The organism is Actinomyces gaoshouyii, assembly GCF_002072175.1.
Taxonomy (GTDB): Bacteria; Actinomycetota; Actinomycetes; order Actinomycetales; family Actinomycetaceae; genus Actinomyces; species Actinomyces gaoshouyii.
In genome coordinates this window covers 1-57671 of the sequence record NZ_MVIV01000011.1, presented here as the reverse complement: position 1 = coordinate 57671, position 57671 = coordinate 1, and the positions used below count along the sequence as shown (strand labels likewise).

General features: G+C 72.5%; 45 protein-coding genes (1 of these 45 running past the window's edge). 40 read left to right on the top strand and 5 right to left on the bottom strand.

Annotation, left to right across the window (positions count from 1 at the left end; translation table 11 throughout):
• Together B1H50_RS08780 and aspS are read left to right on the top strand one after the other, a co-directional pair.
• Window positions 1–193 carry the end of a DNA-directed RNA polymerase II gene (locus tag B1H50_RS08780; RefSeq protein WP_188640714.1) on the top strand. 623 nt of this gene lie to the left of the window's left edge, so the window shows 193 of its 816 coding nt (coding positions 624–816); its start codon lies off the left edge, out of view; the stop codon is at window positions 191–193.
• A 103-nt stretch (window positions 194–296) separates the two neighbouring features.
• Window positions 297–2072: an aspartate--tRNA ligase gene (aspS, locus tag B1H50_RS08775; RefSeq protein ID WP_080463402.1), complete on the top strand. Its 1776-nt coding sequence runs from the start codon at window positions 297–299 to the stop codon at window positions 2070–2072.
• A gap of 93 nt (window positions 2073–2165) precedes the next feature.
• Here aspS and B1H50_RS08770 read toward each other — a convergent pair whose 3' ends face one another.
• Window positions 2166–2489, bottom strand: a complete 324-nt coding sequence (locus tag B1H50_RS08770) for a hypothetical protein (protein ID WP_080463401.1) — start codon at window positions 2487–2489, stop codon at window positions 2166–2168.
• On the bottom strand, window positions 2473–2787 hold the full coding sequence (locus B1H50_RS08765) for an ArsR/SmtB family transcription factor (RefSeq protein ID WP_080463400.1): 315 nt from the start codon (window positions 2785–2787) through the stop codon (window positions 2473–2475). Before B1H50_RS08765 ends, B1H50_RS08770 begins: the two co-directional genes overlap by 17 nt.
• Before the next feature lie 116 nt (window positions 2788–2903).
• Here B1H50_RS08765 and B1H50_RS08760 point away from each other — a divergent pair, with 116 nt between their 5' ends.
• On the top strand, window positions 2904–3521 hold the full coding sequence (locus B1H50_RS08760) for an L-threonylcarbamoyladenylate synthase (RefSeq protein WP_080463407.1): 618 nt from the start codon (window positions 2904–2906) through the stop codon (window positions 3519–3521).
• On the opposite strand, the gene B1H50_RS08755 is transcribed toward B1H50_RS08760, so the two are convergent.
• Window positions 3498–6020, bottom strand: coding sequence for an MMPL family transporter (locus B1H50_RS08755; protein ID WP_080463399.1), 2523 nt, complete (start codon window positions 6018–6020; stop codon window positions 3498–3500). The genes B1H50_RS08760 and B1H50_RS08755 overlap by 24 nt on opposite strands.
• A gap of 73 nt (window positions 6021–6093) precedes the next feature.
• Here B1H50_RS08755 and B1H50_RS08750 point away from each other — a divergent pair, with 73 nt between their 5' ends.
• The 31 genes from B1H50_RS08750 to rpe all read left to right on the top strand — a co-directional run bounded on the left by B1H50_RS08750 (window position 6094) and on the right by rpe (window position 42228).
• Window positions 6094–7479, top strand: a complete 1386-nt coding sequence (locus B1H50_RS08750) for a replication-associated recombination protein A (RefSeq protein WP_080463398.1) — start codon at window positions 6094–6096, stop codon at window positions 7477–7479.
• Complete coding sequence (locus B1H50_RS08745) at window positions 7479–8318, top strand: sulfite exporter TauE/SafE family protein (protein ID WP_080463397.1); 840 nt, start codon at window positions 7479–7481, stop codon at window positions 8316–8318. The genes B1H50_RS08750 and B1H50_RS08745 overlap by 1 nt, the downstream gene beginning before the upstream one ends.
• A 214-nt stretch (window positions 8319–8532) precedes the next feature.
• Window positions 8533–9156 (top strand): 30S ribosomal protein S4, encoded by a 624-nt coding sequence (gene rpsD / locus B1H50_RS08740; protein WP_080463396.1) that lies wholly within the window; start codon window positions 8533–8535, stop codon window positions 9154–9156.
• Between the two features lie 219 nt (window positions 9157–9375).
• Window positions 9376–12090, top strand: a complete 2715-nt coding sequence (gene alaS / locus B1H50_RS08735) for an alanine--tRNA ligase (RefSeq protein WP_080463395.1) — start codon at window positions 9376–9378, stop codon at window positions 12088–12090.
• A 14-nt stretch (window positions 12091–12104) separates the two neighbouring features.
• Window positions 12105–12581, top strand: coding sequence for a Holliday junction resolvase RuvX (ruvX, locus tag B1H50_RS08730; protein WP_080463394.1), 477 nt, complete (start codon window positions 12105–12107; stop codon window positions 12579–12581).
• Window positions 12578–13798, top strand: coding sequence for an endolytic transglycosylase MltG (mltG, locus tag B1H50_RS08725; protein WP_080463393.1), 1221 nt, complete (start codon window positions 12578–12580; stop codon window positions 13796–13798). The genes ruvX and mltG overlap by 4 nt, the downstream gene beginning before the upstream one ends.
• A gap of 52 nt (window positions 13799–13850) precedes the next feature.
• Window positions 13851–14825, top strand: a complete 975-nt coding sequence (locus tag B1H50_RS08720; protein WP_080463392.1) for a shikimate dehydrogenase — start codon at window positions 13851–13853, stop codon at window positions 14823–14825.
• 39 nt (window positions 14826–14864) lie between these two features.
• Entirely contained in the window at window positions 14865–16091 is a 1227-nt protein-coding gene (gene aroC / locus B1H50_RS08715; RefSeq protein ID WP_080463391.1) for a chorismate synthase, read from the top strand.
• A 64-nt stretch (window positions 16092–16155) separates the two neighbouring features.
• Entirely contained in the window at window positions 16156–18030 is a 1875-nt protein-coding gene (gene aroB, locus B1H50_RS08710; protein ID WP_080463390.1) for a 3-dehydroquinate synthase, read from the top strand.
• On the top strand, window positions 18027–18575 hold the full coding sequence (locus tag B1H50_RS08705) for a shikimate kinase (RefSeq protein ID WP_080463389.1): 549 nt from the start codon (window positions 18027–18029) through the stop codon (window positions 18573–18575). The genes aroB and B1H50_RS08705 overlap by 4 nt, the downstream gene beginning before the upstream one ends.
• A gap of 10 nt (window positions 18576–18585) precedes the next feature.
• Window positions 18586–19266 (top strand): FMN-binding negative transcriptional regulator, encoded by a 681-nt coding sequence (locus tag B1H50_RS08700; RefSeq protein WP_080463388.1) that lies wholly within the window; start codon window positions 18586–18588, stop codon window positions 19264–19266.
• Window positions 19267–19347: 81 nt separating this feature from the next.
• Window positions 19348–19911, top strand: coding sequence for an elongation factor P (gene efp, locus B1H50_RS08695; RefSeq protein WP_080463387.1), 564 nt, complete (start codon window positions 19348–19350; stop codon window positions 19909–19911).
• A 62-nt stretch (window positions 19912–19973) separates the two neighbouring features.
• Entirely contained in the window at window positions 19974–20495 is a 522-nt protein-coding gene (nusB, locus tag B1H50_RS08690) for a transcription antitermination factor NusB (protein ID WP_229657936.1), read from the top strand.
• Window positions 20496–20555: 60 nt separating this feature from the next.
• Window positions 20556–21413: an SDR family oxidoreductase gene (locus B1H50_RS08685; protein ID WP_080463386.1), complete on the top strand. Its 858-nt coding sequence runs from the start codon at window positions 20556–20558 to the stop codon at window positions 21411–21413.
• A 175-nt stretch (window positions 21414–21588) separates the two neighbouring features.
• Window positions 21589–22224 (top strand): bifunctional pyr operon transcriptional regulator/uracil phosphoribosyltransferase PyrR, encoded by a 636-nt coding sequence (pyrR, locus tag B1H50_RS08680; protein WP_080463385.1) that lies wholly within the window; start codon window positions 21589–21591, stop codon window positions 22222–22224.
• On the top strand, window positions 22221–23225 hold the full coding sequence (locus B1H50_RS08675) for an aspartate carbamoyltransferase catalytic subunit (RefSeq protein WP_080463384.1): 1005 nt from the start codon (window positions 22221–22223) through the stop codon (window positions 23223–23225). Before pyrR ends, B1H50_RS08675 begins: the two co-directional genes overlap by 4 nt.
• Window positions 23222–24526: a dihydroorotase gene (locus B1H50_RS08670; RefSeq protein ID WP_080463383.1), complete on the top strand. Its 1305-nt coding sequence runs from the start codon at window positions 23222–23224 to the stop codon at window positions 24524–24526. The genes B1H50_RS08675 and B1H50_RS08670 overlap by 4 nt, the downstream gene beginning before the upstream one ends.
• A gap of 144 nt (window positions 24527–24670) precedes the next feature.
• Window positions 24671–25987 (top strand): glutamine-hydrolyzing carbamoyl-phosphate synthase small subunit, encoded by a 1317-nt coding sequence (gene carA, locus B1H50_RS08665; protein ID WP_080463382.1) that lies wholly within the window; start codon window positions 24671–24673, stop codon window positions 25985–25987.
• A 1-nt stretch (window position 25988) separates the two neighbouring features.
• A complete protein-coding gene (carB, locus tag B1H50_RS08660; RefSeq protein ID WP_080463381.1) occupies window positions 25989–29333 on the top strand; it encodes a carbamoyl-phosphate synthase large subunit in 3345 nt (1114 codons plus the stop codon).
• A 9-nt stretch (window positions 29334–29342) separates the two neighbouring features.
• Window positions 29343–30293 (top strand): orotidine-5'-phosphate decarboxylase, encoded by a 951-nt coding sequence (pyrF, locus tag B1H50_RS08655; RefSeq protein WP_268237215.1) that lies wholly within the window; start codon window positions 29343–29345, stop codon window positions 30291–30293.
• Window positions 30294–30501: 208 nt separating this feature from the next.
• Window positions 30502–30813 (top strand): integration host factor, actinobacterial type, encoded by a 312-nt coding sequence (gene mihF / locus B1H50_RS08650; RefSeq protein WP_080463380.1) that lies wholly within the window; start codon window positions 30502–30504, stop codon window positions 30811–30813.
• A 311-nt stretch (window positions 30814–31124) separates the two neighbouring features.
• Entirely contained in the window at window positions 31125–31727 is a 603-nt protein-coding gene (gene gmk / locus B1H50_RS08645) for a guanylate kinase (RefSeq protein WP_229657919.1), read from the top strand.
• A gap of 286 nt (window positions 31728–32013) precedes the next feature.
• On the top strand, window positions 32014–32415 hold the full coding sequence (rpoZ, locus tag B1H50_RS08640) for a DNA-directed RNA polymerase subunit omega (RefSeq protein WP_080463379.1): 402 nt from the start codon (window positions 32014–32016) through the stop codon (window positions 32413–32415).
• 12 nt (window positions 32416–32427) lie between these two features.
• The gene (gene coaBC / locus B1H50_RS08635; protein WP_080463378.1) at window positions 32428–33819 is read left to right on the top strand and encodes a bifunctional phosphopantothenoylcysteine decarboxylase/phosphopantothenate--cysteine ligase CoaBC; all 1392 of its coding nucleotides are present in this window, start codon (window positions 32428–32430) and stop codon (window positions 33817–33819) included.
• 93 nt (window positions 33820–33912) lie between these two features.
• On the top strand, window positions 33913–35115 hold the full coding sequence (metK, locus tag B1H50_RS08630; RefSeq protein ID WP_080463377.1) for a methionine adenosyltransferase: 1203 nt from the start codon (window positions 33913–33915) through the stop codon (window positions 35113–35115).
• A 39-nt stretch (window positions 35116–35154) separates the two neighbouring features.
• Window positions 35155–37212, top strand: a complete 2058-nt coding sequence (locus B1H50_RS08625) for a primosomal protein N' family DNA-binding protein (RefSeq protein ID WP_158082841.1) — start codon at window positions 35155–35157, stop codon at window positions 37210–37212.
• Between the two features lie 259 nt (window positions 37213–37471).
• The gene (locus B1H50_RS10020; RefSeq protein WP_158082840.1) at window positions 37472–37909 is read left to right on the top strand and encodes an excalibur calcium-binding domain-containing protein; all 438 of its coding nucleotides are present in this window, start codon (window positions 37472–37474) and stop codon (window positions 37907–37909) included.
• 185 nt (window positions 37910–38094) lie between these two features.
• Complete coding sequence (locus B1H50_RS08615) at window positions 38095–38880, top strand: HAD family hydrolase (protein ID WP_080463375.1); 786 nt, start codon at window positions 38095–38097, stop codon at window positions 38878–38880.
• Between the two features lie 10 nt (window positions 38881–38890).
• The gene (gene fmt / locus B1H50_RS08610) at window positions 38891–39886 is read left to right on the top strand and encodes a methionyl-tRNA formyltransferase (protein ID WP_080463374.1); all 996 of its coding nucleotides are present in this window, start codon (window positions 38891–38893) and stop codon (window positions 39884–39886) included.
• Window positions 39886–41496, top strand: coding sequence for an RsmB/NOP family class I SAM-dependent RNA methyltransferase (locus B1H50_RS08605; RefSeq protein ID WP_080463373.1), 1611 nt, complete (start codon window positions 39886–39888; stop codon window positions 41494–41496). Before fmt ends, B1H50_RS08605 begins: the two co-directional genes overlap by 1 nt.
• 54 nt (window positions 41497–41550) lie before the next feature.
• Window positions 41551–42228 (top strand): ribulose-phosphate 3-epimerase, encoded by a 678-nt coding sequence (gene rpe, locus B1H50_RS08600; RefSeq protein WP_080463372.1) that lies wholly within the window; start codon window positions 41551–41553, stop codon window positions 42226–42228.
• A gap of 139 nt (window positions 42229–42367) precedes the next feature.
• Here rpe and B1H50_RS08595 read toward each other — a convergent pair whose 3' ends face one another.
• On the bottom strand, window positions 42368–42580 hold the full coding sequence (locus B1H50_RS08595; protein ID WP_080463371.1) for a hypothetical protein: 213 nt from the start codon (window positions 42578–42580) through the stop codon (window positions 42368–42370).
• A 311-nt stretch (window positions 42581–42891) separates the two neighbouring features.
• On the opposite strand from B1H50_RS08595, the gene B1H50_RS09650 reads away from it, so the two are divergent.
• From B1H50_RS09650 to B1H50_RS09645, 3 genes are read left to right on the top strand one after another with little or no spacing between them, the layout of a single operon-like run.
• Window positions 42892–43320 carry a hypothetical protein gene (locus B1H50_RS09650; RefSeq protein ID WP_125898886.1) on the top strand — a complete coding sequence of 143 codons (429 nt, stop codon included), beginning with the start codon at window positions 42892–42894 and terminating at the stop codon, window positions 43318–43320.
• Window positions 43321–43329: 9 nt separating this feature from the next.
• The gene (locus B1H50_RS09755) at window positions 43330–43473 is read left to right on the top strand and encodes a flavoprotein (RefSeq protein ID WP_158082839.1); all 144 of its coding nucleotides are present in this window, start codon (window positions 43330–43332) and stop codon (window positions 43471–43473) included.
• The gene (locus B1H50_RS09645) at window positions 43454–43636 is read left to right on the top strand and encodes a hypothetical protein (protein ID WP_143231781.1); all 183 of its coding nucleotides are present in this window, start codon (window positions 43454–43456) and stop codon (window positions 43634–43636) included. The genes B1H50_RS09755 and B1H50_RS09645 overlap by 20 nt, the downstream gene beginning before the upstream one ends.
• 109 nt (window positions 43637–43745) lie before the next feature.
• Here the strand turns inward: B1H50_RS09645 and B1H50_RS08590 are convergent, their stop codons facing one another.
• Window positions 43746–44108 (bottom strand): hypothetical protein, encoded by a 363-nt coding sequence (locus tag B1H50_RS08590; RefSeq protein ID WP_198939985.1) that lies wholly within the window; start codon window positions 44106–44108, stop codon window positions 43746–43748.
• Window positions 44109–44521: 413 nt separating this feature from the next.
• Here B1H50_RS08590 and B1H50_RS08585 point away from each other — a divergent pair, with 413 nt between their 5' ends.
• From B1H50_RS08585 to B1H50_RS08575, 3 genes are all read left to right on the top strand, one after another.
• On the top strand, window positions 44522–46402 hold the full coding sequence (locus B1H50_RS08585; protein WP_080463369.1) for an ATP-binding protein: 1881 nt from the start codon (window positions 44522–44524) through the stop codon (window positions 46400–46402).
• A 69-nt stretch (window positions 46403–46471) separates the two neighbouring features.
• Complete coding sequence (locus tag B1H50_RS08580) at window positions 46472–48040, top strand: acyl-CoA carboxylase subunit beta (RefSeq protein WP_373284821.1); 1569 nt, start codon at window positions 46472–46474, stop codon at window positions 48038–48040.
• A 116-nt stretch (window positions 48041–48156) separates the two neighbouring features.
• Complete coding sequence (locus B1H50_RS08575) at window positions 48157–57621, top strand: type I polyketide synthase (protein ID WP_080463367.1); 9465 nt, start codon at window positions 48157–48159, stop codon at window positions 57619–57621.
• The last annotated feature ends 50 nt before the right edge of the window (window positions 57622–57671 follow it).

Here is a 57671-nt window from a genome sequence, read left to right as displayed (position 1 = left end):
GGCCAGTAGTGATCCTGGTGACTCCGGCGACACCTCGCCGGTCGAGGTCAAGGACGATTCGTTCCCGGTGGTGGGCGCCTGCGTCCTGGGCCTGTCCGTCCTCCTGGTCATCCTCGCCGCCACCGTGGGGACCAACCGCTGGATCCTGGCCAGGCAGCGCCGTCGCAACGAGTCCACCGCCCCTGAGTACTGACGCCCCACCGGCTGGGTAGGCTTGCCCCCGGCGCCCGCTCGTCTCGCGGTGCGCCCCGACGGGCACCGGTCTCAGTGCTCCGAATGGGAAGGAACCCAGTTCCATGCTGCGAACCCACACCGCGGGCTCATTGCGCGCCTCCGACATCGGCGCCACCGTCACCCTCGCCGGATGGGTGGACCGCCGCCGGGACCACGGGGGCGTTGCCTTCATCGACCTGCGCGATGCCTCGGGCATCGCCCAGATCGTCATCCGCGAGGAGATCGCCCACGACCTGCGCGCCGAGTACGTCCTGGCCGTCACTGGCGAGGTGAGCGCTCGCCCCGAGGGCAATGCCAATCCCAACCTCCCCACCGGTGAGATCGAAGTCGTCGTCACCGATGTCGAGGTCCTCAACGCCGCCGCCCCCCTGCCCTTCCAGGTCTCCGACCATGCCGAGGATGCCGGGCAGGTCGGTGAGGAGGCGCGCCTCAAGCACCGTTACCTCGACCTGCGTCGCACGCCCATGCAGCGCGCCATCCGCCTGCGCGCCAAGGTCTCCGCCGCCGCGCGCCGCGTGCTGGACGCCCACGGCTTCGTCGAGATCGAGACTCCCACCCTGACCCGCTCCACGCCCGAGGGCGCCCGCGACTTCCTCGTTCCGGCCCGCCTGGCCCCCGGCTCCTGGTACGCCCTGCCGCAGTCCCCCCAGCTGTTCAAGCAGCTGCTCATGGTGGCCGGCATGGAGCGCTATTACCAGATCGCCCGCTGCTACCGCGACGAGGACTTCCGGGCGGACCGCCAGCCCGAGTTCACCCAGCTCGACGTCGAGATGAGCTTCGTGACCCAGGAGGACGTCATCGCGGTCGCCGAGGACATCCTGCGCGAGGTCTGGGCCCTGATCGGCCACGACCTGGCCACTCCCATCCCGCACATGACCTACGCCGACGCCATGGAGCGCTACGGCACCGATAAGCCCGACCTCCGCTTCGGCTGCGAGCTCGTCGACCTCACCGAGTACTTCAAGGACACCACCTTCCGCGTGTTCCAGAACCCCTACGTGGGAGCCGTCGTCATGCCCGGGGGCGCCTCCCAGTCGCGCCGCACCTTCGACGCATGGCAGGACTGGGCCAAGCAGCGCGGCGCCAAGGGCCTGGCCTACGTCACCGTGGGCGATGACGGCGAGCTCGGCGGGCCCGTCGCCAAGAACATCACCGACGCCGAGCGCGCCGGCCTCGCCCTGGCCGCCGGTGCGACCCCCGGTGACTGCATTTTCTTCGCCGCCGGTCCCGTCGACTCCTCGCGCGCGCTCCTGGGTGCCGCCCGCCTCGAGATCGGTAAGCGCTGCGGGCTCATCGATTCCGACGCCTGGTCCTTCGTGTGGGTCGTCGACGCCCCGCTGTTCAAGCCGAGCGCCGAGGCCCGCGCCGAGGGTGATATCGCGCTGGGCGCCTCGGCCTGGACCGCCGTCCACCACGCCTTCACCTCGCCCAAGCCCGAGTGCCTCGACACCTTCGACGCCGACCCGGGCAACGCCCTGGCCTACGCCTATGACATCGTGTGCAACGGCAACGAGATCGGTGGCGGGTCCATCCGTATCCATCGCCCCGACGTCCAGGAGCGGGTCTTCAAGGTCATGGGCATCGGGGAGGCGGAGGCCCACGAGAAGTTCGGCTTCCTGCTCGACGCGTTCAAGTTCGGCGCCCCGCCGCACGGCGGCATCGCCTTCGGCTGGGACCGCATCGTCTCCCTGCTCACCAAGGCCGAGTCCATCCGCGACGTCATCGCCTTCCCCAAGTCCGGGGGCGGCTACGACCCCCTGACCGAGGCCCCCGCACCGATCACCGCCGAGCAGCGCAAGGAGGCCGGTGTCGACGCCGTCCCCGGCGACAAGGACTGACCTGATGCGGATCCCCATGCGGAGAACTGCGGCGGGCGGCGCGAATCCGCGCCGCCCGCCGCAGTTTCGTATGCGATGAGCGAGGAGCCGTCCTCAGGCCGCGTGGGCGCAGGTGGGGCAGGAGCAGTTCGCGCACTCGCACGAGGAGCAGGCATCCGAGCAGTGCTCGCACTGGCAGGTGTTGTGGTTGCAGGTGGGGCAGGAGCAGTCCGCGCACTCGCACGAGGAGCAGGCATCCGAGCAGTGCTCGCACTGGCACGTGGAGCACTCGTCGTAGTGGCCGCCGTCCTCGCGGTGGGCGTGGCCGTCGTGGATGTAGTCGACGTGGTCACCGTGGATGACGGCGAGGTGGCCGCAGTCGGGACCGTGGGTGTGGTTGTGGGCCTCAGCGGGGCGGTGCTCAATGGTGGCAGTCATGGTCATGCTCCTTGGTGTGCTTGATGGCGTCGAGAACGATGTGGGCGACGTGCTCATCGATGATCGAGTAACTCTGCCGCCTGCCGTCGCGCCGCGCCTCGACGAGATGCGCCTCGCGAAGGACTCGCAGGTGGTGGGAGACGAGGGGCTGGGAGACACCGGTGAGCTCGACGAGCTCGGTGACATCCGCGTTGCCCCGGGTCAGGCGGTGAATGATCGTGGCTCGAACGGGATTCGCCAGAGCCTTGAACAGACGGATGACCGCTGAGTCCTCGTCGAGCACCACAACCTGCAGCATGCGAGGAACTTTATATCAATGAGCGCGCATATGCAATTCGATTCATGTGATGCGCCGTCGACTCCTCCCTCTCGGATCCGTCCCGGATCGGGTGGGGGAGGGGCACAATGGTCACCATGTCGCGCTACATCGAGTTGCACCCGGTCAACCCCCAGGCCCGTCTCATCACGAAGGTCGTCGAGTGGCTCCGCTCCGGCGCCCTCGTCGCCTATCCGACCGACTCCGGCTATGCCCTGGCCTGCGCGCCCGGCAACAAGGAGGGCTTGGATCGGATCCGCGCCATCCGCCAGCTCGACGACAAGCACAACTTCACCTTCGTGTGCGCTGATTTCGCCCAGGTCGGTCCGCTGGCGATCGTCGGCAACAACGCGTTCCGCCTCATCAAGCGACTCACCCCCGGCCCCTGGACCTTCATCCTCAAGGGCACCAAGGAGGTGCCCCGGATGACCCTCAATGCCAAGAAGCACACTCTTGGCGTGCGCATCCCCGAGCACCCCATAGCCCAGGCACTCGTTGCCGAGTTCGGTGCGCCGATCCTCTCCTCCTCCCTCATCCGCCCGGGCAGGACCGTTCCCGAGTCGCATGGCTGGGAGATCGAGGAGGGCCTCGGGCACCTCGTCGACGTCGTCATCGAGGGCGAGGTCGCCTCGGTCGAGCCGACGACGGTCGTGGACCTCACATCGGATGTCCCCGAGGTCGTGCGCCAGGGCTCAGGAGCCCCCGACCTCATCTGACGCGGGCGCCGAATCGCCCTCGGGGCCCGTGCCGGCGGAGGCCTGCCGGGACGGAACTCTCCCGGCGCCGTTCCGCCCCGAGACTCCCGCGCCGTCGTCGTCCTCCTCCGCTGCCCCGGTCTTATCGCCGGCACCGGGCTCCCGGGCATCCTCGGTCGCCTCGGCGTCCTCGGGCTTGCGGGCGTCAGCGGTCTCCTCCGGTGCCCCTGAGTCCCCGTCCGGGCTGATGCCCGCCCAGCGCCGCAGGAACGATGGCGCCCACCAGCCACGCGAGCCCAGCAGGCTCATCGCCGCGGGGAACAGGAGCAGACGCACGATCACCGCGTCGATGACGACCATGAGCGCCAGGATGAGGCTCACCTCCTTGACTGCGATGAGCCTGCCAGTGGTGAAGCCCATGAGGACCACCAGGAGGACCGCTCCCGCTACCGAGAGGATCCTTCCAGTGCCCTGGAGGCCGGCCGCGACGACGGCGTCGCCCCGCTCACCGCGCGCCCTGCGGTCCCTCATGCGAGCCAGGACGATGACCTCCCGGCTCATGGCGAGCCCGACCCCCAGGGCGAGAGCCGTGGACACGGCGTAGCCCTCCACGCCGCCGATCGGCGTCACGCCCAGGGCGCCCGCCAGGTAGCCGTCCTGGAACAGGAGGGTCGCCGCGCCCAGGGAGGCTGCCAGGGACAGGGATGTGGTCAGGAGCGCCAGCAGTGGGATGATGAGCGATCCCGTCATCATGAGCATGAGGACCATGGTCGCGCCCATGCCGATGACGATCATGGGCGGCAGCGCGCCCACGAGAGCGGAGCGGAAGTCCACCTGCGTCGCCGCCTTGCCGGTCACCCATGTGTCCGCCGGCGGGTTGAGCGCGCGAACGGCCGAGACGGCCCTCTCGGCGGACAACGACGATGCCGAGCCCTCTAGACTGAGGTAGGCCACCGTGTACTGGCCCGCCTTCGTCTGCGTCACGCTGGACACTCCGGGCGCATGGGCCACCTGGTCGTCGATGAACGACGTCGCGGAATCCCCAGCGGCCTGCATGATGAGCACGGCATCGGTGGCGGCGAGGCTGGGGTACTGCTCCTCCAGGACGCGCTGGTACACCCGCTGCTCGGCGTCCGGGGGGAGGAGGTCGCGATCGGAGACCAGCAGGTGCAGGTGCCCCAGCGGCCACGCCAGCAGTGCCAGGAGAGCCGCGCAGGCCGCCAGGACCGGCCAGGGGCGCGCCTGCGCCCCGCGCGCGAGCGCCGCGAAGGCGCCTTCCTCCCGAGAAGAGCCGTCGACCGGGTGGACGAGGGCGCGCAGCACCGGCACCCGGCCGAGCAATGAGGGCCTGACCATGAATCCGTGGAGCAGGACGAGCGTGGCCGGGACGAGCGTGATCGCCGACAGCGCGGCGAGCACCACGACGATCACCCCCGCGATCGCCGTCACCCGCAGGGAGGACGCGCCCACTGCCACCAGTGCTGCCAGCGGAAGCGCCACCGCGACGGTGGTCATGAGCACCGTGCGCCCAGCCGTGAGCATCGTGCGCTCCATGGCCTCGGCGATAAGTGGGTCGCGGCGCCCGGTGCGGCGCCGTCGGCCACGGGCGGCGAGGGGCGCCGACGCCCGCGGATCGGTGCGCCCGAGTCCGAGCTCCTCGCGGAAGCGGACGGTCATGAGCAGGGCGTCGTTAATCGACAGGCCCAGGCCGATCATCGCGACGACGGTGACCTCCAGCCCTCCCGGATCCACCATGAGGCTCGTGAGCCAGAGCACGCCCAGGCTCGAGACGATCGATGTGATCCCGCCGAGCAACGGCATCCCCGCCACGAGGAAGCCCCCGAAGACCAGAACCATGATGATGAGCGCCGCGGGCAGGGCGAGGGCCTCCCCGCGCGCGAGATCGGCCCCGGCCTGGTCATTGACCGCCGCCGACACGAGGGCATCCGTCGTGACGATGCCGCTGACCCCCGGCGCGATCTGGCGCAGGTCGTCGGGGACGCGGCGCAGGCGGTCCGTGACGCGCTGGACGTCGCGCTGGAGCTTGCGGGCGTAGGCGGTGTCATCGGGGGAGGCGATGTCACGGCCGTTGGGGTTGACGGTCACGAACATGAGGAAGCCGCTGCGGTCCTGGGCGATGAAGGCCTGGACTCCCTTGTTCCCCAGGGGGTCCGGCACGACGAACGGGTCGGCCACGTTCACCTCGCCGACGAGGTCGTTGAGGTCGGCGTGGACCGGGGCCAGCGCGGCCGTGACCGCGTCGATCTGGGTGTCGAGGTCGAGGCCCGTCACCTGCAGGGTGACCGCCACCCCGTCCCCCTGGAGCGCGGAGTAGATGGCCTGGCCCTGAGCGCTCTGGGAATCGTCGATGGAGGTCTTGGCGGGGCCGAGACGGTTGAAGAGCCCGTCGATGCCGGCACCGCCGAGCGCTGGAGTGAGCAGCACGAAGGCGATGACGGCCCAGGTTGCGACGATGAACCAGGCGTCCTTGACGATGCGGTGGGCGAGCCAGGAGAGCATGGCGGCATTGTTCCACTGATAGAACCGCCCCGCGGGCCCGGTGGCGGGGCCCGGATGAGGATAGGGTCACCCTGTGGACCTGTTCGACGCCGCCGGCACCGACGAGGCGGGCTTGCCTGCCGACTCGCACGCGCCGCTCGCCGTGCGCATGAGGCCGCGCGATCTCAGTGAGGTCCTGGGCCAGGGGCACCTGCTCGGCCCCGGCTCCCCGCTGCGCCGGCTCGTCGAGCCGACGGGTGGCGCGGGCGGAGCGGGCGTGTCGAGCGTCATCCTCTGGGGACCCCCGGGAACGGGCAAGACCACGCTCGCCTACCTCGTGGCGCGCGGCTCGGGCCGGCGCTTCGTCGAGCTCTCCGCGCTCACCGCCGGGGTCAAGGACGTGCGCGCCGTCGTCGCCGATGCCAGGAGGCGCCTGGCGGCCTCGGGGGAGGAGACGGTGCTCTTCATCGACGAGGTCCACCGCTTCTCCAAGTCCCAGCAGGACGCCCTGCTGCCCAGTGTGGAGAACCGATGGGTGACCCTTGTGGCGGCCACGACCGAGAACCCCTCCTTCTCCGTGGTCTCACCGCTGCTGTCCCGGTCGCTGCTGCTGACCCTCCACCCGCTCGGTCCCGATGACATCCGCGCCCTGGTGTCCCGAGCGGTCACCGATGAGCGGGGGCTCGCGGGGGCGGTGGCGCTCGACGACGATGCGCAGGAGCAGATCGTGCGCATGGCCGGATCGGATGCGCGCAAGTCGCTCACCGTGCTCGAGGCGGCCGCCGGCGCCATCCTCGCGGCCCGCCCGCAGGATGCCGGCGCTCCCGAGGATGGCGGGCCGCCGGTGGTGGGGCTGGCCGATGTCGAGCGCGCCGCCGATATCGCCGCCGTTCGCTACGACCGCGCCGGCGACCAGCACTACGACGTCACCAGCGCCTTCATCAAGTCCATGCGCGGATCGGATCCTGACGCCGCCCTGCACTACCTGGCCCGCATGATCGCCGCGGGGGAGGACCCGCGCTTCATCGCCCGGCGCATTGTCATCCACGCGGCAGAGGATGTCGGGCTGGCCGATCCCGGGGTCCTGGCCACCGCGGTGGCGGCGCAGCAGGCGGTCGCCATGATCGGGATGCCCGAGGCCCGCATCATCCTCGCCGAGGCGGCGCTCGCCGTGGCCACCGCGCCGAAGTCCAACGCGGTCATCGCCGCCATCGAGTCCGCCATCGAGGACGTGCGCGCGGGCAAGGGCGGCGCCGTGCCCGCCCACTTGCGCGACGCGCACTACGCTGGCGCCTCCGGGCTCGGGCACGGCGAGGGCTACCGCTATCCCCATGACTACCCGCACGGCGTCGTCGCCCAGGACTACCTGCCCGAGGACCTGGCGGGCGCCTCCTACTACCGGCCCACGGGCCACGGCTTCGAGGCCGAGGTCGCCCGGCGCCTGGAGTCGATCCGATCCCTCATGCGCGGGGGTCGGTGATGGGCGATCGTCCGGCCGTCGCCCGGCTGGCACTCGCCGTCTGCGTCGGCCTGGGCGCGGGGGTGCTCTCGGGGATGTTCGGCGTCGGGGGAGGCATCGTCCTCGTGCCCGCCCTCGTGGCGATCCTGGGCATGGACCAGCGCCGCGCGGCGGCGACCTCCCTCGTGGCGATCATCCCGGCGTCCCTGGCCGGAACGACGACGTACGCGCTGCGCGGTGATGTCTCCCTCGCCGCGGCCCTCATCATCGTTCTCGGCTCCCTCGTGGGCGCGCGGATGGGCACGCGCCTGCTCGCGGTCCTCCCGGCACGGGCGCTGCCGTGGATCTTCATCGCCTTCGCCGCCTCCGTGCTCGTCATGGGGCGGGCGCACGAGCCCGTGCGCGAGGCGGCGCTGAGCCTCGATGCCGCCCGTGATCCCGGCGCGGTGGCGGCGCTGGTGTGCATCGGCCTCATCGCGGGGCTTTTGGCCGGGCTCGTCGGCGTGGGCGGGGGAGTGGTCATCGTCCCCGGTCTCGAGATCCTCGCCGGGGCGGGCGACCTCCTGGCCCGGGGGACCTCGCTGGCGGCCATGGCGCCCACCGCCATCGCGGGGACGGTCTCGAACCTGTGCCGGGGTCTGCCCGACGCCCGCATCGGGATGGTGGTCGGACTCGCCTCGGTGATCGGCTCGCCGCTGGGCGCCGTCATCGCCCGGGCGCTCAGCCCGAGGGCCGCCTCATGGCTGTTCTCCGCGTTCATCGTCGTCGCGATCGCCTCCGTGCTGCGACGGGCGCGGCGCCCCGGGGGCGCGGCCGTGTCGGGGCCCGCGGATCCTCCGCCGCGGGAGAGCGGGCGTTGAGGATCTGCTCACACGCCGGCCTCCGGGGCGGTGAGCGCGGGGCGGTCTGCGCTAGAGTACCGGCGCCGCCCAGGCGCGAGTCCGTGGACCGCCCGGTCCTCAGAGCCGTGCCGGGCGCCTGGGGTCCTGGCCCGATCGCCCCGATCAGAGGCTGACCCCGCGCCGCGAGCAACCGCCCGCGGCGTGCGATCACTCCGACAGGAAGAACACAGGTATGAGCTCTTCGCGCTCCCGCCGCCAGGTGCGCCTCTCGCGCGCCCTCGGCATCCCGCTGACCCCCAAGGCCGTTCGCTACTTCGAGAAGCGCCCCTACGGCCCCGGCGAGCACGGCCGCGCCCGTCGCCGCACTGAGTCCGACTACGCCGTCCGCCTCAAGGAGAAGCAGCGCCTGCGCGCCCAGTACGGCATCCGCGAGGCCCAGCTCCAGCGCGTCTTCGAGGAGGCCCGCCGTGAGAAGGGTCTGACCGGTGAGTCGCTCGTCGAGCTGCTCGAGATGCGCCTGGACGCTCTCGTCCTGCGCGCCGGCATCGCCCGTACGATCGCTCAGGCCCGTCAGGCCGTCGTGCACCGCCACATCGTCGTCGACGGCAAGGTCGTCGACCGGCCCTCCTACCGCGTGCGCCCCGGCCAGACCATCCAGGTCCGAAGCCGCTCCCAGGTCATGGTGCCCTTCCAGGCCGCCGCCGCCGGCGTTCACCGTGACGTCCTCCCGGCGGTCCCGGAGTACCTCAAGGTGGACCTCGAGAAGCTCTCCGCCACCCTGGTGCGCCGCCCCAAGCGCGACGAGGTCCCGGTGACCTGCGACGTGCAGATGGTCGTCGAGTACTACTCCCGCTGAGCCGATCGGGCCCGCTGGCCCGCCCAGTGCGGGATGCCCCGTGCCGGACTGCCGGTGTGGGGCATCCCGCGTTCCGGGGGTAGGCTCGCCCCTGGGTAGAACCCGCTCCTCCGACCGCCCTCGGCCGCAGAGTCCGGGGCCCGGTCAGGCCGGAACCAACCACGTCCCCGCTCCACCCGGCCGCGGGGGCACCGATCACCCCCGAGCACGAGGACCCCCATGCGCACCTCCGAGATCCGCTCCCGCTGGCTCGACTTCTTCGCCTCCAAGGACCACGAGATCCGGTCGTCGGTGCCCCTCATCTCGCCAGATCCGTCCATCCTGTTCACCGTGGCGGGCATGGTCCCCTTCATCCCCTACATCCTGGGTACCGAGCCGGCGCCCTGGCCCAGGGCCGCCAGCGTGCAGAAGTGCATCCGCACCAACGACATCGATAATGTCGGCCGCACCACTCGCCACGGCACGTTCTTCCAGATGAACGGCAATTTCTCGTTCGGCGACTACTTCAAGGAGGGGGCGATCCAGTACGCCTGGGAGCTGTTGACCACGCCCACGAGCGCCGGAGGGTACGGTCTGGACGGCGATCGCCTGTGGATGACCATCTGGGAGAAGGACGAGGTCTCCTGGGATTACCTCACCAAGACCATCGGCGTGGCCCCCCTCCATGTACAGAAGCTCCCCTTCGCCGAGATCTCCTGGTCCACCGGCCAGCCGGGCCCCGCCGGCGCCTGCTGCGAGATCCACTACGACCGCGGCCCGGCCTACGGCCCTGACGGCGGCCCGGAGGCGGACACCGCCGGCGACCGCTTCCTGGAGATCTGGAACCTCGTCTTCGACGAGTTCGTCCGCGGGGAGGGCGAGGGCCACGATTTCGAGCTCGTCGGCAAGCTCGACTCCACCGCCATCGACACCGGCGCCGGCCTGGAGCGCATCGCCTTCCTCCTCCAGGACAAGCCCAACATGTACGAGATCGACGAGGTCTACCCCGTCATCGCCGCTGCTGAGGCGATGAGCGGGCGCGCTTACGGCCTGGGAGCCGCTGGCCCGGAGGCCGGGGCGGCCTACATGGACGACGTGCGCATGCGCGTCGTGGCCGACCACGTCCGCAGCGCCCTCATGCTCATCGGCGATGGCGTGCGCCCCGGCAACGACGGCCGTGGCTATGTCCTGCGCCGGCTCATCCGCCGCGCCGTGCGCTCCATGCGCCTGCTCGGCGTCGACGAGGCCTCCCTGCCCACCCTCCTGACGGCCTCCAAGGACGTCATGAAGCTGTCCTACCCCGAGCTCGAGGAGCGCTGGGGGACCATCTCGGAGGTCGCCTACGGCGAGGAGGAGGCCTTCCGCCGCACTCTCAGCGCCGGAACCACCATCCTGGACACCGCCGTCGGGCGGGCCCGCGAGCGGGCGTCCGCGGCCGGCGCGCGCCCCCTGGTCAGCGGGCAGGACGCCTTCGAGCTGCACGACACCTACGGCTTCCCCATCGACCTCACCCTGGAAATGGCCTCCGAGCAGGGCGTCGATGTCGACGAGGCCGCCTTCCGCTCACTCATGGACGAGCAGAAGGAGCGCGCCCGCGCCGACGCCCGCGCCAAGAAGACCGGGCACATCGACGTCCGTCTCTTCCAGGACATCGAGCGCTCCATGGGAGGGGGGTCGGAGTTTCTCGGCTACACCGAGGCCTCCGCAGAGGCCACTGTCGCCGGTCTCCTGCTCGACGGTCGGCCCGAGCCGGTGGCCACCGCCCCCGCGCAGGTCGAGGTCGTCCTGGACCGCACCCCCTTCTACGCCGAGATGGGCGGCCAGCTCGCCGACCACGGCGTCATTCGCCTGGCCGGCGGCGGCATCGTCGAGGTCGGCGACGTCCAGGCCCCCATCCGCGGTCTGTCCGTCCACCGGGGCACCCTCACCGAGGGCGCCATCGCCGTGGGAGAGAGGGCCTACGCCGAGATCGACACCGAGCGCCGCCTGGCCATCGCCCGGGCCCACACCTCCACCCACATGGTCTACGCCGGGCTGCGCCGCACCGTCGCCCCGGACTCCGAGCAGGCCGGGTCGGAGAACTCCCCCTCCCGGCTGCGCTTCGACTTCTCCCACAACACGGCGCTGACCACCGGGCAGGTCAACGACATCGAGGCCCTCGTCAACGAGAAGCTCGCCGAGGACCTCCAGGTCCGCACCGAGACCATGAGCCTCGAGGACGCCAGGGCCTCTGGCGCCATCGCCCTGTTCGGTGAGAAGTACGGCACCGAGGTCCGCGTCGTCACCATCGGCGACGACTTCGACCGGGAGCTGTGCGGTGGCACCCATGTGCCCTCCACCGGGCACATCGGGCGCATCGCCATCCTGGGCGAGTCCTCCATCGGCTCGGGCGTGCGGCGCATCGACGCCCTCGTGGGGGATGCCGCATACGGATTCCAGGCCAAAGAGCACGCCCTCGTCTCCCAGCTGTCCACCATGATCGGTGGGCGCCCCGAGGAGCTGCCCGAGCGCATCGAATCCCTCATGGGCCGCCTCAAGGACGCCGAGAAGCGCCTGGCCGCCGCCGAGCAGGCCGCGATGGCGTCCCGGGTCGTCGAGGTGGTCAACGGCGCGCGGCGCGTGGGCGCCTACCGCCTGGCCGTCGCCGACCTCGGCGCCGTGTCCAACGCGGACCTCCTGCGATCCCTCGTCCTCGATGCCCGCGAGCGCCTCGGCGAGGCGGAGCCGACGGTGATCGTGGCCGCCGGGGTGTCGGGTGAGCGCCCCGTCATCGTCGTGGCCACCAACGCCGCTGCCCGTGACATCGGCGCCAAGGCGGGCGAGCTCGTCAAGGCGGCCGCCAAGGCCCTCGGCGGCGGTGGCGGCGGCAAGCCGGACCTCGCCCAGGGCGGCGGGCAGAACGCCGGCGCCCTCCCCGAGGCGATGGCCGCCATCACCCAGGCCCTGGGCGCCTGAGCCCGGGGGGAGCCATGCGCAGCGGACTCCGCCTGGCGTTCGACGTCGGCAAGGCCAGGATCGGCGTCGCCAGGTGCGACGCCGAGGCGATCCTGGCCATTCCGGTGGCCACGCTTGAGCGGGATCGTTACGGAGGCGACATCGATGAGGCGGCCGAACTGGTCGCCGAGCACGGGGCCATTGAGGCTATTGTGGGGTTGCCCGTCTCCCTGGGGGGCAAGCGGACCCCGTCCACGCGTGATGCGAGGGACTGGGCACGCGCTCTCGCGCAGGCCATCTCCCCTGTGGTGGTCAGGCTCGTCGACGAGCGGCTCTCCACAGTGTCGGCGCATCAGGCGCTCCACGCCAGTGGGCGCCATGAGAAGGACTTCCGGGGCGTCGTCGACCAGGCGGCCGCCGTGGTCATCCTCAACCAGGCCCTGGAGGCCGAGCGTTCCACGGGCTCGCCGATCGGTGAGCCCGTCACCCCGACCAGGAGAGACACGCGATGAGCCAGGACGATCTCTTCGAGCAGATCGGCATCATCTCCGATGACCCGCTGACGGCCGAGCCGCCGTCCAGGCGCGGCAAGGCCCGTCGCGAGAAGGCGCGCAAGAAGCGCCGCTTCCGCCGCCACGTGCTCACCGTGCTCATCCTCAGCGTTGCCGTGGCCGGCGCTGGTGCGGGTGCCTACTGGGGCTACGGGGTGCTGCACGGCGTCCGCGAGCAGCAGTCCACAGTCGCCGATTACTCGGGTGAGGGCGAGGGCTCGGTGATCGTGGAGATCCCCCAGAGCGCCACCGGAGCGATCATCGCCGATCTGCTGTACAAGAACGACGTCGTTGCGTCCCCGAAGGCCTTCATCGACGCGTTCAATGCCAACTCGGAGTCCGCCAACATCCAGCCAGGCACCTACACGCTCAAGCAGAGGATGTCCGGCGCCTCCGCCGTCGCCGCCCTGCTCGATCCGGCCTCCCGAGCCGACCACTCCCTGACCATCCCCGAGGGATTCACCAAGGATCAGGTCAAGGAGAAGATCATGAGCGTCATGCAGGTCAGCGCGGAGGACGTCGACGCCGCCTACAAGGATCTCAAGGGCATCGGCCTGCCCGAGGCCGCGAAGGGGGACGTCGAGGGCTGGCTCGCCCCGGGAACGTACGGCCTCAAGGAGGGCGAGACCGTCACGCAGGTCGTCGCCAGAATGGTCAGCGCCACGATGGCGCGCCTCCAAAAGCTGGGCTTCGATCCCGCGGGATACGAGGACGCCCTCATCAAGGCCTCCATCGTCGAGAGGGAGGCCGGCAGCCAGCAGAACTTCGGGAAGGTCGCCCGCGTCGTCGAGAACCGCCTGACGAAGCAGGAGTCGGGGACCGGCGGCCGCCTCGAGATGGACTCCACCATCCTCTACGGGCTCGGGCGCACCGGCGGAGTGCCCTCCAAGGAAGAGGTCGACGACGCCTCCAACCCGTACAACACCTACCGGAATGCGGGCCTGCCCCCAACACCCATTGGCAGCCCCGGCGAGGCGGCCCTCAAGGCCGTCGCCAGCCCGGAGCCCGGCGACTGGCTCTACTTCGTCACCGTCGACCTCAACACGGGGAAGACGCTCTTCGCGAAGACGAAGGAAGAGCAGGATGAGAACACGAAGAAACTCACCGCCTTCTGCCAGGCCCACCCGGATGTGTGCAACGGCAGCTCCGCCACCGCCACCCCGACGCCGGCCGGCTGAGCCGGGGCCTCGGGCTGGGCACTGGGACAGCATCAGGAGGACCGCTGACCCGATGACACGTATCGACTCCCCTGCCGGCGCGCCGCCCGCGTCCGCTCACCGGGCGGCAGTCATCGGCGATCCCATCGCCCACTCGCTGTCCCCCGTGCTCCACCGCGCGGCCTATGAGGGCCTGGGCCTGGCCGACTGGTCCTATGAGGCGCTCCGGGTCGCGCCCGGTGAACTGGTCGGCCTCGTCGATGCCCTGCGCGCCACCGTGGGCGAGGAGCCCGCCTGGGCGGGGCTGTCGGTGACCATGCCGCACAAGCAGGCCATCATGCCGATGCTCGACGTCATCGACCCACTCGCCCAGGCCGTCGGGGCGGTCAATACCGTCGTCGCCCAGCGCTCCGGCGCGGGCCCAGCACTCCTGGCGGGCTTCAACACCGATGTCGCCGGCATCTCCGGCGCGCTGAGGGAGGCGCGCGACTTGCCCGGCGCCGCCGCGGCCGAAGGCTTGAAGCTCCCGGCGCCCACCGCTCTCGTCCTCGGCTCCGGGGCCACGGCCTGCTCCGCCCTCGCCGCGCTCCCCGAGCTCGGCGCCCACAGCATCACGGTGGCCGCCCGCCGCCACGCCGGCCCGGGCCGCGCGCTCGTCGCGGCCCACCGCATGGGCCTGGAGATCCGGACCCTCACCTGGCGGCCCGGCGAGCCCGCCTCCGACGCCATCGTCGCGGAGGCCGTGGCCAGGGCCGATCTCGTGGTCTCCACCCTGCCCCGGGGCGCGGCCGACACCCTCGCGGCACCGCTCGCCCGGGCGCACCGCGTCCGCGGCGGCGCCCGGCGCGAGGCCGTTCTCCTTGACGTCGTCTACGCGCCCTGGCCCACTGCCCTGGCCCGCGCTTGGAGCGGAGCCGGAGGCGCGATCGCGCCCGGCTGGCTCATGCTCCTGCACCAGGCAGTGGCTCAGGTCCGTCTCATGACCGGCCGCTCACCGGATACCAGCGCCATGCGCGGGGCCCTGCTGAGCGCGCTCGACACTCGGTGACAGCGCGCCGGCGCGCCGGCCCTGTGCGATGATCCACCCATGCTGCGATGGATGACTGCCGGCGAGTCCCACGGCGAGGCGCTGACCGCGCTCATGGAGGGCGCGCCCGCGGGCGTGGCCATCACGAGCGCACGGATCGGCTCCGCCCTGGCCCGGCGTCGGCTCGGTCACGGCCGCGGCGCCCGCCAGCGCTTCGAGCGCGATGAGCTGAGCATCATCGGGGGCATCCGCCACGGTCTGACCATCGGCAGCCCCATCGCCCTGCGGATCGGCAACTCCGAATGGCCCAAGTGGCGCACTGTCATGAGCGCTGACCCCGTCCCCGCCGAGGACCTGCTCATCGACGCCGGTACCGGCGATGAGCGCGAGATCGCCCGCAACCGGCCTCTGACGCGCCCGCGCCCCGGGCACGCCGACCTCCCTGGCGCCCTCAAGTACGACCTCCCCGACGCCCGGCCCGTCCTAGAGCGAGCCTCAGCGCGGGAGACCGCCGCGCGGGTGGCGCTGGGCGCCGTCGCCGAGGCCATCCTCGAGCAGATCGCCGGCATCAGGCTCGTCAGCCACGTGGTGCGCATCGGGGAGGTCCGCCTGCCGGCCGGCGCGCCCACCCCCACGCCCGAGGACGTCGAGCGTCTCGATGCCGACCCTGTGCGCTGCGTCGACCCGGCCACGAGCGCGGCCATGGTCGAGTGCATCGACGCCGCGCGCAAGGACGGCGACACCCTCGGGGGAGTGGTCGAGGTCATCGCCACCGGCGTCCCCATCGGCCTGGGCACGCATACCGTCGCCGCCTCGCGCCTCGACGCCCGGCTCGCCGGTGAGCTCATGAGCATCCAGGCCGTCAAGGGCGTGGAGATCGGGGATGGTTTCGAGACCGCCGGACTGCCCGGCAGCCAGGCTCACGATGAGATCCTCGCCCTCGCCGACGGCGCCGTCACCCGCGCATCCAACCGGGCTGGCGGTATCGAGGGAGGCATGAGCAACGGCTCCCCGATCCGCGTGCGAGCCGCCTACAAGCCGATCTCCACCGTTCCCCGCGCCCTGCGCAGCGTGGACCTGGCCACTGGGGAGCCCGCCACTGGCCTCCACCAGCGATCAGACACCACGGCGGTGGTGCCCGGGGCCGTTATCGCCCAGGCGGCCACCGCCCTCGTCCTCGCCCAGGCCCTCCTGGACAAGACGGGCGGTGACTCGGTCACTGAGTGCGCCGGGAACCTGCGCGCCTACACCGAGCGCATCGCCGAGAGGACCCACTGGACCGCCTGAGCCCTGACCGATCCACTGCGGGCGCCGGGAGGCGCCACCGGATACCACCGACGAGGAGACGCCCATGAAGCACTACCGCACGGACCCCGCCACCACGGCAATCATCAGCCGGGAGCGCCTGCCGCTGGTGCTGGTCGGCCTGCCGGGCGCGGGTAAGACGACGGTCGCCCGCCTCCTCGCCGCCGCCCTGGGCATCCAGGTCACCGATACTGACGCCGAGATCCGGCGCCGGGCGCGCATGACGATCCCGGAGATTTTCTCCGCCGAGGGGGAGGAGGGCTTCCGCGACCGCGAGACCCGCGCGCTGCGGGACGTCCTGGAATCCCTCGGCGCGGCCCACGGGATCATCGCTCTGGGCGGCGGCGGCATCCTGCGCCCGGAGAACCGCGAGATGCTGCGGCATCACACCGTCGTCTACCTCTCCGCCCGCCCCGCCACCGCCGCCCAGCACGTCGGCAGCGGGGAGGGCCGCCCCCTCATCAGCCCTGGATCGGACTCCGACGCGGCCCTCACCGCGGTGCAGGCCTCCCAGGGAGCGCTGACTGGCGTGCTGGCGCGCATGGAGGCGCTCGACGCCGAACGCCGGCCCCTCTACGAGGAGATCGCCACCGCCACCGTGCCCACCGATGGGCTCACTCCGGCCCAGGTGGCCGCCCTCGTGCTCGTCTCCCTCGGGGCGACGCCGGCCGCCACCGCCCGGGGACTCGCCCATGCGGGCATCCGCTCGGACGCGCCCGCCTGCCGGCCGCCGTCGCCCGAGGCGCCCGCCGGCCCCGCGCCCCGGCGGACCGCCCGCCCCCGCGTGACCGAGGACCCTGAGGGCGCCACCACCGTTCACGTCCCCGGAGCACCGGGATACGACGTCGTCATCGGGCGCGGGCTCGCCCCTCAGGTGACGAGGGCGGTCCTCGCCTCGCCGGGCCAGGGCGCGGGCGGCGTCGGGATCATCCACTCCGGCGTCCTCGCCCAGGCCGCCGGGGGACTCGCCGGGGACCTCCATGCGGCCGGCCTGCGGACGGCCCTCATCGAGGTCCCCGATGGGGAGGCCTCCAAGCGCGCCGACGTGCTGTCCTCCATCTGGGAGCGCCTCGGGCGGGCGGGGGTTGGCCGCGACGGCTGCCTTATCGGCGTCGGCGGGGGAGCGACCACAGACCTCGCCGGCTTCGCCGCGGCCACCTGGCTGCGGGGCATCCCCGTCGTCCAGGTGCCCACCACCCTCCTGGCCATGGTCGATGCCGCGGTTGGCGGGAAGACGGGCATCGATACCGCCGCCGGCAAGAACCTCGTGGGGGCCTTCCACACGCCCAGCGCCGTCGTCGCCGACCTCGGCACCCTGGCCGGCCTTCCGCTCGACGAGCTGCGCGCCGGGCTCGGTGAGGTCATCAAGTGCGGGCTCATCCACGACGAGGAGATCCTGCGGCTCGTCGGGGCCGACCCGGCCGCCTGCTTGCGCTCGGACGCGCCCGTCCTGGCCGAGCTCGTGCGCCGGGCGGTCCTCGTCAAGGCCGCCGTCGTGGCCGAGGACCTCACCGAGTCCGGGCTGCGCGAGATCCTCAACTACGGGCACACCTACGGCCACGCCATCGAGCGGATCACCGACTACGCGTGGCGTCACGGCGAGGCCGTGGGAGTCGGATGCGTCTTCGCCGCCGAGATCGCCCACCGGAGGGGACTCCTGAGCGGCAAGGGCCTTGCTCGTCATCGCGAGGCCCTGGCGGCGGTCGGCCTGCCGGTGTCCTTCCCCGACGGCGCTGAGCGCTGGGACGACCTGCGCGCGGCGATGCGCTCGGACAAGAAGAACCGCGCCGGACGGCTGCGCATGGTGCTCATCGAGGACCGCTTCGGACGGGCCCGGCCCGTCCGGGGCGTCGAGCCTACCCCGGGCGAGCTCGAGGCGGCCCACCGCGCCGTCACCGCGAGCCCGGAGGGAGGCGCATGAGCACCGCTCCGGCGATCGTCCTCATCGGTCCGCCCGGCGCCGGCTGTACCACCGTCGCCCGCGCCCTGGCCGACTTGCGGGGCGCGCCCTGCCTGGACCTCGGCGCCCGGACTGCCGCCCGGCTCGGCACCGAGGAGGAGCTCGCGCTCGTGGCCATCCCGGAGGCCGAGTACCGGCGCGTTGAGGAGGCGGTTGCCCTCGGGCTCATCGAGGCCGCCCGCGTCTCCGGCGGCATCCTCGCCTTGGGATCGGGCTGCCTGGGATCGGAGCGCGTCAGGGCCGCCCTGGCCGCCCTGCCCGGGCAGGGCGGCGCCGTCGTCGGCCTGATCGCCTCCGTGCGGAGCCTGGCCACCCGCAACGGCCTCGACGCTCCGCGCTCGGTGGCCCTGGGCACCATCCACCACGAGTTCACCCGGATGCTGCGCGAGCGCGAGGCCCTGTGCCGGCGGGCCGCCGGCGTCGTCGTCGACACCTCGGATCGAGAACCGGCGGACTGCGCGGACCGGATCGTGACGCTCCTCGACACCCCTGCGCCCCGTCCCTAGCCTGAGCCGCATGTACGTCGCCCAGCACTTCGAGCTGCCCGAGGACTACACCCGTCGACTCCTCACCGAGCCGCGCCGGGGCAACCTCGTCACCGTCCACGACCACGGCCCTGAGGCCAGTCTCGTCCCCTTCTACTACGACGACGCCGCGGGCGCCCTCGTCACCCACCTGGTGAGGAACAACCCCCAGGCCGCCGAGCCGCTCGCGCATCCCACCGGGCTCGTCATCCTCGACGAGGCCGACGCCTACGTCTCCCCGGGCATGTACGTCACCAACGGCATCATGCCGAATGTCCCCACCTGGGACTACATCACGCTCCACGTCAGCGGGCGGGTCCGCATCGACCCCGGGTCGGACGCGGCCCTGGAGGCCGCCGTGCGGCTCACCGAGGCCATGGGCGATGGCGGTGCCCTGGACGCCGTCGGCCAGGACAAGCTCCAGCGGATGTCGCGGGCGATCGTCGCCGTGAGCGTCGAGGCGACGACGGTGCGTGGCAAGGCGAAGATGAGCCAGAACCGCCACCCCGATGATGTGCGCGGCCTCATCGCCGCCATGGAGGCCCAAGGGGAGGTGCGCCTGGCCCGGTACTTGCGAGAGGTCTCCCTTCCCTACGCCGAGGAGCGCTTCGCGACGATCACCCGCCTGCGCGGCGCGCGCCGGGCTGTCGCAGGCCCTGGCCCGGCACGGTAGACTCGCCGCGTCCTAGACGCGCCGGACCCCGCGGACAGCCCAGGGAGCCCGGTCCCCGACTTGAAGTAGAGGAAACCACTCGTGGCAACGACGAACGACCTGAAGAACGGCCTGGTGCTCAACCTGGAGGGCCAGCTGTGGCAGGTGGTGGAGTTCCAGCACGTCAAGCCCGGCAAGGGCCCGGCCTTCGTGCGCACCAAGCTCAAGAACGTCCTTTCCGGCAAGACCGTGGACAAGACCTTCAACGCCGGCCTCAAGATCGAGACCGCCACCGTCGACCGCCGTGACATGCAGTACCTGTACAAGGACGGTGACGACTACGTCTTCATGGACGTCAAGTCCTACGAGCAGACCAACGTGCCTTCCGACGTCGTCGGCGATGCCGCCACTTTCCTCCTGGAGAACCAGGAGGTCATCGTCGCCTTCCACGAGTCCTCCGTGCTCTTCGTCGAGATGCCCCCCTCCGTGGTGCTCACCATCGCCCACACCGAACCTGGTCTCCAGGGCGACCGCTCCAATGCCGGCACCAAGCCCGCGACCGTGGAGACCGGCGCCGAGATCCAGGTCCCGCTGTTCGTCAACACCGGTGACAGGGTGAAGGTGGACACGCGCTCGGGCTCCTACATCTCCCGCGTCAACGACTGAGGCCCGCCGTGCCAGCCGTGCCCGCTGACGACGCCGCTCGGGCGGCCGACCCGCGCGGGGGGATCCCCGCGCCCAGCGTCGAGTCCCCGTCGGCACCGCGCTCCTCGAGGGCCGCCTCGAAGCACGCCGTCACCGCCCGCACGAAGGCGCGGCGGCGGGCCATCGAGATCCTGTTCGAGGCGGACCAGAAGGGCCTCCTGCGCCCCTCGCGCGAGGGGGACCCCTCGGGGGCTCCCGAGCGTCTGCGCGACCTGGCCGTCGAGCGCGCCGTTCACTCCGCCAACCACACCGAGGCGCCCGCTTACACCCGCGAGATCCTCGCCGGCCTGGCCGATCACCTGGCCGAGGTGGATGACGCCATCGAGGCTTACGCCCAGGGGTGGACGCTCGCCCGCATGCCCGCCGTCGATCGCGCCATCGCCCGCGTGGCCGTGTGGGAGATCGTCCACAACGATGACGTCGACGCCCCGGTCGCCGTCGACGAGGCCATGACACTGGCCCGGATCCTGTCCACCGACGACTCACCGCGCTACCTCGGCGGCCTTCTCGGCCGTGTCGTCGACCTCGCCGACACGCTGCGCTGATCCCTCGGGCAGTAGTCACCGCCCGCGCCCGCGTCGACGCCGCTGGGCTATGCTGGCCGCATGAGCACCCGCATCGCCATCACCGGTGCGACCGGCCACATCGGCGGCATGGCAGCCGGTATCCTCCACTCCGAGGGCGTGGCCGCCCGCCTTCTCGTGAGAGATCCCTCCCGCGCCCCGTCGTGGGCCGACGACGTCGCGGTGGCGCCCTACGGCGACCAGGAGGCCTGTCGGACCGCCCTGGAGGGGGTCGATGCTCTCCTCATGGTCTCGGCGCACGAGGCAGAGGACCGGCTCGAACAGCACCTGTCCCTCATCGGGGCTGCGCGCGAGGCCGGCGTGGGGCACGTCGTCTACACCTCGTTCCTCTCGGCCGCGCCCGACGCCGTCTTCACCTACGCGCGCACCCACTGGGCCACTGAGCGGGCCCTGGCGGCCTCCGGCATGGGATGGACCTTCCTTCAAGACTCCTTCTACACCGACGATCTCCCCGAGTTCGCCGTGAACGGCGTCATCGCGGGACCGGCGGGGGACGGGCGCGTGGGCGCCGTCGCCAGGGCGGACGTCGGCCGCTGCGCCGCCGAGGTCCTCCTCGACCTCGCGGGCGCCGGGCGGCGCCCGGCATCGGCGCACGACGGCGCCGCCTACCGGCTCACCGGCCCGGCCTCCCTCAGCCTGGCCGAGATCGCCCAGGCCCTCACCGAGCACGGCAGCCCCACCATCTACCGCGCCGAGACGATCGAAGAGGCGTACGCCAGCCGTGAGGCTTACGGGGCGCCGGACTGGGAGCTGGATGGCTGGGTGAGCACCTACACCTCGATCGCCTCCGGGGCCCTCGATGTCGTCACCGATGATGTGCGTGCCCTCACCGGCCGGGAGCCGATATCCTTCGCCGACCTGCTCGCCACGCGGGGCTGAGCCGCCCCTCCGCCCCATCCCGGGAGAGGCGAGACCCGCCTGCCACCGCGCGTCACGTGGCTGGTCTCACATGCCCATGATGCGGTCGCGCCCGGCCGGGCGACCCGCCACGCGCTAGCCTCGGGGCGCCAGACATCCTTTAAGTCCGTCCGGAGAGGCGGGGAAGGGGGCCTTCATGGCCATGAATCTGTCAGGCGCCACTGCCGGCGCACCCACGAGCGGGAAGAAGATCCTCGGCGATGCCGAGATCGCGCGAGCCCTCCTGCGCATCGCGCATGAGGTGATCGAGCGCAACCGCGGACTGGAGGACGTGGTCCTCCTGGGCATCCCCAGCGGGGGAGCGCCCCTCGCGCACCGGCTGGCCGAGGCCCTCGCCGTCGCCGCGGCCACCAACACCGCGATCGATCCCGCCGCCAATGGGGACCCCATGATCGAGGTCGGCACCCTCGACATCACGATGTACCGCGACGACCTGGGCCGCCACCCCATCCGCGTACCGCGGCCCACAACCATCCCCGCCGGGGGCATCGACGGGCGCACCGTCATCCTCGTCGATGACGTCCTCTACTCGGGCCGCACCATCCGCGCCGCCCTGGACGCCGTCGGCGCCGTCGGCCGCCCGTCCTCCGTGCAGCTGGCCGTCCTCGTGGACCGGGGTCACCGCGAGCTGCCCATCCGCGCCGACTACGTCGGTAAGAACCTGCCCACATCCCGGTCCGAGAAGGTCGTCGTCGCCCTCACCGAGCTGGGCGCCACCGCGGACGCCGTTACGATCGAGACCATCCCGGCCGGCGAGGAGGCCACCCGATGAAGCACCTGCTGAGCGCCAAGGACCTGGACCACGACGCGATCGTCATGGTCCTCGACACCGCCGAGGCGATGGCCGCCACTCAGAAGCACTCCATCAAGAAGCTGCCCACTCTGCGCGGCAAGACCGTCGTCAACCTCTTCTTCGAGGACTCCACTCGCACGCGGCTCTCCTTCGAGGCGGCCGCCAAGCGGCTGAGCGCCGACGTCATCAACTTCTCCGCCAAGGGCTCCTCCCTGTCCAAGGGAGAGTCCCTCAAGGACACCGCCCAGACGATCATGGCCATGGGCGCCGACGCCGTCGTGGTGCGCCACAGCGCCTCGGGCGCCGCCCACCTCCTGGCCCATGCCGGCTGGATCAACGTCCCCGTGCTCAACGCGGGCGACGGCACCCACCAGCACCCCACCCAGGCACTCCTGGACGCCATGACCCTGCGCCGCTGGTACGCCCCAGGCGGGCCGGCCGGCGGGGCCGGGCGCGCCGCGGACGGATCGCCCGCCCCCCGGGGCCGCGACCTGGACGGGGCCCGGGTCATCATCGTCGGGGACGTCCTCCACTCGCGCGTGGCCCGCTCCAACGTGGACATGCTCACTCACCTGGGAGCCTCCGTCACCCTCGTCGCCCCGCCGACCCTCCTGCCCGTGGGCATGGAGGACTGGCCCTGCGAGGTCTCCTACGACTTCGACGGCGCCATCGCCTCCGTCGAGCCCGACGCCGTCATGATGCTGCGCGTTCAGCGCGAGCGCATGAGCGCCGCGGGCGGCGGCTTCTTCCCCAGCCCCGCCGAGTACTCGCGCGCCTACGGCCTGGATGCCCTGCGCCGGGCCGCCATGCCCGAGCACGCCATCGTCATGCACCCCGGGCCCATGAACCGCGGCCTGGAGATCACCGCCGAGGCCGCGGATGACCCGCGCTCGCGCATTATCGAGCAGGTCGGCAACGGGGTCTCCGTGCGCATGGCCGCCCTCTACCTCCTCCTCGCCGACGAAGGGAACCAGCTGTGACCGCCCACCTCATCACCGGTGCCCGCCCCTACGGCGAGGACACCGCCGACATCCTCATCATCGATGGCGCCATCGCCGCGATCGGCCCCGACGCCGCCGCCCAGGCGCCCGCCGGCGCCACCCGCCACGACGCCACGGGCCTCGTCGCCCTGCCGGGCCTGGTCGACATCCACACCCACCTGCGCGAACCCGGCGGCGAGGACGCCGAGACCGTCTTCACCGGCACCAGGGCCGCCGCTGTCGGCGGGTACACGGCCGTGTTCGCCATGGCCAACACCAATCCCGTTCAGGACAACGCCGGTGTCGTCGAGCAGGTCCTGCGGCTCGGCCGTGAGGCCGGGTGGGTCGATGTCCATCCCGTGGGCGCCGTCTCGGCGGGCCTGGAGGGCGAGCACCTGTCCGAGATGGGTGCGATGGCGGCCTCCGAGGCCCAGGTGCGCGTCTTCTCCGACGACGGCAAGTGCGTCGCCGACCCCGTGCTCATGCGCCGCGCCCTGGAGTACGTCAAGGCCTTCGACGGCGTCATCGCCCAGCACTCCCAGGACCCCCGTCTCACCGAGGGCTCCCAGATGCACGAGGGGGCCCTGTCCGCCGAGCTCGGCCTGCGCGGCTGGCCCGCCGTCGCCGAGGAATCGATCATCGCCCGCGATGCGCTCCTGGCCGAGCATGTGGGCTCGCGCCTGCACGTATGCCACCTGTCCACCGCCGGCAGCGTCGACATCATCCGCTGGGCCAAGGCCCGGGGCATCAACGTCACCGCCGAGGTCACCCCGCACCACCTCCTGCTCACCGATGAGAAGGCGCGCACCTACTCGCCGCTGTACAAGGTCAACCCCCCGCTGCGCACGGCCGAGGATGTCGAGGCCCTCCGCGAGGCCCTCGCCGACGGCACCATCGATGTCGTCGGCACCGACCACGCCCCCCACCCTGTGGAGGACAAGGACTGCGAGTGGGCCGCCGGCGCGTTCGGCATGACGGGCCTGGAGACGGCCCTGCCGATCATCATCGCCACGATGGTCGAGCCCGGCCGCATGACCTGGCGCGACGTCGCCCGCGTCCTGTCCACCGCGCCCGCCCTCATCGGGCGCGCCGAGAACCAGGGCCAGGGGCTCGCCGCCGGGGCGCCCGCGAACCTCTGCCTCGTCGACCCGTCGGTCAGGAGGGTCGTCGACCCGGCCGCCCAGTGGACCCGCTCGGCCAACAGCCCCTACGCGGGCATGGAGCTGCCCGGCCAGGTGATCGCCACCTTCCTCCACGGCCGCCCCACGGTCCTGGACGGCAGGCCCGTCGAGGCCGCCTGATCCAGCGCCCCTCCGGCGGGCGGCGCCCCGGCGCGCCGCCCGCCAGTCCGGCGCGCCCCTGCTCGTCCCTCCCCGCACCCCGGACGCTCCCTGGTCCCAGGGCCCCTCCCACCCGCTCCACCACTCACCCCTCAGGAGCCGCATATGGCAACCAATGGAAGCGCCGGGGCCGCCACGGCCCCCGGCTCGACGGGCACCGCCGCCAGGCCCCCCGCGATCCTCGTCCTGGAGGACGGCTACGTCCTGCGCGGGCGCGCTTACGGCGCTCAGGGCCGCGCGCTCGGCGAGATCGTCTTCAACACCGGCATGACCGGCTACCAGGAGACCCTCACCGACCCGTCCTACCACCGCCAGATCATCACGATGACCGCGCCGCACATCGGCAACACTGGCATCAACGACGAGGACTGCGAGTCCTCGCGCATCTGGGCGGCCGGCTTCATCGTCCGCGACCCGGCCAGGCGGGCCTCGAACTGGCGCTCGCGCGGCGAGCTGGAGGATGCGCTCATCGACTCCGGCGTCGTCGGCCTGTCCCACGTGGACACCCGGGCGCTCACCCGCCACCTGCGCGAGCGCGGCGCCATGCGCGCCGGCATCTTCTCCGGCGACGCCCTGCCCATCGGCGCCGCCCATGAGGGGCCGGGCTCGGCCGCCGCCATCGACATCTGCCTGGACATCGTCCGCAGGACCCCCACCATGGCCGGCCGGGCCCTCGCCGGAGAGGTCACCACGTCGGCGGGCTACGTCGTCGAGCCCAGCGGCGCCTTCGCCGGGCGCGAGCCCGTCGCGGTCGTGGCCGCCATCGACCTGGGGATCAAGAGCCGCACTCCCGCCCAGCTCGCCGAGCGCGGCGCGCGCGTCCACGTCCTGCCGCAGTCCACCACCCTGGCCGAGGTCCTCGCCCTGGACCCTGACGGCGTCTTCTTCTCCAACGGCCCCGGCGACCCCGCCACCGCCACCGCCGAGGTCGAGCTCCTGCGCGGCGTCCTGGACGCCGGCATCCCCTTCTTCGGGATCTGCCTGGGCAACCAGCTGCTCGGCCGGGCCCTGGGCTACGGCACCTACAAGCTCGACTACGGGCACCGCGGCATCAACCAGCCCGTCCTCGACCGCGCCACCGGGAGAGTGGAGATCACCTCCCACAACCACGGGTTCGCCGTCGACGCCCCCACGGGCGCCCCCACCACGGCGCCCTTCGACTCCGGGCGCTACGGGCGCGTCGAGGTCAGCCACGTGGGGCTCAACGACGGAGTCGTCGAGGGCCTGCGCGCCCTCGACATCCCCGCCTTCTCCGTCCAGTACCACCCCGAGGCCGCCGCCGGCCCCCACGACGGCGAGCACCTCTTCGACCGGTTCATCGGCCTCATGCGCTCCCGCCGCGGCGCCCCGAGCATCCCAGACGCAGGCGCCGCGGCCCCCGCCCATCCCGACAGCCCCGTCAAGCCCATCAAGGAGGCCTGAGATGCCATTGCGCGACGACATCCGCTCCGTGCTCGTCATCGGCTCCGGCCCCATCGTCATCGGCCAGGCCTGCGAGTTCGACTACTCGGGCACCCAGGCCTGCCGAGTCCTGCGCGCCGAGGGGATCAGGGTCATCCTGGTCAACTCCAACCCGGCCACCATCATGACCGACCCGGGGATGGCCGACGCCACCTACATCGAGCCCATCACCACTGAGGCCCTGACCACTATCATCGCCCGGGAGCGGCCCGACGCACTGCTTCCCACGCTTGGCGGGCAGACCGCCCTCAACGCCGCCATGGCGCTCGTCGAGGCCGGTGTGCTGGAGCGCTACGGCGTCGAGCTCATCGGCGCCAGCGCCGAGGCCATCAACGCCGGCGAGGACCGCGACGCCTTCAAGAGCGTCGTCGAGCGTTGCGGCGCCGAGGTCGCCCGCAGCGTCATCGCCCACACGCTCGACGAGTGCCACGCCGGGGTCGAGGCCCTGGGCGGCTACCCCGTCGTCGTGCGTCCCTCCTTCACCATGGGCGGGCTCGGCTCGGGCGTGGCCCGCAGCGCCGAGGACCTCGAGCGCATCGCCGGCGCGGGGCTGGCCGCCTCGCGCACCACCGAGGTGCTCCTGGAGGAATCGATCCTGGGCTGGAAGGAGTACGAGCTCGAGCTCATGCGCGACACCGCGGACAACGTCGTTGTCGTGTGCTCCATCGAGAACGTCGACCCGGTGGGCGTCCACACCGGCGACTCGATCACCGTCGCCCCCGCCCTGACCCTGACCGACCGCGAGCTCCAGCGCCTGCGGGACATCGGCATGGCCGTCATCCGGGAGGTCGGCGTGGACACCGGCGGCTGCAACATCCAGTTCGCCGTCGACCCGGCCACCGGCCGCGTCATCGTCATCGAGATGAACCCCAGGGTCTCGCGATCCTCCGCCCTGGCCTCCAAGGCGACTGGCTTCCCGATCGCCAAGATCGCCGCGCGCCTGGCCGTGGGCTACACACTCGACGAGATCCCCAACGACATCACCGGCTCCACGCCCGCCTCCTTCGAGCCGGCCATCGACTACATCGTCGTCAAGGTGCCGCGCTTCGCCTTCGAGAAGTTCCGGGGCGCCGACCCGACCCTGACGACCACCATGAAGTCCGTCGGCGAGGCCATGGCCATCGGGCGCTGCTTCACCGAGGCCCTGCTCAAGGCCATGCGATCGATCGACAAGCGCGGATCGGTCTTCCACTGGGAGGGCCCCGCCCCCGACGCCGAGGCCACGGCCGCGCTCCTGGAGTCGATCCGCACCCCCACCGAGGGCCGACTCATCGAGGTCCAGCAGGCCATCCGCGGCGGCGCCACCATCGAGGCGCTCCACGAGGCCACCGGCATCGATCCCTGGTTCCTCGACCAGCTCATGCTGCTGGAGGAGATCGCCGCAGCGGTGCGCCAGGCGCCCGCCCTGACCCCCGGGCTCCTGGGCGAGGCCAAGCGCCACGGCCTGTCCGATCAGCAGATCGCCGTCCTGCGGGGCATCGGCGAGGGGACGGTGCGCGAGATCCGCCACGCCTACGGGCTGCGGCCCGTCTACAAGACCGTGGACACCTGCGCCGCCGAGTTCGCCGCTCGCACCCCCTACCTGTACTCCAGTTACGACCTGTCCACGGAGGTGGCTTCCCGCGAGCGCGAGGCCGTCATCATCCTGGGCTCGGGGCCCAATCGCATCGGTCAGGGCATCGAGTTCGACTACTCGTGCGTTCACGCCACTATGGCGCTGGCCGAGCGCTACGAGACCATCATGGTCAACTGCAATCCCGAGACGGTCTCCACTGACTATGACATCTCAGACCGTCTCTACTTCGAGCCCCTCACCTTCGAGGATGTCATGGAGGTCTATGAGGCCGAGCTCGCCGCTGGCCCCGTCGCCGGTGTCATCGTCCAGCTCGGCGGGCAGACGCCCCTGGCGCTGGCCGCCCGCCTCAAGGCCGCGGGCGTCCCGATCCTGGGAACCAGCCCCGAGGCGATCGACGCCGCGGAGGACCGTCAGGTCTTCGGAGGAGTCCTCGAGCGCGCCGGCCTGGTCTCCCCGGCCCACGGCACCGCTCGCTCGGGTGAGCGGGCCCTCGCCGTGGCCGAGGAGATCGGCTACCCAGTGCTCGTGCGCCCCAGCTACGTGCTCGGCGGGCGCGGCATGGAGATCATCTACGAGCGCGCCGGCCTGGTCGACTACCTCGCCCGTGCGGAGCAGGACGCCGGGGGAGCGGAGGCGGTTTACGCCGCCGGCCCACTGCTCGTGGACCGCTTCCTCGACGATGCCATCGAGATCGATGTCGACGCCCTCTACGACGGCGAGGAGCTGTTTCTGGGCGGCGTCATGGAGCACATCGAGGAGGCCGGCATCCACTCCGGGGACTCCTCCTGCGTGCTGCCCCCGATGACCCTGTCCGATGCCGAGATCGCCCGTATCCGGGCCGCCACCGAGGCCATCGCCGCCGGTGTGGGAGTGCGCGGCCTCATCAACATCCAGTTCGCCCTCATGAGCGGCACGCTCTACGTCATCGAGGCCAACCCGCGGGCCTCGCGCACCGTGCCCTTCGTCTCCAAGGCCACCGGCGTCGCCCTGGCCAAGGCGGCCGCCCGGCTCATGGCGGGGGAGTCGATCGCCCAGCTGCGCGATCGCGGGGCGCTGCCCGCCGAGGACGCCTCCACGCCCGGCATCCCCAGCGTCATCGCCGTCAAGGAGGCCGTGCTGCCCTTCAAGCGCTTCCGTACGCGCTCCGGGCGAGTCGTCGACCCGATCCTCGGCCCCGAGATGCGCTCCACCGGTGAGGTCATGGGCTGCGACGCGGATTTCCCCAAGGCCTTCGCCAAGTCCCAGACCGCAGCTTACGGCGGCCTGCCCACCGAGGGCGCGCTGTTCGTCTCCGTGGCCGACCGCGACAAGAGGGCCATAATCCTGCCCGTGGCCAGGCTTGCCGAGCTCGGCTTCCAGGTCTACGCGACGAGCGGCACCGCCCAGGTGCTGCGGCGCAACGGGATCAACGCGACCCCCGTGCGCAAGCTCAGCGAGGGTGTCGGCGAGCACGGGGAGGACACGATCGTCGGCCTCATCGAGTCAGGCGCCATCGACATGGTCGTCAACGTCCCGAAGGGCCAGGGCGCCCGCGCCGACGGCTACGCGATCCGTGAGGCCACCACCAGCGCGGACAAGCCGATCATCACCACCGTCCATCAGCTGCAGGCCGCCGTCCAGGCGCTCGAGGCCCAGCTGCGGGGGGCCTTCTGGGTGCGCAGCCTCCAGGAGATGCGCGCCCCGGCCCCGAGTCCCGCCGGCGCCCCCGCCACCGCGCATCACGACGACTGAGGAGACACGATGAGCCGCGAGCCCAGCACTGGCACCATTGCCAGCGGCGCCCCCGCCCGGCCTGCGGGGTCTCGGGGGGAGGCCGAGGAGACCGGCTTTCCCGGCACCCTCCCCTTCGGCGCCCGGCTGGGAGCAGCCATGGACGACCACGGTCCGCTATGCGTGGGCATCGACCCGCACGCCGCGCTCCTCGCGGCCTGGGGCCTGACCGACGACGCCGCGGGTCTGCGCGAGTTCAGCCTGCGCGTCGTCGAGGCCATCGGCGCCCGGGTGGCCGCCGTCAAGCCGCAGTCCGCCTTCTTCGAGAGGCACGGCAGCGCCGGCATCGCTGTCCTGGAGGAGACCCTGGCGGCGCTGAGGGAAGTGGGAGCCCTGTCGATCCTCGACGTCAAGCGCGGGGACATCGGCTCGACCATGGGCGGCTACGCCCAGGCCTACCTCGTCGACGCCGCACCCCTGGCCGCCGATGCGATCACTGTGTCCCCCTACCTCGGATACGGCTCCCTGACCCCCGCCCTCGAGGCGGCCAGCGCCAGCGGGCGCGGCCTGTTCGTACTGGGACTGACCTCCAACCCGGAGGGCGCCACCGTGCAGCACGCCACGGCCTCCTCGGGCCGGGCCGTCGCCGCGATGATCGCCGACGGCGCCGCCGCCTCCAACGCGGCGGCGCGCGCCGCGGGCACCCTGGGGAGCATCGGCCTCGTCGTCGGCGCCACCATCGGCGATGCGGCGCGCGACCTGGGGATCGACCTCGCGGCGACCAACGCGCCGCTGCTCGCCCCGGGGGTCGGCGCGCAGGGGGCTGGGGAGGCGGAGCTCGCGAGAGTCTTCGGGGCGGCGCGCGCCCAGGTGCTCGCCTCGACATCGAGAGGCGTGCTCGGCGCCGGTCCGGATCCGGAGGCGCTCCGCGGGGCGGCCGGACGCGCGGCGTTGGAGGCTGGAAGGGCTCTGAGGAGGTAAAACGACACGCCATTGACGTGTGTCGCTCATCACTTGCGTGAGGGCGTTGTGCGGCTGTAATGCCCCTGACCTGCGTAGGTAGCCGGAGCGTTACGGTGTCCGGAACGATACCTCGTAACGTCTTCGCAAAACTGCCCGTAAAGGGCGGTTTCGGGTCATAACCTTTCATCACCGCACAAAGTGACCGATATGAAGGAGATTACAGGTCATGGCGCTTCCCACCCTCACCCCCGAGCAGCGGGCCGAGGCCCTCGCTAAGGCAGCCGTCGCGCGCACCCGCCGCGCGGAGGTGAAGATCGCACTCAAGCGTGGTGCGATGAGCCTGTCAGAGCTCTTCGAGCTCGCTGCGACCGACGAGGCGATCGGCAAGATGAAGGTCCTCGACCTTCTCCAGTCGCTCCCTCGTGTCGGTTCGACGACGGCTCGCGCCCTCATCGAGGAGATCGGGATCTCCGAGTCCCGTCGTGTCCGCGGCCTGGGAGCGCAGCAGCGCGCTGCCCTCCTGCGCCGCTTCCACTGAGCTTCCCCGGGTTCCCGCCCTGACGAACTCAGCACCCTGAGACTCCCCGCGTCGCCACTGGCGACGCGGGGAGCCCTCTTCTTCGCGCTGGTCTCCCAGCGGCATTGTGGTCGTGCCCCGGGGTTGCGGACGTGCTCGGGGGGGGTACCGACGCGGCCCCGGTGCGCGGCGGCAACTGCGGTGCGCGGTGACAACCGGGAAAGGATGGGCCCGGCCGAGGAGAGCCACCACCAACGGAGAACGTCCTACCGGTCTCCCGAGCCCCCGCAGGGTGTTCCGGAGACGGCACCGGATGGCCCATGATTGGGGCCATGATGCCCGCGATCCCCGCGCCCTCCCCAGTGACGCCGCCGGCCCGGCTCGCCGTGATCGCCGGGCCGACCGCCGTCGGCAAGGGGACGATCGTCACCGAGCTGCGCAGCCGCCACCCCGAGCTCTTCGTCTCCGTGTCCTGCACCACCCGCGCGCCGCGCCCGGGTGAGGAGGATGGCGTCCACTACCGCTTCGTGGACGACGCCGACTTCGACGCGATGGTCGAGCGGGGAGACATGCTGGAATGGGCGCTCGTCCACGGGGCCCACCGCTACGGCACCCCCCGGGAGCCGGTTGCCGAGGCCCTCGCTCAAGGGCGCCCCGCCCTCCTCGAGATCGACCTCGCCGGGGCCCGGCAGGTGCGCGAGTCCATGCCTGACGCCCTCTTCGTCTTCATCGCCCCACCCAGCTGGGAGGCTCTCGTCGAGAGGCTCGTGGGCCGGGGCACGGAGGGCGCCGCCGAGCGGGAGCGCCGCCTGGCCACCGCCCGCACCGAGATCGCGGCGGCGGAGGAGTTCGATGTCGTCGTGGTGAACGACACGGTGGGGCGTGCCGCCGCCGAGCTCGAGCGTCGCCTCGGATTGGTCCCCGCCGCTCCTTAGGATCAGGTCATGCCTCTCCCCGGGACTCCTGCTCAGACCTCGGCGGCTACCAGCAGGCCTCACTGGCGCTCGGCGTTCCCATCGTCATGGGCTGAGACGGGCACCACGGCGCTCCGGGGCCGAGCGGGTGGTGATTCCCCGCTCCCTGAGGGGCTAGGATGTCCTGGCTCGGCCCATTGGCCAGCACCGGCCAGCACCACGGACATATCCGGGCCCTCACTCCCCGCTCGTCGGAGCGGGGACCCGCCGGGCCCGCTGGTACCCAATCGATCCGAAAGAGGAGCTCATGCTCGGAACCTCCCCCCAGCCCGAGGGCATCACGAATCCGCCGATCGACGATCTCCTGGAGAAGGTCGATTCGAAGTATGGGCTCGTGGTGGAGGCCGCCAAGCGCGCCCGTCAGATCAACACCTACACCCAGCAGTTGGAGTCCAACCAGTTCGAGTACTTCGGCCCGCTCGTCGAGGTGGCCCCGGAGGAGAAGCCCCTGGGTATCGCTCTGCGCGAGATCGCCGAGGATAAGCTCCAGGTGATCAGCGGCGAGGAGGCCCGCGCCCGTCGCGCCGAGGCCGATGCCGCCCGTCGCGCTGCCGAGGATGACATGTTCTCCGATATCTCGCTGGACACCGCTGTCACTTTCGACGAGACCGAGACGACCGGACCCGGCGTCGACAGCATCGAGTTCTGACGCGACCCGCCCATGCCGCAGCGCAGCGAGGGCGCCCGTCGCGCCGCGACCCCAACGGGGCCGTGGCGCGTCGTCGTCGGCGTCGCCGGCTCCATCGCCGCCTACAAGGCGCCCACCGTCATCCGTCTCCTGCGCGCCCAGGGCCATGAGACGCGCGCCGTGGCGACCCAGGCCGCCCTGCGCTTCATCGGCGCCCCCGCCCTGGCGGCCGTCAGCGGCCGACCGGTGGACACCGGCGTCTTCGACGACCCGGCGGCCGTCGAGCACGTGGGGCTGGGGGAGTGGGCCGAGCTCGTCCTCGTCGCTCCCGCCTCGGCCGACCTGCTCGCCCGCATTGCGGCCGGCCGCGCGGACGATCTGCTCACCGCCACGATCCTGACCACCACGGCGCCCGTCGTCCTCGCGCCGGCCATGCACACGCAGATGTGGGCCAACGCCGCGACGGTCGAGAACGTCGCCACCCTGCGCCGCCGCGGACTGACCATCATCGAGCCCGATGTCGGGCCCCTTACAAGCGGGGACTCCGGCGCGGGGCGCCTGCCCGCCCCGGAGCGGATCGTCGCCGAGGCGCTGGCCGTGCCGGCCGGGGCGACTGCCGCCGTGCGCCGCACCGGTGCTGGCGGCCCGGGGACGGCCTGCCCGGAGCAGTTGTCCGGCCGGCGCCTCGTCGTCTCCGCGGGCGGCACCCATGAGCCCATCGACCCCGTGCGCTTCATCGGCAACCGGTCCTCCGGCCGCCAGGGCGTGGCCATCGCGAGCGCCGCCGCCGCGCGGGGCGCCGACGTCGTCCTCATCGCCGCCAACATCTCGCCCGAGGTCCTTGCCCCGCTGGGAGAGTCGACGGCAGCGCCGGGCGCCGGAACCGCCCGGATCGTCGAGGCCCCCACAGCCCTGGACATGGAGGCCGCCGTTCGCTCCGAGGCCTCCAGCGCCGACGCCGTCGTCATGGCGGCCGCAGTCGCTGACTTCCGGCCATCCCATCCCGGGATCTCCAAGATCAAGAAGCACCGTCTGGCCGACGGCGCCGGCCCGGCCACGGGCGGCGCGGACGAGGCCGTCGGGCCCGCGGGGGGACCGGCGCCCATCGAGCTGGTGGCCAATCCCGACATCCTCGCCGGGCTCGTCGCCGATCCTCCCCAGCCGGGGCAGCTCATCGTCGGCTTCGCCGCGGAGACCGGGGATGAGGAGGGCGACGCCCTCGCGCATGGCGCGGCCAAGGCCCGCCGCAAGGGCGCGCACCTGCTCGCCGTCAACGCCGTCGGCGACGGCAGGGGATTCGGGGACGTGCCCAACGCTGTCGTCGTCCTGGATCCCCAGGGTGCTGAGGTGGCACGGGGCGAGGGCACAAAGGCGGAGGTCGCCGAACTGCTTCTGGACCTCATCGCCGAACGGCTCCCCCGCTGAGCAGCGTCCCCGCCGCGGACCCCGGGGATCGGCACGGGGTGTGAGGGGGAACGGGCGGTCATTCCTGTCGGGGGCCGTGGTTAAGATGCGGCCGTGACTTCCCAAGCGCGCCTCTTCACCTCCGAGTCGGTCACCGAGGGCCACCCGGACAAGGTCTGCGACCGCATCTCGGACTCCATCCTCGATGCCATCCTCGCCCAGGATCCCGATGCGCATGTGGCCGTCGAGACCATGGTGACCACGGGACTGGTGCATGTGGCGGGGGAGGTCACCACCTCGGCCTACGTGGAGATCCCGCAGATCGTGCGCGATGAGATCGTGCGCATCGGCTACGACTCCTCGGACGTCTGCTTCGATGGCCGCTCCTGCGGCGTGTCCATCTCCATCGGCCAGCAGTCGCCGGATATCAACGCCGGCGTCGTCAAGGCCCTCGAGGCGCGCGATGACTCCTCCGACCTCGACCCCCTCGATTTCCAGGGCGCGGGGGACCAAGGCCTCATGTTCGGCTACGCCTGCACGGACACCGCCGCCCTCATGCCTCTGCCCATCCACCTCGCTCACCGCCTCGCCGAGCGCCTGGCGGTCGTGCGCAAGCAGGGGATCGTGCCCGGCCTGCGCCCCGATGGCAAGACCCAGGTGACCATCGGCTACGACGGCGATCGCGCCGTGGGCATCGAGAGCATCGTCATCTCCACCCAGCACGATGAGGACCGCAGCCGCGCCTGGCTCACCGACGCCCTGGCGGCCGAGGTCATCGATCCCGTCATCGCGGCGGAGCAGGCGGCGGGGATGGATGTGGCAGTCGGCGGCATCGAATTGCTCATCAACCCTTCCGGCCAATTCGTCATCGGCGGGCCCACCGGGGACGCGGGCCTGACCGGCCGCAAGATCATCGTCGATACCTACGGAGGCATGGCGCGCCATGGGGGCGGCGCCTTCTCCGGCAAGGATCCCTCCAAGGTGGACCGCTCCGCCGCCTATGCCATGCGCTGGGTGGCCAAGAACGTCGTCGCCGCGGGGCTGGCCACCCGCTGCGAGATCCAGGTGGCCTACGCCATCGGCGCCGCCCGCCCCGTGGGCCTCTACGTGGAGACCTTCGGCACCCACACCGTCCCCGTCGATCGCATCCAGGCCGCTATTGACGAGGTCTTCGACCTCCGTCCCGCCGCCATCATCCGCGACCTCGACCTCCTGCGCCCCATCTACGCGGGCACGAGCGCCTACGGCCACTTCGGCCGCCCGGGCTTCAGCTGGGAGAGTACGGATCGCGTCGAGGCGCTGCGCGCCGCGCTCTGAGCCCGGGGGACGCGCGATGGGCGAGCCGATGACGGGCAGATGACAGACACTGCCCAGCAGGGCGAGCTCATCGCCGCCCCCGCACGCCCCGAGCGCACGATCACCCCGCCGGACGGCGTCATCGACCCGGTGGCCAGGGTGCTCCTCGACACCCCCGTGGCCCACCTCGACCGGCTCTTCGACTACCGCGTCCCCGCTGCGATCGACGCCGATGCCCGAGTGGGCACGCGCGTTGCCGTGCGCTTCGGCGGTCAGGAAGCGCACGGGTGGATCTGGGAGCGCGGCTCGACCACCACCCACCCGGGCGCGCTCACACCCGTGCGCAGGGTCGTCTCCGACCTGCCCGTTCTCACGCCGGCCACCATGCGCCTGGCCGAGTCCGTGGCCGAGCGCAGCGCGGGGGCCCGCCCCGATGTGCTGCGCGTGGCCATTCCGCCGCGCCATGCCCGCGCCGAGGCCTCCGCGCGGGAGGGTCCAGCACCCGTCCTGCCCCAGTGGCTCGCCCCCGAGGGCGGCGGCTGGGCGGTGTACGAGGGCGGCGAGAAGATGCTGCGCTCGCTCGCCGACGGCGGCGCTCCCCGGAGCGTGGTCACCGTGCTGCCCGGGAGGCAGGGCATCACCGCGTCCTGGCCCGAGCTCCTGGCTGACGCCGCCCGGGCGGCGCTCAGCGCTGGCAGGGGCGTGCTCGTGCTTGTCGCCACCGCCGAGATGGCCGAGGATCTCGCGAGCGCTCTCACGGCGCTCCTGCCGGGCGAGCCCGTGGTCACCCTCGCGGCGGACCACGGTCCCGCGCGGCGCTATCGGGCTTTCGCCCGCCTGCTCCTGGGGCGAGCCCGCGTCGTTGTGGGCACGCGCGGCGCCGCTTTCGCTCCTGTGGCGGACCTCGGCCTGGCCGTCATCTGGGATGACGGCGATGACCGCCTCGACGAGCGCCACGCCCCCTACGCGCATGCCCGCACCGTGCTCGCCCTGCGCTCCAGCCTGGAGCACTGCGGCCTGCTCATCGCCTCCCACGCGCGCAGCGTCGAGGCCCAGGCCTATGTGGAGCGCGGGTGGGCCGCGAGCCTCGCCGCTCCCAGGAGCGTCGTGCGCGCCGCGGCCCCGCGCGTGGAGGTCCCGGGCGTGGAGCTGGAGGCCGAGGGGGCCTCCGGGGCCGCCCGCTTCCCCTCCTTCGCCCACCGGGCGGTGCGCGCGGCCGTCGAGGCCGGGCCCGTCCTCATCCAGGTGCCGCGCGGGGGCTACGCCCCGCTCGTGGCCTGTGATCGCTGCCGGGCACCGGCGCGCTGCACCACCTGCGGCGGGCCCATGACCATGGAGCGCGGGGGGGCGATGTCCTGCCGGTGGTGCGGGAGATCCCCCCACGGATGGCGCTGCGAGAACTGCGGGTCCGACCGCCTGCGGATGCGCTCCGTCGGCTCGGCGCGCACGGGGGAGGAGCTGGGCCGGGCATTCCCCGGAGTCGGCGTCGTCATCTCCGGGGCGAGGGAGGACCACGGAGTCATCGCCGAGGTCGATGACTCCCCTCGGCTCGTCGTTGCCACCCCGGGGGCCGAGCCCATCGCCCAGGGGGGCTACCGGGCGGTCATCCTCATGGACGCCGGGGCCCTGTCCTCACGGGTGGACATGGGCGCCACCGTGGAGGCGGTACGCCGTTGGACGAACGCGGCCGCGCTGGTGGCTCCCGGCGCGCGGGTCATCGTGCTGGGGGGCCCGGAGCCCGTGGCCGCGCAGCACTTCCTGCGCTGGGACCACGAGGGCTTCGCCCGCAGGGAGCTGGCCGAGCGCGAGGAGCTGCACCTGCCGCCGGCATGGCGGACCGCCCGCCTCGACGGGCCTCGCCGTGCCGTCGAGGATCTGCTCATGGCGGGGCAGGCCGAGGGCTACGAGGCGCTGGGGCCCGTGGAGGCGCCGCGCGCGGGAGCCGGGCGGGCCAAGGACTCTGCGCAGGCCTCCCAGGCGACGCACCGAGGAGTGCTGCGCGTGCCGGTGCCCCGGGGGCGCGAGCTCGCCGGCTGGTTGCGTCATCGTCTGCGGGACCGTTCCGCCCACCGCGAGGACCCCATCCGGGTCGAGCTCGACCCGACCCACCTCTGGTGACGATTCAATGACACTGGCGGATCAGCCGGATTCCGGTGGTACTTTCTCCAATTGATGGGTATCACTCTCTCCCCAGAGTGATGTCCCTGTCCCGAGCGGCGCTCGTGCCGCGAGATTCCCCTCATCCCCGCAGGAGCCAACCGTGCTGCCCTCTCGCCGTTCCCTCGCTATTGCTGCCTGCGCAGCGCTCATCCTTCCCCTGCTCGCCGGATGCGATACCGACGCCGCTTCGTCGACGAAGCCAACCCCAAAAGCTGTTGTGACCTCTGATGCCAGCGCTGTGGAGGCCGAGGCGAGTCGCGCCGCCGCGGAGGCGGAGGCATCCCGCCAGGCAGAGGCGACCAAGCAGGCTGAGGCGGAGGCATCCCGCCAGGCGGAAGCGACCAAGCAGGCCGAGGCGAAGGCCTCCCGGGACGCCGCCGCTGAGGCGGAGGCGAGTCGCGCCGCTGCGGAGGCATCCCGCCAGGCAGAAGCCTTTCAGCAGGTGGAGCAGGACTCGTTCTCCAGCCGAGGCGACCAGCAGATCGCCTCGTTCGCCGGCCGTGGCGGCTCCTCGTCCTCCGACCAGGGCGGCTCCGCCTACTACTCCAACTGCAAGGAGGCCAGGGCGGCTGGCGCTGCGCCGCTCTACCGGGGAGAGCCCGGGTACCGCCCCGGGCTCGATCGGGACGGCGACGGCATAGCCTGCGAGAAGTGACGAGCGCGCCTCACATTCTCTCGTGAACTGTCCAGCCTCACTGTTGCGCCCTCGGCCCGCAGATACCGTCTCACCCCGCTCTTGCGCCCTCATCCTGCGAGAATGAGACGGTATCTGCGGGCCGAGGCCGCAGGACGGGGCCGAGGGGGCAGGACGCACCGGGCGGTGCCCGCTACAGTCTTGGTGTGAGCACTGCGAGCAACTGTGAGCACGTCAGCACCGGTAGTGCCTCTCTAGCGCACCCCGTTGGCCTTACGCGCGCTGATCCCACGCAGTCGCGGCACCCGTCGGCCCGGCAGTCCGCCGGGCGGGCCCGTGCGAGGATCGCCGGCACCGCGGACGGGGTGGACGCGATCATCCTCGACCTGGGCAATGTGCTCTACGCCTGGGAGGCCGTGGCCGCCGTTGCCGGGCGCGTGAGCCTGCCCGCCTGGGAGGAGTTCTGCGCGGGTGCCGACTTCACCGCCCTCAACCGCCGCTCCGACCTCGGGGAGGACTTCGACGCCATCGTCGCCGACCTCGCCGCCGCCCACCCCGGGAGGCCCGACTGGGTGGACATCCTGCGCACTTATCGGGCTTGCTTCCGCGATTCCCTCACCGGACCCGTGCCGGGGATGGAGGGCCTCGTCGACGAGCTCCTCGCCGCAGGTCTGCCGCTCCACTGCCTGACCAATTACGACGGCCCCACCTTCGACGACACCCGCGATCTCGTTCCGCAGCTCGACCGCTTCGCCGGGATCGTCGTCTCCGGCAAGGAGCATCTCATCAAGCCCGATCCCGCCATCTTCCGCGTCGCCCTGGAGCGCTTCGGCCTCGAGCCCTCCCGCACTCTCTTCATCGACGATTCCCCGGCGAATACCGCCAGTGCCTCCGGCATGGGCATCCTCACCCACACCTTCACTGGCGCAGGTGCCCTGCGCGCCGAGCTCGTCGAGCGCGGCATCCTGCCGGCCCGCGCGACCCGCCCCTAGACTGGAGCCCATGCGCATACTCTTCGCCGGGACACCCGAGCCGGCGCTCCCCGTGCTGCGGGCACTCATGGACTCTCCCGAGCACGAGATCGTTGGAGTCCTCACCCGGGCGGACGCCCGCTCCGGCCGCGGCCGGGCCCTGCGCCCCTCGCCCGTGGCGGCCGTTGCCCGCGGGGCCGGCATCGACACGCGCACCCCGACCACCCTCAAGGATCCCGGGACCCAGGACTGGGTGCGCTCCCTGGGCGCCGACGCGGCCGTCGTCGTCGCCTACGGCCGCATCGTCCCAACCGCCCTCCTGGATGTTCCCGCCCATGGCTGGCTCAATCTCCACTTCTCCCTCCTGCCCGCCTGGCGCGGTGCCGCCCCCGTCCAGCACGCGATCATCCACGGCGACGACGTCACCGGTGCCTGTGTCTTCCGCCTCGAGGAGGGCCTGGACACCGGGCCCGTCCACGCGCGCCTGGTCGAGCCCATCGGCCCCGCCGACACCGCCGGGGATCTCCTGGCCCGCCTCGCTCAGGCCGGAGCACCCCTCGTCCTCGACGTCCTCTGCCGTCTCGCCGCCGGCACCGCGAGGCCCACCCCCCAGCCCGATGAGGGCGTGAGCCTGGCCCCGATGCTCACCCCCGACGACGGGCGCATCGACTGGGCGCGCCCGGCCGCTGAGATCGACCGCCGGATCCGCGGTGTCACCCCCGCGCCCGGCGCGCACAGCACCTACCGCGGCGCCCGTCTCCGCCTCGGGCCCGCCACTCCCGTTCCCGGGGGCGCCTATGCGGGCGACGACGCCGATACCGGAGCCCTCGCGCCCGGCGAGCTGAGCGTCTCCAAGCGGGAGGTCCTCGTGGGTACGGGCTGTGGAGCGCTGCGCTTGGGCCAAGTGGCGCCAGCCGGAAAGAACTGGATGGACGCGGCGGCCTGGGCCCGCGGCGCGAGGCCCGCTCCCGGCGCCCGCCTCGGCGAGCAGGCCGCCGCGACAGTGATGACGGGAGGCGAGCGCTGATGGCCGGGCGCGCAGGCGGCAGCGGCCAGGATGGCCGGGCAGGCGGCCGTCGCGGCCAGCAGCGGGGCCATGCCGCCTCCCAGCGCCGGGGGCAGGGGCGCGAGCGCGGCCATGGCAATGAGGGCGGCCGCCATCACCCGGCCCGCCCGGGCGCCCAGCGGGGGCGCGGCCCGCGGGACGTCGGTGCCTCCCCGCGCTCGCTCCCCGATCCCGACGCCGCGCGCCTGGCGGCCCTCGAGGCCCTGACGAGGGTCCGCGAGGACGGCGCCTACGCCAACCTCGTGCTCCCGCCGATCCTCTCCGCCGCGCGCCTCGACCGCCGGGATGCCGGTTTCGCCACCGCCCTGACCTATGGGGCCCTGCGCCTGGCGGGCCGCTATGACGCGATCCTCGCCCTCTGCGTCGATCGCCCCCTGGAGCGGCTCGACGGCGTCGTCCTCGACGCGCTGCGCCTGGGCGCCCACCAGCTCCTCGGCATGCGCGTGCCCGCCCACGCCGCCGTGTCGGCCACGGTGGAGCTGGCAGCTCATGCCGCGGGGCGCGGCGCTTCCAGCTTCGTCAACGCCGTCCTGCGGAAGGTCTCCGCCAAGGACCTCGACGCCTGGCTGGCCGAGTTGCGAGGCGCCGCCCCGGACGAGTTGGCCGCCGTGGCGGCCATCGAGTCCCACCCCGTGTGGATCGCCAAGGCCCTGCGCCAGGCCCTCGTGGTGGGCGGGCGCGATCCCAATGAGCTCGAGGATCTCCTCAGGGCGGACAATGCCGATCCCGAGGTGGTTCTCTGCGCCCGTCCCGGCCTTGTCGAGACCGAGCGCCTGGCCGCCGAGGCCCGTCGCGCCGTCGGCGATGAGCCTCGGCCGGGGGACATCAGCCCCTGCGCCGTGGTTCTGACCGGGGGCGACCCCGGCCGTGTCCCCGCGGTGCGCGACAGCCGCGCGGGCGTGGAGGACGAGGGCTCCCAACTCGTCGCCCTCATGGCCAGCGAGCCGGCGATCGCCGGGCGCGACGAGCGCTGGCTCGACATGTGCGCCGGCCCCGGCGGCAAGGCGGCGCTCCTGGGCGCCCGGGCCGCGCAGCGGGGCGCTCGCCTCGTCGCCAACGAGGTCACGCCCCACCGCGCCAGGCTCGTCGAGGCCGCCGTGCGAGCCATCCCCGACGGCGTCGTCGAGATCCGCTGCGGGGACGGGCGCCAGTTCGGGCGGGACGAGCCCGGGCGCTACGACCGCGTCCTCGTCGACGTGCCCTGCACGGGCCTGGGCTCCCTGCGACGCCGCCCCGAGGCCCGCTGGCGCCGCGATCCCAAGGATGTCACCGAGCTCGCCGCCCTCCAGCGCGAGCTGCTCCTGTCCGCCTTGGCCACTGTGCGGCGCGGGGGATTGGTCGCCTACGTCACCTGCTCGCCCCACGCCCTGGAGACCGGCCTCGTCGTCAAGGACGCCCTGAGCCGCGCCATGCGCGGGGGCATGAGCATCGAGACGCTCCACGCCGGCGACGCCGCCACCCGTATCGCGCCGCGACCGCCCGCCGGATCGGACCGCGCCCAGCTCCAGCTCTGGCCCCACCTGGACGGCACCGACGCCATGTTCTGCGCCCTCCTGCGCCGCGACCGCTGATAGCGGGCCGACCGTGCACCACCAGCCTTGATATTTCACGGAGGAGAATCCGCCATGACCGCCGCGCCCGCGATCCACCCCTCGATCCTCAACGCCGACGTCTCGCGCCTGGCCGATGAGATTGCCCGCATCTGCGGGCCCGGGGGCGCCGACGGCGTCCATGTCGATGTCATGGACAATCACTTCGTGCCCAACCTGTCCTGGGGGCTGCCGGTGGTCGAGGCCGTCGTGGGCTGCACGGGCCTGCCGATCGACGCCCATCTCATGATCGAGGACGCCGACCGCTGGGCCCCCGCCTACGCGGAGGCAGGCTGCACCACCGTCACCGCCCATGCCGAGGCCACGACGGCGCCGGTCCGCCTGGCTGCGGAATTGCACCGCCTTGGGGCCCGCGCCGGCATCGCCCTGCGCCCGGCCACCCCGTTGGCGGCGGTGGCCGACGTGCTCGGCGACTTCGAGATGCTCCTCATCATGACCGTCGAGCCCGGTTTTGGCGGTCAGTCCTTCATCGAGTCGATGCTTCCCAAGATCCAGGGCGCCCGGCGCCTGGTGGGCCAGCGCGGCCTGGAGCTGAGCATTCAGATCGACGGCGGGGTCTCCGCCGCCACGATCGAGCGCGCCGCCGAGGCGGGCGCCGATGTCTTCGTCGCCGGGTCAGCCGTCTACGGCGCCGACGACGCGCTGGCCGCCATCGGCGAGCTGCGCGCGCTGGCCGCCGCCCACATGTGCTGAGGCGCGTCGGCCCGAGGCGCTGCCATCAGACGACGCTTAGGGGGCAGTGCTGCGTATCCCCTTGCTCACGCGCCCGGATCGCAGTCCTTCAACCGACCTCTCCGGTCAGTACGCCTAGACTGTCCGCGAAGCAGGGGGGCTAGGTGGCGGCGTTCTTGATGCGGATGGCCTTGCGGATCGCGATGGAGCCGCGCAGCAGCTGGCCAGCCTTCGCGGTGCTCTTGCCGCGCAGCTGGTCCCTGGTCCTGAGCGGCGCGAGTATAGGCATGGTCGTGGGCCCGACAGCCCTTCCAGGGCGCTTGGCCACCGCCCTCAGGCGCCTCCTGGCGTTGCCCCGGTTCCAGCCGGTCACCGCGCACGCCTCGTCCAGCATCCTGCCCTTGCCCCCTGGACGTCTTGGCGCAGGCCCCCGCGCACCTCCTCGTGATCTCCGCCCTGGCCCGTATCGACGACCTATTCCCCATGCCCACAACGATCCGCGACTCTCGTGGGCAGTGCCGGATGAGGCCCGATCCTCTTTGGCGGGCATCCCTCATGAGTCTCGTTGACCCCTTGACTTCAAAGTGGGATGGAATAAAATAAAATAACACTATCATCGGCGCCCGTAGCACGAGTGTACCCATCGACTCATGGCGATGACGCATCGATCAAGGACTTCTGGCAATGGAATTCAACGGCGCGTTCGGCGGTCTCCGACGAGTTGATCAACACAGTGAAGGCCTGAAAGCGCTGTGGCTGCTGCAAGTAATCGGTTTTGTCGCCGCAGGGGTAATGGTTCTTCGTTTCATGATCCCTGAGTTGATTAGCCCCCATGCAGAACGCTTTGCATCAAGTCAGTATATGGGCGTCGTGTTGTTTTCGGCCATTTTGGCGGGCGCGTATATGATCATATTTCTGCTCCCCGGCGACGTGATGAGGCGACGTATAAGGGGTGTTCGCATTGCTGCGGTTGTACAAGCGCTTTGGTTTGGGGGGAGTGATCGTCACGCACAACGGAGTCTCGTCAAGTTTTGTGTACCAGGCTCTTGCGGTGGTGGCTGTCACGGCCAGCCTGCTCACGCTACGGTCCACCTCAATGATTGGACGAGGTGAGGAAGAAAGATGAATATCGTCCTGGTCGTCACCGGCGCCATCGGCGCGTCGTTAATCCCGTCGTGGGTTCTCAGAATGAGGAGAGAGTTCAAGTCTGAACTCCGCTGTATAACGACGCGCTCCGCAGAGAAATATGCCTCCGCCGACTTCTGACCTGGGGCTTGAGGCGACCGGCCACAAGATCGTCGACTCCGGCAGTGCGGGAACGCCGTGGATCCAGTGCCGCCCCGTTCTGGCCGACCTGCACGAGTGCCTGTTCTGCTCCTCCTGGGGGGGGCGATGGGGAGGCGGGCCGATCATGTACCACCAGGCCTAATATCCCACTGAGGAGAACCCGCCATGACCGCAGCGCCCGCGATCACCCATCCATCCTCAACTCCGGCATCTCGCGCGGGCCGACGCGGAGCGCGGCGGTGGGGCGCTTGTCAGTCTGTGATGCCGAGCCGTCTCGTGAGCTTCCTGCGCCTTCGGTGGAGGCGCCACCAGCTCGCGGTTTGCTCGGCCTGGATTGTTCCCACCTCATCGAGCGAGGGCAGCCCGAGGCTCTCCAGCTCCGCGGCGATCGCCTCGGTGTCCCCAGGCCCATGGCTCTCGATGATCTCGTGGGCGCGCCTGATCGAGGGATCGGACAGCGGGTGCGCCGCGATCAGCTCATCGACCGAGGCCAACTCGCTTCGAAGGCTCTGCGCGGACTTGCGCCGGAACATGGTCCTCACTTTCCGAAGATGCATGCCACTGCGCCGCGACCGAACGCGGCCAGGATGGACCAGTGCGATCGGGTCGGCCACGACAGGGTATCGCGAGCCGCTCTCGTAGGGAATTCCTCACAGGGGACCGCCCGAGGCGGCGGCCCGACACGCCGCGAGGGGCACCTCGCCCGGCCCGTGAGAGGCGCGCCTCAAGATGACTTTTCCCCGTCCTGGCGCGGAATGTCTCGGGATGATCACGCTGCTTCAAGGTGCCTGAGCGCGTTTGTGAGGATTCCACAATCGGTTCTCGGCGGGCCTGGGACGTAGCGTGGGGCATGGCCGCAGGGGCTGTCTGTTCCGACAGGCCTCCCGCGCGGTCCGCACCCGGCACCCGTCGGGATGCGACGTCGACACCGCCGGCAGCCCGGCCCGAGCCCGCCCCCTCCCGCGCCCACCGCGGGGAGGAGCGGCGGCGATCGGCCCGACCGGGCGACGGCCCCAAGGAGCCATCGGTGACACACGGTCAGTACCCCTCCCGCGTCCTCATCGCCAATCGCGGCGAGATCGCTCTGAGAGTCATCCGCACCGTCAGGGACCTGGGAGGGACCTCGATCCTGCCGTACACGCCCGAGGACCTCATGAGCCCGGCCGCCGAGCTCGCCGATGAGGCCCACGCCCTTCCCGGGGGCTCCGCCTATACCGACGCCGACGCCATCCTCGCCCTGGCCCGCGCCACCGGCGCCGATGCCATCCACCCCGGCTACGGCTTCCTGTCCGAGAACGCCGACTTCGCCCGCGCCGTCGCCGGCGCCGGCATCACCTGGGTCGGCCCCAGCCCCGAGGCCATGGACGCCCTGGGGGACAAGATGAGCGCCCGCGCCACCGCCGAGCGCGCCGGCGTCGCCCCCGTGCCCGGGATCACCGAGCCGGTCACCTCCGCCTCCACCGTCATCGGCTTCGCCGCCGAGCACGGCTACCCGGTCGCCCTCAAGCGCACCGACGGCGGGGGCGGCCGCGGCATCACGGTCCTGTCCAACGACGACGAGGCCCGCTCCACCCCCGCGTTCGAGTCGGCCAGTGCCGGGGGCGGCACCCTCATCCTCGAGCGCTTCGTCACCGCGGCCCGCCACATCGAGACCCAGTGCGCGAGAGACTCCCACGGCGCCTTCGCCGTCGTCTCGACCCGCGACTGCACCCTCCAGCGCCGCAACCAGAAGCTCCTCGAGGAGGCGCCCGCCCCCTTCCTGCCAGAGGGCATCCATGAGACCCTCGTCGACTCCTCCCGGCGCCTCCTGGAGACCGTCGGGTACGTGGGCGTGGCCACCTGCGAATTCCTCCTGACTCCCGACGGCGACCTGTGGTTCCTCGAGGTCAACCCCCGCCTGCAGGTCGAGCACTGCGTGAGCGAGGAGGTCACCGGCGTCGACCTCGTCGCCCTTCAGCTGCGCGTTGCCGCCGGGGGACGCCTCGGCGAGGTCCCGCCGGTGCGCGGGCACTCCATCGAGCTGCGCATCACCTGCGAGGACCCCGCCGCCGGGCTCGCCCCCTCCACCGGCACGATCACCCGCCTGCGCTGGCCCGCTGGCCCCGGCATCCGCATCGAGTCCGGGGTGGTCGAGGGCGACGTCGTCACCCCCATGTTCGACCCCATGCTCGCCAAGATCGTCGTCACCGGCGCCACCCGGGATCAGGCCCTCGCCCGCGCGCGGCGGGCCCTGGCCGAGACGGTCGTCGAGGGCGTCACCGTGTGCGCCGCCCTGCACGAGGCCGTCCTGGGCATGCCCGCCTTCACCCAGCCGGATGCCTCCGGCCTGCTCGGAGTCACCACCCGATGGATCGAGAACGACGTCCTGCCGGGACTCGCCACCGGCGCCCCGGGGGACGGCACCGCGACCGCGGGCCCCGTCGCCGCGGGCGGCCAGGCCTCCGCCCCGGCCGCGGCCTCCACCCGCACCCGCTCCACCTACGTCATCGAGGTCAACGGCCAGCGGGTCTCCCTGACCATCCCCGACGGCATCCTCGGCGGGCACGGCCACCGCGGGGGCATGGCAGGCTCCGACGGTGGCTCGCGCCCCGCCCACCGGGGCCAGCCCCTGCGCGGCCGCGGCGCGCGCGCCGCCCGCGCCGGGGCGGAGAGCGCCGAGAGCGCCGAGGGCGTCATCGCCGCGCCCATGCAGGCGATCATCACCCGCATCTGCGTCGAGCCCGGCGCGCGGGTGGCCGAGGGCGACCTCCTCATCGTCCTGGAGTCCATGAAGATGGAGAACTACGTCCACGCCCCCTACGACGGCGTCGTCGAGCAGATCGCCGTGAGCGCCGGGACGACTGTGAGCGCCGGGGACGTCCTCATCCGCTTCGCCGACGAGACCACCACCGGCCAGAAGGAGGCCTGAGCCATGACAGACACCGCCATCCCGGCGCCGGCCACGGGTGCCGCCCCCGCGGCCGGCGGGGGCTCGACGATGGCCGATTCAGCGGCCACCCAGGCCTTCCGCGAGCGCATCGCCCGCATCGACGCGCAGGCCGAGGAGACCGCCGCGGCCCGCCAGCACGCCAAGGGCAAGCAGACCGCCCGCGAGCGCATCGACGCTCTCCTGGACGAGGGAACCTTCCTCGAGATCGGCCGCTACACAGGCTCCGGCGCCGGTGCCAAGGCCCGCCCCTCCGGCGTCGTCACCGGCTTCGGGCAGGTCGACGGCCGCCAGGTCGCCGTCTACTCCCAGGACTTCTCCGTCTCCGGTGGCGCCCTGGGCTCGGTGGAGGGGGACAAGATCGTCGGCCTGCTCGACGACGCCCTGCGCCTGCGCATCCCCGTGGTCGGGCTCATCGACTCCGGCGGCGCCAAGATCCAGGAGGGCGTGGGCGCCCTGCGCCAGTACGGGCGCATCTTCAACCGCACCTGCGCCGCCTCCGGCCTCGTGCCCCAGATCAGCGTCATCCTCGGCCCCTGCGCCGGCGGGGCCGTCTACAGCCCGGCCCTGACCGACTTCGTCATCGCCACGCGCGAGGCCTCCCACATGTTCGTCACCGGCCCCGACGTCGTGCGCGCCGTCACCGGTGAGTCGATCAGCGCCGAGGACCTGGGCGGGGCCCGCGTCCACGGCAGCGTCTCCGGGGTCGTCCACTACGTCGCCGAGGACGAGGCGGATGCCCTCGACCAGGTGCGCACCCTGCTCGCCTACCTGCCCTCCTCGGCCGAGCTCGAGGCCCCGTTGTACGAGTACACCCCCGCCGACCGCGAGGAGGACGCCGCCTCGGCCGCGCGGGTCGGCACCCTCGTTCCCGCCTCCACTCGCCAGGCCTACGACGTTGTCGATGTGGTCTCGGCGATCGTCGACCACGGCGAGCTCGTCCAGGTCCAGGAGGAGTACGCGCCCAACGTCGTCGTCGGCTTCGCCTGCTTCGAGGGCCACCCCGTGGGCATCGTCGCCAACCAGCCCCTCGTCGACGCCGGTACGCTGGACACCGCCGCCTCCGAGAAGCTCGCCCGCTTCGTGCGCTTCTGCGATGCCTTCGGCCTGCCCGTCGTCACCCTCGTGGACGTCCCCGGTTACCGGCCCGGCGCCGAGCAGGAGCACGCCGGCATCATCCGCCGCGGGGCGAAGGTCATCAACGCCTACGCCACCGCGACCGTCCCCCTGGTGACCGTCATCCTGCGCAAGGCCTACGGCGGGGCCTACATCGTCATGGGCTCCAAGGCCATCGGCGCCGACCTCAACTTCTGCTGGCCCGGCGCTGAGATTGCCGTCCTGGGCGCCGCCGGGGCCGTGGGCATCATCCACCGCCGCGAGCTCGCCGCCGTGCGCGCCGAGTCCGGCGACGAGGCCGCCGCTGCCGAGCAGGAGCGCCTGACCGCCGCCTACACCGACGCCGTCATCAACCCGGACAAGGCCGTGGCCATCGGGGAGATCGATGCCGTCATCGCCCCGGAGGAGACCCGGGGCGTCATCGCCGAGTCCCTGGCGGCCCTGCGCGCGAAGCGCGGGGCCCGCGCCGGGAGCCGCAAGAAGCACGACAACGTCCCCCTATGACGCTCCCGAACCAGGGCGCGGCGCCAGCCAGCGGCTCCGGCCGCCCCGCGCGGCCGCTCGCGCAGCGCGCCGCTCAGACCAGCACGACCACCCATTGCCGCCACTACGAGGAAGATATGAGCCACTCCACCACCCCGATCGCCCGCACCACCGCCGCCCGCCTGAGCGCCGGCGAACCCTACGTCCTGGCCTTCGGCGGCCAGGCCACCCCCTGGCGCGCCGTCCTGAACGAGCTCGCCGGGCTGGACCGCGAGCTCTCGGCCCGCCTGGCCTCCATCGACGCCGCTGTCGCCCAGCGCCTCGCGCCGGTGGCCACCGAGCTGCTCACCATCTCCCCGCGCGGGGCCCGCCTCCTCGACGACGTCGCCGCGCCCGTCACCCCCGCCCCCTCCGGCAGGGGCGCCGCCGCCGCGGACACCGCGGACGTCTCCGTCCCCGGCATCCTCCTGGCTCAGCACGCCGCCCTGGACACCATGCGCTCGTGCGGGCTCGACGCCCTCGGCGAGACCGCCGCGCGCCCCGCAGGCGTCATCGGGCACTCCCAGGGAGTCCTCGGCGTCGCCCTGCTTGACGCCCTTCAGGGCCCCGCTGACCAGCGCGAGGAGCGCGCCGTTGAGATCCATGCCATCGCCCGGCTCATCGGCGCCGCCGCCGCCCGCACCACCCGCCGCCTCGACCTGGGGACTGTGGGCGAGTCCACCCCCATGCTCTCCGTGCGCGGCGTGACCCGCAAGGTCCTCGACGCCGTGCTCGCGCGCGTCCCCGCCGCCGCGGGCATTTCGGTCGGCGTCATCAACGGCCGCCAGGCCCATATCCTCTCCGGGCGCCCCGCCGACCTCGAGCAGGTCGTCACGGCCCTCGAAGCGGCCGCCGCCCGCAGCGCCAAGGCCCGCAAGGAGCGCCGCCTCGGCGGCGCCGTCCTCGCCCCCGTCACCGAGTTCCTGGCCACCTCCGTGCCCTTCCACACCCCGCTGCTGGCCCCCGCCGTCGAGGATGTCGTCCAGTGGGCGGGCCGCTGCGGCCTCGACCGGACCGCGGCCCGCCGGCTCGCCGGGGCCGTCCTCATCGACGTCGTCGATTGGCCCGCCATCGTCACCGGCGCCCTGGAGGCCGCCAGCACCGGGGGCGCCCCGGCGCGCACCGTCGTGGACCTCGGCCCCGGCACCGTGCTCTCCCGCCTCACCGAGGCCGTCCTCGCCGGCACCGGCTCCACCATCGTGGCCGCGGGCACCGCCTCCGCCCTCGATGAGCTCGACCGCGAGGGCGCCGAACCCACCCGCACCGTCGACCGCTCCCGCTTCTCCCCGCGCCTGACCCGCCTGCCCGATGGGCGCCTGACCGTCGACACCGCCTTCACCCGCCTGACCGGCCGCAGCGCCGTCATGCTCGCCGGCATGACCCCCACCACCGTCGACCCGGCCATCGTCGCAGCCGCCGCCAACGCCGGCTACTGGGCCGAGCTCGCCGGCGGCGGGCAGACCACTGGCCCGGTCCTGACCGAGAACATCGCCGAGCTCACCAGGCTCCTCGACCCCGGCCGAACCGCCGCGTTCAACGCCATGTTCATGGACCGCTACCTGTGGAACCTCCATCTGGGCGCCCAGAGGCTCCTGTCCAAGGCCCGCCTCGGCGGCGCCCCCGTCGACGGCATCACGATCTCGGCGGGCATTCCCGAGCTGGAGGAGGCCACGGCCCTGCTCAAGCGCTTCCATGCCGAGGGCTTCCCCTACATCGCCTTCAAGCCCGGCACCGTCGACCAGATCCGCCAGGTTCTGGCCATCGCCCGCGCCAACGAGGACACCCCCGTCATCATGCAGATCGAGGACGGCCACGCCGGCGGCCACCACTCGTGGGAGGACCTGGACACCATGCTCCTGGCCACCTACGACGCCATCCGCGCTGTCGACAACGTCGTCCTGTGCGTCGGCGGGGGCATCGGAACCCCCGAGCGCGCCGCCGACTACCTCACCGGCCGCTGGGCCCTGGCCTACGGCACCGCCGCGGCCCCCGTCGACGGCGTCATGGTCGGTACCGCCGCCATGACCTGCCTGGAGGCCAGGACCAACGACGACGTCAAGCAGTTGCTCGTCGACACCCCCGGCATCGACCCGGCGAACGAGGGCGGATGGGTCGCCTCCGGCGCTTCCATCGGCGGCATGACCTCGGGCCTGTCCCACCTGCGCGCCGACCTCTACGAGATCGACAACTCCTCGGCCCGCGCCTCCCGGCTCATCCAGGAGCTCGCCGGCGACGAGGCGGCCATGGCCGAGCGCCGTGAGGAGATGATCGAGGCCCTCTCGCGCACCGCCAAGCCCTACTTCGGCGACGTCGAGACCATGACCTACCTGGAGTGGGCCACCCGCTACGCCGAGCTGTGCGTCGCGCCTCATGATGGGCGCGCCGCCGTCGAGGCCGATTGGGCCGACGAGGGCTGGTACGACCGCTTCCTCGACCTCCTGCACCGCGTCGAGGCCCGCCTGTCGCCCGCGGACCGCGGCTCCATCGCCACGCTCTTCGCCGACTACGAGGACGTCATCGACTCCGATGCGGCCCTGTCCGCTCTCCGCCGCGCCTACCCGAGCGCCGCGACCACCCGTGTCGAGCCCATCGACGCCGCCTGGTTCGTCGACCTGTGCCGCAAGCACCCCAAGCCGGTGCCCTTCGTGCCCGTCGTCGACGCCGACATCCTGCGCTGGTGGGGCACTGACTCCCTGTGGCAGTCCCAGGACCCGCGATACACCGCCGACCAGGTCCGCATCATCCCAGGCCCCGTGGCGGTGGCCGGCATCACCACCATCAACGAGCCGGTCGGCGAGCTGCTCGGCCGCTTCGAGACCGCCGCCGTCGAGGCCCTGATGGCCGCCGGCGCCCAGCCGGGCGATGCGGCGGGCCGCATCGGCGTCGCTTGGGGGCCCGATTCCGTCCCCGTGGCCGACGCCCTCGCCCTCGTGCGCACCTCCCCGCACGTGCTGTGGAATGGGCACCTGTCCATCAACCCCGCCCGGGTCCTGCCCGACGAGGCATACGTCGTCACCGCCCGCCCCGATGTCGCGGCCGATGCCTACGACCTCGACATCCGCCTCGACACGCACTGGGACTCCACCCCTGGCGGGGACGCCATCCATGCCGTGCGCCGCCTCGTCATCCCCCTGCGCCTGGCCCGCGCCGCCGATGGCGCCGTCCCCCTGGTGGATCCCGGCCGCATCAGCGAGACCATGAACGACCTCCTGCGGGTCACCGCCGGCGTGGGCGCCACCTCCATCACCGGCGACTTCGTCGAGCGGCTCCCCCAGGTGCGCCCCGCCGCCGACGGCGCGACCGACGCCCTGGGCCGCCCGGTCTCCCAGCCCTTCGGCACCGTCCACGCCCAGTTCACGCTGGCAGACACCCTCGGCCACGACCACGCCGCCGTGACCGCCGACGCGCTGCCCACGGACCTGTCCGCCGCGCCGCTGGTGCCCGATGCCCTTCTCGGCCCGGCCTGGCCCGTGGTCTACGCGGCCCTGGGCAGCGTCGTCGAGGACGGCATGCCGCTCATCGAGGGACTTCTCGGCGCCGTCCACCTCGATCACACGATCGACCTGCGCCGCCCCCTCGACGAGCTCGAGGCCTGGGCGGGCGCCGGCGCCCACGTGCAGGTCGACGGCTGGGTCGCCGCCCTGGAGGAGTCAAGCGCCGGCCGCGTCGTCGACGTGCGCCTGCAGATGACCGATTGCTCCGGCGGCGATCACGACGGCGAGCTCATCGCCCTGCTGCGCGAGCGCTTCGCCATCCGCGGCCGCGCCTCCGGGACCGCCGTCCCCTCGGCCCCCGAACCCGCCGGCGGGACCGGCCGCGAGACCGCGCCGGCCGCCCGTCGTCTCCTGCGCCGCGCCACCGTCACCGCGCCCGCCGATATGACGGCCTTCGCGCGTGTCACCGGTGACTTCAACCCCATCCACACCAGCTACCACGCCGCGAAGGTCGCCGGCATGGACGCCCCGCTCGTGCACGGCATGTGGTTGTCCGCCACCGCCCAGCAGGTCGCCGCCGCGGCCGCGGCCGACGGCACCCACCACGAGCTCGCCGGTTGGACCTACGTCATGACCGGCCCCGTCGAGCTGAACGACGCCGTCGAGATCAGTGTCGAGCGCACCGGACTCGTGCGCGGCGGCGGCTACATCCTGGAGGCCGTGTGCCGCGTCAACGGCGAGGTCGTCTCGCGCGGCACCGCCGTCACCCTGCCCGAGCCCACCGCCTACATCTACCCCGGCCAGGGCATCCAGAGCGCCGGCATGGGACTGGACGAGCGCGCCTCGTCCAAGGCCGCCCGCGAGGTCTGGGAGCGGGCCGACGCCCACACCCGCGCCGAGCTCGGCTTCTCCGTCATCGCCCTTGTGCGCGACAACCCCACCGAGATGACCGCCCGGGGCGTCACCTACCGCCACCCCGAGGGCCTGCTCAACCTCACCCAGTTCACGCAGGTCGCCCTCGCCACCGTCGCCATGGCCTCCACGGCGCGCCTGGCCGAGGCCGGGGCGCTCGTCGAGGGCGCCGCCTTCGCCGGGCACTCCCTGGGCGAGTACACGGCCCTGTCCTCCTACGGGCGGGTCATGCCGGTGGAGACCACCATCTCCATCGTCTTCCAGCGCGGCTCCACGATGCACTCCCTCGTCCCGCGCGACGAGACCGGAGCCTCCGACTACCGGATGGGGGCCCTGCGCCCCAACCAGGCCGGCATCCGCGCCGAGGACGTCGAGTCCTACGTCGCCTCCATCTCCGAGGCGACCGGTGAGTTCCTGCAGATCGTCAACTACAACCTGGCCGGTGTCCAGTACGCCATCGCCGGGACCATCAAGGGCCTGGACGCACTGGCCGCAGACGCGCGCGCCAAGGCCAAGGCCCGCGGCGGCAAGAACCCCTTCATGCTCGTGCCCGGCATCGACGTGCCCTTCCACTCCGAGGTCCTGCGCCCCGGCGTGGCCGAGTTCCGCGCCCGCCTCGAGCAGCTCGTCCCGGCCGACCTCGACGTCGACCGCCTCGAGAACCGCTACGTGCCCAACCTCGTGGCGCGCCCCTTCGCGCTGACCCGCGAGTTCGCCGCCTCGATCCTCGAGGTCGTGCCCTCCGAGCAGGTCCGTGCCGCCCTGGATGACTGGGACAGCTGGTCGGCGCGCCGCACCGAGCTCGCCCGCCTCCTGCTCATCGAGCTCCTGGCCTGGCAGTTCGCCTCCCCGGTGCGCTGGATCGAGACGCAGGACGTGCTGTTGCGCTCGCCCGCCGAGGGCGGGCTCGGCATCGAGCACGTCGTCGAGGTGGGCCTGGCGGCCTCCCCGACCCTGGCGAACCTGGCCAGCAACACCCTCAAGCTCCCGGCCCACGCCGGGCGCCACGTGACCGTCCACAACGCCCGCCGCGACGAGGCCCGCGTGCTCGCCACCGACACCGACCCCGCCGTTGAGCTCACCGAGCCGGTCAAGGAGGCCCCCGCCCCGGCTCCCGAGACGGCGCCGGCCGAGGGCGCTCCGGCCCTGGTCGAGGAGGCCCCCGCCCCGGCCGCCGAGTCCGCCGCCGCGGCGCCCGCCGCCACTGGCCCCGTGGACGATCTGCCCTTCGGCGCCACCGACGCTCTGACGGTCCTCCTGGCGCATGCCTCGCGGATCCGCCCCGAGCAGATCGGCGCCACGGACACCACCGAGACCCTCACCAATGGCGTCTCCTCCCGTCGCAACCAGCTCCTCATGGACCTGGGAACGGAGCTCCAGCTCGCCAGTATCGACGGCGCCGCCGACGCCGACATGACGGCTCTGGCCGCCACGGTCGCCAAGGGCGCCCCCGGCTACAAGGCCTTCGGGCCGGTCCTGTCCGACGCGATCCGCACGGGCCTGGGCCGCATCCTCGGTCCCTCGGGCGTGCGCGCCACGCGCGTGGGCGAGCGGGTCAAGGGCACTTGGGGCCTGGGCGACGGATGGGTCTCCCACGTCACCGCAGAGCTCATGCTGGGCACCCGCGAGGGCGCCTCCATGCGCGGCGACGACCTGGCCAGCCTCGGCTCCTCCGCGCCGCTGACCAGCGCCGGCGCCGTCGACGCCCTCATCGACTCCGCCGTCCTGGCGGTCGCCGGCGCCCACGGGGTGAGCGTCGCCAAGCCCTCCACCGCCGGTGGCGCCGGGGGAGCGGTGGTCGACTCCGCCGCCCTGGACGCCTTCGCCGCCACCGTCACCGGCTCCTCCGGCGTGCTGGCCGCCACCGCCCGCACCATCCTCGACGCCCTGGGGCTGTCCGAGAGGGTGACGATCCCCGCGGACGCCGACGACGAGGCCGCCGCCACCCGCGCCGCCCTCGCGGCGATCGATGCCGAGCTCGGCCCCGGCTGGGTCAAGTCCGTCACCCCGGCCTTCGAACCCGCCCGCGCCGTCCTCATCGACGACCGCTGGGCGAGCGCCCGGGAGGACCTGGCCCGCCTGGGCAACGGCGAGCTCGACCTCGCCGAGGCCCACCGCCTCCTGCGCCCCGAGGCCTTCACGGGCCTGGGCCGGGCCGTCGCCGATCAGGCCGACTGGTGGGCGCGGACCCTGCGCGCCGGCGAGCGCGCCGACCGCGAGGAGCGCGCTGCCCTGGCCGCCTCCCTGGCGTCCGCCGCCCGCACCACCGCCACTCGGGGTGACGCGGCCATCCGCTGGGCCGAGGACGTCGCCGTGGTCACCGGCGTGGCCCCAGGCTCCATCGCCGCCGCCGTCACCGGTGAGCTCCTGGCGGGCGGTGCGACGGTCGTGGCCACCTCCTCACGGCTGAGCCACGAGCGCCTGGCCTTCGCCACGCGCCTGTACCGCGAGCACGCCTCCGCCGGCGCCCGACTGTGGATCGTGCCCGCCAACCTCGCCTCCTACCGCGACGTCGACGCCCTGGCCGACTGGATCGGCAACGAGCAGGCCGTCACCGCAGGGGGCACGACCACCGTCGTCAAGGAGGCCCTCGTCCCGACCCTCCTGTTCCCCTTCGCGGCCCCCCGGGTCATGGGGACCCTCGCCGACGCAGGTCCCGCCGCCGAGTCCCAGACCCGTCTCCTGCTGTGGAGCGTCGAGCGGAGCATCGCCGCGCTGAGCGCCATCGGCACCGACACGCATGTGGATCACCGCCTGCACGTCGTCCTGCCCGGCTCCCCGAACCGCGGCATCTTCGGCGGCGACGGCGCCTACGGCGAGGTCAAGGCCGCGCTCGACGCCATCGTCAACCGCTGGTCCTCCGAGTCGGCCTGGTCCGGGCGGGTCACCCTGGCCCACCCGCGCATCGGCTGGGTCCGCGGGACCGGCCTCATGGGCGGCAACGACCCGCTGGTCGCCGCCGTTGAGGCCGCCGGGGTGCGCACCTGGTCGACCGAGGAGATGGCCGCCGAGCTCATGGGCCTGTGCGATCGCGCCACCCGTGCCCGCGCCGCCGAGCGCCCCGTCGAGGCCGACCTGACCGGGGGACTGGGCGATGGCATCGACCTCGTCGCCCTGCGCGAGTCCGCGGCCTCCCTGGCGTCCGCCAAGGCCGCCCCCGCCGAGCAGCGCGCCGAGATCCGCGCCCTGCCCTCGCCGGTGGTGCCCACCCAGCCCACCGCCCCCCAGTGGGGCGACGTGGAGACCGATCTGGACGACATGGTCGTCATCGTCTCCACCGGTGAGATCTCCACCTGGGGCTCGGGGCGCACCCGCCGCGAGGCGGAGCTGGGCATGAGCGGTGGGGAGGACGTTGAGCTCACCGCCGCGGGCGTCCTCGAGCTCGCCTGGGGCATGGGCCTGCTCACCTGGTACGACTCGCCGAAGGCCGGCTGGTACGACACTGACGGCGAGCGCGTCCCCGAGGAGGACATCTGGACCCGCTACCGCGACGAGGTCGTGGCCCGCTGCGGCATCCGCGAGTTCGTCGACGACGGCGTCATCGCCACCATCGCCGACGAGGAGGTCGCCGTCTACCTCGACCACGACATCACGCTGAGCGTGCCCGACGAGGCCGCGGCCCGCGCCATCGAGGCCTCCGACCCCGAGCACACCCTCGTGGCCCCCGACGCCGGGACCGGCGAGTGGACAGTCACCCGCCTGGCCGGGTCGCTGGCCCGCGTCCCGCGCCGCGCGGCCCTGTCGCGCACCGTGGGCGGCCAGTTCCCGGTGGACTTCAACCCCGAGCGCTGGGGCATCCCGGCGGCCATGGTCCAGGGCATGGACACCATCGCCTCCTGGAACCTGGTGACCGCTGTCGAGGCCTTCCTCGCCGCCGGCTTCACCCCGGCCGAGCTGCTCACCGCCGTCCATCCCTCCGACGTGGCCTCCACGCAGGGCACGGGCTTCGGAGGCATGGAGTCCATGCGCAAGATGTTCGTCGGCCGCCTGCTGGGCGAGGAGCGCCCCAGCGACATCCTCCAGGAGGCCCTGCCCAACGTCGTCGCCGCGCATGTCATGCAGTCCTACATCGGCGGCTACGGTTCCATGGTCCAGCCGGTGAGCGCCTGCGCCACCGCGGCCGTGTCCATCGAGGAGGGCTGGGACAAGATCGCCCTGGGCAAGGCCGATGTCGTCATCGCCGGCGCCATCGACGACATCTCGATCGAGTCGGTCGTCGGCTTCGGCAACATGAGCGCCACCGCCGAGGCGGCCGCCATGCGCGCCAAGGGCATCTCCGACCGTCACTTCTCGCGGGCCAACGACCGCCGCCGCGGCGGCTTCGTCGAGGCCGAGGGCGGCGGGACGGTCATCCTGGCCCGCGCCTCCGTGGCAGCGCGCCTGGGCCTGCCCGTGGCCGGCGTGGTCGGCTTCGTCTCCTCCTACGCCGACGGCGCCCACACCTCCATCCCGGCCCCGGGCCTGGGGGCGCTGGGAGCCGGCCGCGGCGGTACCGATTCGCGCCTGGCGCGCGCGCTGCGCTCGCTCGGCGTGGAGGCCGACGACATCGCCCTGGTCTCCAAGCACGACACCTCCACGGGCGCCAACGATCCCAACGAGTCCGAGCTCCACACCCGCCTGGCGCGGGCACTGGGCCGCTCCGAGGGCAACCCGCTCGTGGCGGTCTCCCAGAAGACCATCACCGGCCACGCCAAGGGCGGCGCCGCGGTCTTCCAGGTTGCGGGCCTGACCGAGATCCTGGCCACCGGCATCGCGCCCGGCAACGCCTCCCTCGACGTCGTGGACGCCCCGCTGGCCAAGGACGCCTTCTGGGTGTGGCCGCGCACCCCGATGCGGCTCGCCGGCCGCGGAGGGGAGTCGGGCCGCGTGCCCGGCGCCGGTCCCGTGCGCGCGGGCCTGCTGACCTCCCTCGGCTTCGGGCACGTCTCGGGCCTCATCGCCCTGGTTCACCCCGGCGCCTTCGAGGCGGCCCTGCGCAAGGCCGGCGGCCAGGAGGCCGTTGACACCTGGCTCGCCTCGGCCAATGCCCGCCTCGCCGCGGGCACGCGCCGCCGCCGCGCCGGCATGATCGGCCGCGTCGAGCTCTTCGAGCAGATCCAGGGACGCCGCCTCGGCGAGGCCGGTAAGAACCGCGACCCGCATGAGGTCGAGGCCGCCATGCTCCTCGACCCCGAGGCCCGACTGGGCGCCGACGGCGTCTACCACGCGGGGGAGTGACCCCGCTCGGCGCGGGCCCGGCGATCCCCCGGGGGATCGCCGGGCCCGCG

What these genes read in the sequence shown, in the direction of transcription:
- aspS (WP_080463402.1), top strand. Translation starts at nt 297, where the DNA reads ATGCTGCGAACCCACACCGCGGGCTCATTGCGCGCCTCCGACATCGGC.
- B1H50_RS08770 (WP_080463401.1), bottom strand. Translation starts at nt 2,489, where the DNA reads ATGACTGCCACCATTGAGCACCGCCCCGCTGAGGCCCACAACCACACC.
- B1H50_RS08765 (WP_080463400.1), bottom strand. Translation starts at nt 2,787, where the DNA reads ATGCTGCAGGTTGTGGTGCTCGACGAGGACTCAGCGGTCATCCGTCTG.
- B1H50_RS08760 (WP_080463407.1), top strand. Translation starts at nt 2,904, where the DNA reads ATGTCGCGCTACATCGAGTTGCACCCGGTCAACCCCCAGGCCCGTCTC.
- B1H50_RS08755 (WP_080463399.1), bottom strand. Translation starts at nt 6,020, where the DNA reads ATGCTCTCCTGGCTCGCCCACCGCATCGTCAAGGACGCCTGGTTCATC.
- B1H50_RS08745 (WP_080463397.1), top strand. Translation starts at nt 7,479, where the DNA reads ATGGGCGATCGTCCGGCCGTCGCCCGGCTGGCACTCGCCGTCTGCGTC.
- rpsD (WP_080463396.1), top strand. Translation starts at nt 8,533, where the DNA reads ATGAGCTCTTCGCGCTCCCGCCGCCAGGTGCGCCTCTCGCGCGCCCTC.
- alaS (WP_080463395.1), top strand. Translation starts at nt 9,376, where the DNA reads ATGCGCACCTCCGAGATCCGCTCCCGCTGGCTCGACTTCTTCGCCTCC.
- ruvX (WP_080463394.1), top strand. Translation starts at nt 12,105, where the DNA reads ATGCGCAGCGGACTCCGCCTGGCGTTCGACGTCGGCAAGGCCAGGATC.
- mltG (WP_080463393.1), top strand. Translation starts at nt 12,578, where the DNA reads ATGAGCCAGGACGATCTCTTCGAGCAGATCGGCATCATCTCCGATGAC.
- B1H50_RS08720 (WP_080463392.1), top strand. Translation starts at nt 13,851, where the DNA reads ATGACACGTATCGACTCCCCTGCCGGCGCGCCGCCCGCGTCCGCTCAC.
- aroC (WP_080463391.1), top strand. Translation starts at nt 14,865, where the DNA reads ATGCTGCGATGGATGACTGCCGGCGAGTCCCACGGCGAGGCGCTGACC.
- aroB (WP_080463390.1), top strand. Translation starts at nt 16,156, where the DNA reads ATGAAGCACTACCGCACGGACCCCGCCACCACGGCAATCATCAGCCGG.
- B1H50_RS08705 (WP_080463389.1), top strand. Translation starts at nt 18,027, where the DNA reads ATGAGCACCGCTCCGGCGATCGTCCTCATCGGTCCGCCCGGCGCCGGC.
- B1H50_RS08700 (WP_080463388.1), top strand. Translation starts at nt 18,586, where the DNA reads ATGTACGTCGCCCAGCACTTCGAGCTGCCCGAGGACTACACCCGTCGA.
- B1H50_RS08685 (WP_080463386.1), top strand. Translation starts at nt 20,556, where the DNA reads ATGAGCACCCGCATCGCCATCACCGGTGCGACCGGCCACATCGGCGGC.
- pyrR (WP_080463385.1), top strand. Translation starts at nt 21,589, where the DNA reads ATGGCCATGAATCTGTCAGGCGCCACTGCCGGCGCACCCACGAGCGGG.
- B1H50_RS08675 (WP_080463384.1), top strand. Translation starts at nt 22,221, where the DNA reads ATGAAGCACCTGCTGAGCGCCAAGGACCTGGACCACGACGCGATCGTC.
- carA (WP_080463382.1), top strand. Translation starts at nt 24,671, where the DNA reads ATGGCAACCAATGGAAGCGCCGGGGCCGCCACGGCCCCCGGCTCGACG.
- carB (WP_080463381.1), top strand. Translation starts at nt 25,989, where the DNA reads ATGCCATTGCGCGACGACATCCGCTCCGTGCTCGTCATCGGCTCCGGC.
- pyrF (WP_268237215.1), top strand. Translation starts at nt 29,343, where the DNA reads ATGAGCCGCGAGCCCAGCACTGGCACCATTGCCAGCGGCGCCCCCGCC.
- mihF (WP_080463380.1), top strand. Translation starts at nt 30,502, where the DNA reads ATGGCGCTTCCCACCCTCACCCCCGAGCAGCGGGCCGAGGCCCTCGCT.
- gmk (WP_229657919.1), top strand. Translation starts at nt 31,125, where the DNA reads ATGATGCCCGCGATCCCCGCGCCCTCCCCAGTGACGCCGCCGGCCCGG.
- rpoZ (WP_080463379.1), top strand. Translation starts at nt 32,014, where the DNA reads ATGCTCGGAACCTCCCCCCAGCCCGAGGGCATCACGAATCCGCCGATC.
- coaBC (WP_080463378.1), top strand. Translation starts at nt 32,428, where the DNA reads ATGCCGCAGCGCAGCGAGGGCGCCCGTCGCGCCGCGACCCCAACGGGG.
- B1H50_RS08625 (WP_158082841.1), top strand. Translation starts at nt 35,155, where the DNA reads ATGACAGACACTGCCCAGCAGGGCGAGCTCATCGCCGCCCCCGCACGC.
- fmt (WP_080463374.1), top strand. Translation starts at nt 38,891, where the DNA reads ATGCGCATACTCTTCGCCGGGACACCCGAGCCGGCGCTCCCCGTGCTG.
- B1H50_RS08605 (WP_080463373.1), top strand. Translation starts at nt 39,886, where the DNA reads ATGGCCGGGCGCGCAGGCGGCAGCGGCCAGGATGGCCGGGCAGGCGGC.
- rpe (WP_080463372.1), top strand. Translation starts at nt 41,551, where the DNA reads ATGACCGCCGCGCCCGCGATCCACCCCTCGATCCTCAACGCCGACGTC.
- B1H50_RS09650 (WP_125898886.1), top strand. Translation starts at nt 42,892, where the DNA reads ATGGAATTCAACGGCGCGTTCGGCGGTCTCCGACGAGTTGATCAACAC.
- B1H50_RS09755 (WP_158082839.1), top strand. Translation starts at nt 43,330, where the DNA reads ATGAATATCGTCCTGGTCGTCACCGGCGCCATCGGCGCGTCGTTAATC.
- B1H50_RS09645 (WP_143231781.1), top strand. Translation starts at nt 43,454, where the DNA reads ATGCCTCCGCCGACTTCTGACCTGGGGCTTGAGGCGACCGGCCACAAG.
- B1H50_RS08580 (WP_373284821.1), top strand. Translation starts at nt 46,472, where the DNA reads ATGGCCGATTCAGCGGCCACCCAGGCCTTCCGCGAGCGCATCGCCCGC.
- B1H50_RS08575 (WP_080463367.1), top strand. Translation starts at nt 48,157, where the DNA reads ATGAGCCACTCCACCACCCCGATCGCCCGCACCACCGCCGCCCGCCTG.